This is a genomic window from Levilactobacillus suantsaii, from assembly GCF_004115745.1.
Taxonomy (GTDB): Bacteria; Bacillota; Bacilli; order Lactobacillales; family Lactobacillaceae; genus Levilactobacillus; species Levilactobacillus suantsaii.
In genome coordinates this window covers 1-56625 of record NZ_QXIL01000006.1, presented here as the reverse complement: position 1 = coordinate 56625, position 56625 = coordinate 1, and the positions used below count along the sequence as shown (strand labels likewise).

Sequence of the window (56625 nt, the reverse complement as noted above, 5' to 3'; positions counted from 1 at the left end):
CAAATCGGCGTTGACTGGGTCTAAGCCGCTAAACGGCTCGTCTAAAATTAGCAGGTCCGGGCGGTGAATCAGGGTGCAGATCAGTTGGACCTTCTGCTGATTACCCTTGGACAAGTCGCTGATTTTACTTTTGCGGGTGCCCTTGACCGCGAATTTTGCCAACCAGTCATCGATTTGTGGTCGAATGTCCTTAGCATGTTGCCCTTTGAGCCGGGCGAGATATATGATTTGTTGTTCGATAGTCAGTTTGGCCATTAGGCTCCGCTCTTCTGGCAGATAGCCAATGTGGTCGAAGTCCTTGGTGGACAAGGGATGCCCTTGCCAGGTGATGTGGCCCCCATAGGTGATAAAGTTGAGGATACTATGAAAAGTGGTGGATTTACCAGCCCCGTTTTGGCCGATCAGCCCCACGATTTGACCATTGGCAACGTCAAAACTAACGTCGCTTAAGGCCTGCACGTCCCCGAACTGTTTTTCGATGTGCTGAATGCTTAACATGTTGGCGCTCCCCTCTGAAGTAGTAAGTTCCATTATACGTGAGTTGGGGGCGTAAAAAAAGCCGTTAGCCCGGGTTGGCGCTAACGACTTGAAGTGATTATTTGTCTTGAGGAGCTTGGGCGTCACTGTTGACTTGCGCCTGTGCCGGTTGCGTGACCCGGTGGGGCCGCATGTTGAAGATGACGTTTAAGATGACCGCGGAGAAACTCCCGATGACCACACCATTGTTCATGATGATTTGGACGGTTTGGGGCAGGTCTTGGAAGATTTGTGGGTAGACGGTCACGCCGAGACCCAGACCAATGGAGATGGCGGAGACCAGCAGGTTGTTGTTGTCCTTAAAGTCGACTTGTTGGAGCATCCGGATCCCTTGGACCCCGACCATCCCGAACATGACGATCATGGCACCACCTAAGACGGGGTCGGGGATGACCGTAGCCAGCGCGCCAATCTTAGGTAAGAGGCCTAAAATCAGCAAGAAGAGGGCGGAAAAGTAAATCGGCTTACGGGTCTTGATACCAGAAAGTTGAACCACGCCGACGTTTTCGGAGAAGGTCGAGTACGGGAAGGTGTTGAAGAGGCCACCTAAGATGACGGCAATCCCTTCGGCGCGGTACCCGCGTTTTAAGTCGTCTTCCTCAATCTTACGGCCGGTGAATTCACCTAAGGCGAAGAAGACCCCGGTCGATTCGACCATGGTGGTCAAGGAGACCAGAATCATGGTGACGATAGACGACCATTCGAACTTGGGCGTTCCAAAGTAGAAGAATTGTGGGAGGTGTAACCAACTGGCTTGACCAACTGAACTTAAGGAGACCATGCCCATCCAACCGGCAATCAGGGTCCCGAGTAAGATTCCGAGTAAGATGGAAAGGGACTTTAGAAAGCCCTTAGCAAAGGCGTTCAGTCCCAAAATGATGGCCATCGTCAGAAAGCCGATCAACAGAAACTTCACATCGCCAAAGTCTTTGGCCGTAGCACTTCCGCCACCAAGGTCTTCGAACCCAACGGGAATCAAGGTGAACCCGATGATGGTAATCAACGACCCCGTGACGACCGGCGGGAAAAGTTTCTTGATTTTCGAGAACCACCCGGCAATCAGAAAGACGAAGATGCCGGCCCCGATGATGGCCCCGTACATGGTACCAACACCGTAATTTTTCCCAATGGCACTCAAGGGAGTGACGGCTTGGACCGCACACCCTAAGACGACGGGCAGCGCAATCCCGGTCAATGGGGTGCGCTTGAGTTGTAGGAGCGTTGCCACCCCACACATGAAGATGTCCGCACTGATCAGATAGGCCATCTGAGCGGCCGTAAAATGTAATGCACCCCCGATTAATAGGGGAACCAGGACGTCACCGGAATACATGGCTAATAAATGCTGAAATCCAAGAATCATGGCTTGCCAAGTCGAGGTTTCCTGACTTGACTTCTTCGGTGTAGATACTGGTGTTGCGGACTTTGTGGACTGCAAAGAAACTTCCTCCTTACGGCAATTGCCTAGCGTGATAAGGGGGAAGTTCATGAAAACAAAAAGACACCCTTTGCAAAAAGAGCGTCTTGAAAGTTCTGCCGACGAACACTTTTCATCGGCAAAAAGAGTTCGGGGCCTCAATTTGCTTATAGTCTAGAATTTACGGTTCTAGGTAGAAACTTGCCACCCTTATCATGGCATTATATAGGCAATTACATGTTTTAATTAGAATAGTGACTACTCTAACACGAAGTTATGAAAAAAACAATACAGTTTCATTTATGAATGCGGTGCCATAAACGACGACAAATACCGCTAAACCATTCCAATAGCGGTCCCCAGTCGGCGATGCCGCCGGAGGAACTGTATTTTTTGGGGTGAACGTCCACCCCCGGGTGATAGTAGCCGTCTGGTTTTTTTGAGTTAGGTGTCATGGTCTTGGCCTCCCTTACTCAAATTTTAACGCATTTGCGGTACAATATGGATACCATTTGATGAGAAGGGAAGCTAACTATGAAGAAAATTTTAGCCATCCATACCGGAGGCACGATTTCGATGTCGCAAAATAGTCGTGGTGAGGTGGTGCCCAACGCCAAGAACCCGATTGCCCAGGAAGCCACTATCCTAGAGGGGCGCGTTCAACTGATTACGGACGAGCTGTTCAACCTGCCATCGCCGCACATGACCCCAACGCAGATGTTGCAGGTCAAGCAGCGCATCGTGAAAGCCGAAGCGGCGGGCATCGACGGGGTGGTCATCACCCACGGGACCGATACTCTGGAAGAAACGGCCTACTTCTTGGACCTGACCTTGCCGAGCAAGATTCCGGTCGTGGTGACCGGCGCTATGCGCTCGTCTAACGAGATTGGCTCCGACGGGGTACATAATTTCCGCTCCGCCATTCAGGTCGCCGCGGCCGACGAGTCGCAGGGCAAGGGGGTGTTGGTCGTGATGAACGATGAGATTCATACGGCTCGTTACATCACCAAAACTCATACCACCAACGTGGCAACGTTTCGGACCCCGACCTTTGGCCCCATCGGGTTGGTGGTCAAGGACCGGCCAACTTACTTTCAACAATTGATTCACCAGGGGGTCTGCGACCTAGATCACGTGGTCGACCACGTTTACTTATTGAAGGCCTTTGCGGGGATGGATGGCACTTTGTTCGACGCGCTGAACAACGACCAAACGGCCGGTTTAGTTGTGGAAGGCTTGGGAGTGGGAAACTTACCCCCACAGACTTTACCGGCAGTTCAACGCCTGTTAGATCGTCATATTCCAATCGTGTTGGTCTCGCGGTGTTACAACGGGGTAGCTGAAGATATTTACGATTACCAGGGCGGTGGCATCGAGTTGCGGAAGATGGGGCTGATGCTCTGCCAGGGTTTGAACGGTCAAAAGGCCCGCATCAAGTTGTTGGTCGGACTTAGTGCCGGATTACCACAGGACGCGTTGCAAGAATTTTTAAAGACAGCCGTATCTTAGTCTCAAAAACGGTCATGACAAGCTATTTTGGACAATATATGGTAGAATTTTCAAAATAGCAGAAATAAAGGGGGCCGTTTAAAATGAATTCGATTGTTAATGATTTAAACCGGGCGCTCGCCCAACGGCTCTTGGTCAATGTTTATCAGACCAATCAGGACGTTGTCTATACCGGCTACGTCACCGTAGTGTCTAAGCAGGGGATTATCCTGGCCACCTATGATGATTATGGGTTGCCGGACGGCGCCGTGTTCTTGGCCTTAGAGGTCATTGACGAGGTCGAGTTTTCCAGTGACGATTTGGACAACATGGCATTTCGAATCAAAACCGCTCGAGACGAGCAGTTCGTACAGTCTGAAGGCCTGACCATGCAGTTCGATAGTCAACGGGATCTTCGGCGGCAAGTGCTGAGCCACGCTTGGGTCGACCGGTTAGTGGTGATGTTGGTGTTGACCAACGATACCCACTTTTATGAGGGCCTGGTGACCGGTGTGACGGCAGACCAGGTGACCGTGCAAATCTTAAATAAATTTGATTATACTGACCGACCGCAACGGAATTTGTCTCCGGACGACATTGAAGTCATCGAATTTCAGGGACAAGAGTTGTCATTGCAGAGTTTAGCCGCGCCACGGTTACAACAGTTGACGCACGTCGCTCCGGTGACGCTCACGGCACCACAGGCGATGCGACAGCAATTGGACCAGTTGGCGGGGAAGAACGCGTTGATTGCCCTCGTGCCCGACCACGACCGGGACTTGTTTTTCGTGGGCCGGGTCAACACGGTCACATCCAACGCGGTCATCTTGAACCTAGTGGACATGACCGGCCAGTTCGGCGGGTATACGGTGATGCGGTTGCGTGAGTTGCACGCAGTGGTCCTCAAATCGGATTACCTGCAAACCATGCGTTTATTTACGTTATTGAACCGGGCGAACCAGCACCGGTTGCAACCCGTATTGAACGATGAGCGGTTGTTTGATGCCACGGTCGACCAGTTCAAGGCCCGCTTGATGCAGGCCGCGACTTTCCATACCGTGACTCGCTTGAAGATGCACGATGGGCAGACCCTTCTAGGCTATCCCAGTCAGGTGGGGGCTCAACGGACCATTTTCCACGAAATCGAAGAAGGTCAGTTGGATCAAGTAGGACAAGTTTACCAAATCAACGCGATTGATGAACTCGCCTTCGGGTACTTGGATGCCTATTTGACTGAGCGGCAGTTGAAGGTTGAAGGCGACCTCTGATGGGAGTAAAGGAGTGAGCATGATGCGGTTTAAAAGTTGGCCACGATGGCTGCGGGATACCTGTAGCGTTGTGGGGGCGATGTCTTTGGTCTTGATTGGATATGACCTGTTCGTGGCGACGCACGTCGTATGGTGGCAAGTGCCATTACAGATCATCGTGGCCTTTATTGCCGTGGGCTTGTGGAGTCGGTATAGTTACCAGCGCCAGGCTGCACAACAAAAGAAGGCCCAACTGGCCCAACAACAGGCCGAACTAGCCGCTCAACAGCGGTTAGCGGGTCAACAACAAGCCCGAGCGACGCGGGAACGCAACCGCCAACGCAATCAGCAGCATCGGCAAGTTCAGGAAAGGACGCAACATGACGACTAAGCTACAATTTTGCCCTCACTGCGGGGCGCCGGTGACGGACTAAGACACGACTTGTCCGCAGTGTCACACGGACTTACAGGCCTTCCGTGCGCCCAGTGCGGCACCAGACGACCAGAAGTTGAACCTCAACGCGTTGTACGCCAACCCTTATAAAGAGGGCATGAAGCGGCTCAAACGGCGAGGAAAGGCTGAAACCGCCCCTAAACGGAGGTGGCATTGGCCCTGGTCAAAGAGGTGAGTAAATTGGCAAAGTTTCAAGTGATTCAAGGCGATATCACGCAAAGTCACGCGGATGCCATCGTCAATGCGGCCAACACCACGTTATTGGGTGGCGGTGGTGTCGACGGGGCGATTCACCGTGCGGCGGGGCCCAAGCTCCTAGCGGCTTGTATTCCGTTGAATGAATGCGCCACGGGTGAAGCCAAGGTGACCCCCGGATTCGACTTAGCGGCCAAGTGGGTCATCCACACGCCGGGACCGGTATGGCACGGCGGCATGAACGGGGAAGCCGACCTGCTGGCAAACTCGTACCGCAATAGTCTCGAGTTGGCGGCCCAAAAGGGGTGTCAGACAATCGACTTTCCGTCGATCAGTACTGGTGTCTACGGCTATCCGTTAACGCAAGCAGCGGCAGTGGCTGTCAAGGTGATTGGCACCTGGTTAGCGGCTCACCCCAAAGCAACGGTGCGGTTGGTGGCCTTCGATGCCACCACGGCAGCGGCCTATTCGGCGGCTTGGACGGCCCAATACCCGGTGCACTAAAGGAAAAGAGACGAAAAACGGCTCTTTGTCAGCCGGTGTTGATGAGGCGTGTTACTGGAATCCAATTCATTTTCGAATTGGGTTCCTTTTCTTTATTCTGATTTTAAATTCGATTTGAATGCGGTAAATAAAATATTACCAATTACGATAACCATATGCCGTTCGTTTAATCTGTTTGATTTTGCGATTAATTCCTTTAATTGGGCCATTTGAAAATGAAGAGTTATGTTGCATTATTTTTGTTTTTGTCAGTTGTTTATGTTTGGCTAAATTGTTGACCGGTGGAGGCGGTTGATGCTGGTTATTCACAAAAGAAAAGAGGGAATTTGCCATTTGCTCCATGTTCCTGTATGGTGTACTAAGTATTTGTTAATCAAATGTATTTACATAGTGGGGAAGTCTTTTGAAAAAATTGTTCTTTTTAGTTCTATACTCGGGGTAGGATTATTTTTGGTAGTGCAGGAGTCGTTAATGTTTCAGCAAATTCTACAACGAGTCAAATATCTGATAATGTAAACACATCAGTGGGATCAAATTCGGATACGGATGTTGATGGATCAGAGACCAATAATGATTCGTCAGTTCAATACAACGTGGGCACTGTTGAAGATGCTATTGAAGAGGCACAAAATTCCAATGAGAGTGTATATTCTGATCCTTCGGGTATTATGCTGTTTTCTTCTGCTCATTTGAACAGCCTTGCAGCTTACAAAAAAGCGGGTTATAAGCATATCACATACAGTAAATGGACGGGTACTCACAATTTTGCAAGTACCAGGGCTAGCCGAATGGCAACATGGGCAATTGAACAGTTGGCAGGTTTTATTCCAGGTTGGCAAGCGAAGACGGTACTAGGTATATATGATGCTGTGCAAGCCTTTGGGTCACAGAAAGCTGAGGTCTGGCCAACTTATAATTTGCGCTTAATTTCGGCAACTGCACCGCGTGGAAATCGCGCTATTATTGGGCAAGCATCTGTAGTGAAATATTATTCAAATAGTAAGCGTACGCATTTAAAGAAAACTATTCATAGAACTAACTGGGTAGGGTAAAGGAGTAATATGAGAACTGATACTATTTTCTCGATAATCTACTTTGCATTATTTACTGTTTTTTACTTTATTGGGATATCAAAATTTTTTGTAATTGTCTATTTGATTTTTGGAATTGTGGGTTTCATATACTTTGATAACTATGAAAAAAAGAAACGAAGAAAATAGAGGTATGGGGGATATACTCCTCTTTGGGTAGACAAGCAAATAATCAAAGCTTGCCTACCTAAAGAGGAGTTTTTCTATGGGTAAAAAAGGTTCCCGCTATACAATTGAAAAGAAGTTATTTTACATTGGTCTAGTTGTTCAAGGAATGGCTCCTTATGCCATTCAAAGGCAATATGGAATTGCACATAGTCAAGTAAGCCAATGGGTAAAAAATTATAAACTACGAGGAATCAACGGCCTACGGCCTCGATCCATGAGAAAGTATCCAAGCAATTTAAAATAGTTCTAGAGTACCTAGAAGGACACACTTCTTATCCTCGATTGTGCACCAAATATAATATTCCTAACGTTAGCACTATCTATCAATGGGTTCATCAGTATACTAGTGGTAAGCAACTCACTACTAAGAGCGTGAAACCAGTGAAAAATGGTCGAAAAACAACACAGCTGGAACGTGTAGAAATTGTTCAATGGATTATAGCAAACGAGATGGATTACTCGCGGGCTATGAGCAAGTACGATGTATCTATGGTCAAGTTTACTCGTGGACTCGTAAGTTTAAGCAAGGTGGACCTGAGGCTCTTGCCGATCGTCGTGGTAAAAGAAAGACTATACATGACCAGCTTACAGATGACGAGAAGCGTGACCTGGAGGTCAAGCTTCTAAAGGCTCGAATTGAACATTTATCGACAGAGAATGCAATACTAAAAAAGCTCCAAGAATTGAAAAGGTTGGATGCCACTCACAACAAATCTACAAAACAATCCAAACGTTAGCGACTACGATTAATCCTGATACGAATCGAGTTTACGGAATTAGTTTTATGTGTCGTTTTATGAAAGTCTCACGCGCTGCGTACTATAGATACATCGAACCCCGAGTAAACGTGCTTTGGAAAATAAAGAAATATTGAAGTATGTTAAAGCTATCGAAGAGAAAAACAAGTACACCCTTGGTGTAAAAAGATTAATGATGAACCTTCATTACGATACAGCATATCGAACTAGTGCTGGAAAAATGCGACGAATCATGCATGACAATGGCATCGTAGCTTCAATTCGTGTAGCAAAATGTGATCGAAAAGCCCAGCATAAAGAGCACATCAGCAATAACCTACTCCTTACAGACAAAGGACATAATTTTAAACCAGACGAGCCGAACCAAGTCTGGGTAACTGATTGTACAGAGTTACATTTTGGTTGGAAATTCGGTGAACATCTGAGACTTAGTGCGATTAAAGGCCTAAACGACCATAGTATCATTGCTTGGGACATTGAAGAGACTGAGACAGCCGAGTTAGTGACTCGAACGTTTGATAAGGCATTAGCAATAAGCAATGGTGTAAAACCAACGGTTTTACACTCAGATCAAGGATCAAGCTATACATCTGGGGTATTTAACGACCATCTAGCTAGCAATGGGGTTAAGCACAGTATGTCACGTCCAGGAACTCCGGGGGATAACAGTCCTATGGAAAGCTTCTGGAGTCATATGAAAACAGAGTTTTTCAATTTTCACCATGCATTAAATCGAGAAGAAATGGTTCAACTTATCGAAAAATGTATCAATTGGTATAACTACAAACGCCGTCAAGAAACACTAAATGGCATGACCCCGAAAGAATTTCGGAATCATGCCATTCTAAAAACTGCATAGCTATTTTAATTATTTGAACTGTCTACTTGACTCGGAGCAGTCCCTTTTGTCCATCAACACCAAATATCATAGAGCCGTAATTATTTACCAAAGAAATGTATTTTGATAAAAATACCGACTGATATAGCAAGAACCAATAATAATGTTGCCTTGAAATCTGTCATAAATCTAAATATTAAAAACAAAAGCAGCCCAACTACCAAAATTAAATATAAAAACTCAATAATTTTTTCCATGTATCCCATTTTACACTAAGACCAACGGCTGTGGCAATAATTGTTGCTGCTGTGTTAGCAATCCCCTTAGGAACACCACATGCTTTTAATCCTTTGGCAATTGCACTCTCCAAAGCTGCTCCAGTTGCCACACCGATAGTATTATTCCAGATATGCAAAAACTTAGCTTGGCTAACTTTTTTACCGATTAATTTTGCGACTTTCTTGTACACAATCTTAGGTAATGTCTTAGAAACATACACTTTTCCATATTTAGCAGCTAACCGTGCCATTAATCCTAATGCTGCTTTAGACTGAAAGCGAGGTGTTGTTATAGTTGCAGGTGCACTTTGCGATACCTCAGCTTTTAATTCGTCCCGAGGTTTAGCCGAATAGATACTAACTACATTTTCTTGATTTGTCGTTAAATTATCCATGTCATATGTATCAATAAGATTACCTAATTGATCTGAGTTCATACTTTGATAATCAATCTTTGTAACAGATGAAATTCCTTCTGCATCTGCAAAAGCAGATATAGAGGGAACAGCAACACCGCCTAAAGTCATAACTGTTAATGTCAATGGATTTTGGCCATCAACACCAAATATCATGGCGCCCGAAAAAACGAGTCTGAGGAATTTTCCTCAGACTCGTTTGGTTTCTGAACGTTCTAATCGAGATCACTTTAACTGGGACGCTTAGCGATGAAGTTTTGCAAAGCATTCTGTTCATCATGGTTAGGTTGCAGTTCACCGGTCTTGATGGCGTGAAACTTCTCGACCGTCAGGCGGGAACCATAGGCCATCTCGCCGTCGGTCTTATCGTATTTCTTTTGGTAGGCGATGATAGCTTCAGCCAGACTACTTAATTCTTGACTCATTCATAATCCCTCCAAATGATAATCCACTTACTGCACACCTTCATTATACTAAAATTTTGTGAAAGCGGCTTAATAAGTCTCTTAAGTCCGAAAAGTTTTATCAAAGACTTGCTGAATCCTGAAAAATTGCGTAAACTAAGACTCAATATGACAAAACTTGTTACGCTTAAGTTTTAAATTGTTAACGGCTTTTCGTTTGGTTGTCATCGTTTTGTGACATTAACGCGCTATGGTAAAGGGGAATGTTAATGAACCCGCTATGGGGCCAAATGGGGGACCACAATGAACTTAAAACGAGTTATTACCGGGTTGGGGGTGGCCATTGTGATGCTAGCAATCGTCAGTGGCCTGTCCTGGTTCTTGACCGGAAGAGGGTCGTTACAGGCCCACTCTCAACCCATGGATCACCCGCCAATGGCGCGGGAAGTCCCGCAACAACGCGCGGACTAATGGGAACCGGAGGATTTTTCCGGTAAGGTCTTCACTAATTCACGGTAATCGTGATGATTACAATGACTACAAGTAACTTGTAGTCTATCAAGCAGGGAAGCAGGCCAACTTCGGTTGGCCTGCTTCTTTTTTCGTCAAAAAAAGTCTAGGAGTGAATTCCCAGACTTAAGGGTTGGTTTAAAAATGGGGCCACTCACTGTGGTTGCGCCGTACATCGGTACTCAACCCAAAGAAGAAGACCAAAAAGGCCAATACTGCTAGCGCGACCACCGTCGTCCAGGTCCAGGTCCGTGTGTAGGCATAAGCAAAGACGCCGAACCCCAGGGTGCTCAGTCCAATGATAATCAACCGTAGGAGTAATGAGCGGTCGTGAAGAAAGGCCACGGCTAATGCTAAGACTACGGCACCACCGAACATATTATCGGCACCCACTAGAGACCCGGGTTGGCTGATCAGTGCGTAACCTTCGATGATGAGTCCTAAAATCAGGGCCAAATAACCGAAGAACTCCAGAAATGACAACTGTCGAATGCTTTTCATTCTCCTCACCACTTTCTTCACTCTGTAGGTCCATTATAAGGCAACGGCGGGGTTGTGAAAAATTCGCTGCTTAAAACGTTAGCTTGACCAAGGTTGGTGGTCTAACGTCATTTGCAAAATTAGAGATTGTCCCAACTGCTCTTTTTGAAGGTGGTTAAAAGCTGAGAGGGGTTGCCTGGCGTCGTGACCCGCCCAATCTCAGAATGCCCTTCGTTTAGGGTAAGCCGATAAAGAGACCAATCTGAACTAAAAGCAGACTAGCGCCGAAGATGACCCAGTCCCGGGTTCGTAACGGGACGTTGATGGCGTAGGTCCGTGGGGCCCACTCGACGAATCCATGGGACATCATGGCACTGGCTAGTTGGTCCGACCAGTTCATGGCGGTCAAGATGACTTTGAAGTATAACTGTGGTGACCAGAAGTGCAGGACTTGGCCGCGCATCATGGCGGCCGCGTGCACCGTAGCGACTTCGGCTTTGATTTTAGGGAATAGGTTGAACGCTGCAAGGAACCCGTAGGCAAATTTAGCGGGCAACTTGGCGTTTTGTTCCAGCGATCGGGTCAGTTCGAGGGGCACCGTGGTCTGGGTAAAGGTGGCGCCTAGGTAGACGTATACGAACATCCGGGTGAACAGTACGATTAAGAAGTGTGGGGTGGCGTTTCCCCGTAACATCAGTGACCAAATCAATGCGCTGGCGAAGAAGAGCGGGACCACGGTCAGCCATACCAGGGTCCGGATGTGGATGCGGTTCAGTCCTAAAATCACTAGGCTGATCACGATGAGGGCGACGTTGACGGTCCAGACCTGCGTGAATGAGATCTCCAATGCAATCAGTACCACTAAGGCCAATTTTAAACTGGGATTCATGCCGTCACCCCCTGATAGGTCAATTGTTGATGGGCCAGGTCTAAGTGGTAATCAACGTACGGACTAAGACCGCCCAATTGATGACTGATGATGATTAGTGTGAGGTCGAGGTCCCGTTGCGTTGTGGTCAATAACGTTAGAGCTGCCTGAATCGAGTTGAGATCGAGGCCCTTGAAGGGTTCGTCCAGTAAGAGGACCTCGGGGGCCATCATCAGCATGCACAGGAGCTGCAACTTTTTTTGCTGGCCGCTACTCAACGAATAAATGATTTGCTCATCGCGCCCACTCAAGTCGAGTTGGGCGAGGGCGGCTTGAATCCGGTCCGGCGTGAAGTAGGTCGCGTTACCGTAACGTTGCGATAAGGCCAGTTCTTCGGCGACCGTGACGTTTAAAAACTGGGCCGTCGCAGATTGGAACATCAGACTGACGTGCCGGGCGTAGGTCCGCCGTCGAATTCGCTGTATATCGCGCCCCTGGTAGGTGATGGTGCCTTGATAGCGGCCCAAACGAACCAGCGAGCGGAAAAACGTCGACTTGCCACTGCCGTTAGGCCCGGTGATCAGTGTGGTCTTGTGAGTCAATAATGGTAAGTCCTCCGGTAAAATCAACGTGCGGTCGTTTTGGCTGAGACCAAACCCTTTGGCTTCAAAACAACTCTTATCTTGGGCCGTGGGCAATTGGACGTGCGTGAGTTGTAATCTTTCTGGTGTGAAGGCGGCTAAGCGCGCCTGGGTAGCCGCGACTGACAAGGTGGTGACTTGACCGGCGTGTAACACAGTCAGGTGGTCGATCCACTGGGCGTAGCCACTCAAATCATGATCGGCCAAAATAATGGTCTTGCCCTGGTCGCGACATAACTTGACCAGCCGGTCCAATAACGTTTGGCGGGTCGCTGGGTCAATACTAGCGAAGGGCTCGTCGAGTAAGATGACGTCGCTGTCCATCGCGACGATGATGGCTAAGGCGACCTTTTGCTGTTCCCCACCGGAGAGTTGCATCAAATTCCGGTCACGCAAGTCGGTGATGCCCACGAAAGCCAGGGCTGCATCGATTTTACCTGGCATAGCGGCCGGGGAGACTTGCTGGTTTTCTAAGGCAAAGCGTAACTCGTTTGTAACGGTGTCCATGGTGAACTGCGTGCTGGGCTCTTGAAAGAGCAACGCCACGGTCTGCGAGCGCTGCTGCGGTGATTGCGCCGCGAGCGGTTGGCCGTTGAAAGTCAACGTGGCGCCCGTGGGTAGCGGCGTCAAGCCCGCGATGAGTCGCAGTAAGGTCGTCTTGCCGCTACCCGAAGGCCCGGTCAAAAGGGAAAAACGGCCGCCTAAAAAGGTGGCCGTTAAGTCCTTCAACACGGGATCTTGGTGGTCGGGTGCGTAAGTGAGATGTTCAATGTTAACGGTAGCCAAACAAAATCCCTCCAGTGTTTAAGCGCGAATGCGTGGAGATAAAACGTGGGCGCGACCTAAGAGGTTGGTGATCAACTTCGTTAAGACGCCGCCAAAGATGAAGACGGACACGAACCGGGTCAGCAACAAGAGCATCATGAAGCCGAATTGATACTTGTTGTATCCACTCCGGAAGAAGTCCCAGCCGAAGGTCACTAACGTGGTGGTCAACGCGCTGAGAACCAGGGTCATCCAGTTATAGCGTTTGTAACCGGTGAACGCAAACCCTAATTCGGCACCGACCCCTTGGACGATACCGGAGATCAAGGTACTGGCACCCCACATACCGCCAAGAAACATTTCAACGATGGACCCCAGTAATTCACCTAACGTGGCGGCACCGGCAATGCGGATGATGAAGCCTGCCAGGGGACCAGCCATGCACCACAGCCCCAAAAGCATATCGTTAGCCATGGGCTGCAGACCGAAGGGGGTTAAAGCGGCGGCTAGAACCGTGTAGACAGGACCGGTGACCCAGAAAATGACCCCCATAAAGATAGCGAGAATGGTGACAAGAATGATATCGCGAACGTGCCATTGTTTCATGTAAAACTCCTCCTCATTTTACCCTTAGGGTCCCCAAAAAATGGGAAGAGCCCCCACTAAATTGATAGTGGGGGCCAAGTTTGCTTGAGTCATTCACCGTCCCTTCGCTGGAATTGTCCAGAGCAGGTTCAATGGGTTTGTTCTCAGCCGAATATGGGCACCCCGCGGATTCAAATTACTATCTAGCGTAACGAGTTTTGAAGAAAAATGCAACCGCTAACGAAAACAATCGTACCTAAGGTTTGACCTATTCAGACGTGCAACCGTGTGGCTGAAAAACAGTGAGGCCCCACAAATGGTCTAGAACAAGTATGGCCTAGACCAGTTTGACGTTAAGGTACTGAATTAGCTTGGGGTTAGATGATTATGGATAGCACCAATTGAAAACAAGCGACTACTGGCTGGGAATGCTGGTCTCTCGCACTTAGTCATTTGGTCAATTCTAGGATTTATAACCGTAAAGGAGGAGATTGCAACCAAGTTACGGGGCCAACAAGTAGGTTACAGTTTTATCAGCGACAGATTATGACGTGATAAACGTGTTAACTTTGAGTTGGAGTTTGACAGAATTTGGGAAGGAATTCAGCACATGACAATTAGTAAACTAAAATTAAGTACGCTGGCCATTATGGCGACTGTGAGTCTGGGGCTTGGGGTAACGACGACCCAGCCCGCCCACGCGGCGACGTATCGGACGGTCTCGTCGAAATCGCTGACCAAGACGGCTTATCACAAAAAGAGTACCAAGGGGGCCATTTATAATTATGGCCATTCCAAGAAAGTTGCGAACTTGAAGACCTATCCGAATACGACTTGGTACGCAACCAAGCAAGAAACTTGGAAACATAGTAATTCTAAGGGAATCTACTTAAAGGTCAGCAATAAATCCGGTTCCGTTAAGGGCTGGATTTGGCATGGCTATCTAAAGAAGGGGAAAGCACCGTTTGGCTTGAAGTACGCCAAGGGCGCCGTGGCCATGGATACCAGCACCGGGAAGGTCGTTTGGTCCAAGGCTGCCAACACGGCCCGGCCGATTGCCTCCGTCTCCAAGTTAATGACCTTGTATCTGACCCTTAAGAAAGTCCACACTAAGTCGGCGAAGTGGACCGACGTGGTCAAGACCAACAGTAAAGGTCTGATTGCGATGGGCAACGATGCGGCGTGTGGCGGCTTCCGGTTCAAGTCTGGGCACAAGTACACGGTCAAGGAACTCTATTACGCCGCCTACCTGGATTCATCGAACAACGCGGCCATCGCTTTAGGGAAGTGGGTCTCCGGAAGTAACGGCAAGTTCATCAAGAAGATGAACGCTCAGGCCAAGTCCTGGAACTTGAAACACGCGAGCTTCGTCTCCGCGTCTGGCTTGGAAAATAGTGACTTGAAAGTCTTTGGCTATAACTATGGGTCGGCCAACGCCAACAAGGTTTCCCCCAAGGATGTCGCGTTGATTGCGCGGCACCTGATCAAGGATTACCCGCGGGTCGTCAAGGACGGTAAAATCGGCTCGAAGAAGGTCGACGGTCAGTCGTTGTATAACTACAACAACCTCTTGCCCGGCCGGACTTACTACCAGAAGTCGTTGAACGTCGACGGTTTGAAGACTGGGTACACGCCGCTGGCTGGTTACTGCTTCGTTGGTACTGGTCAGAAGAAAGGCAAGCACCGGGTCATCACCGTGGTCCTGCACGACATCAACGAATTTACCGAGACTCGCTCGTTGATGAACCACGCCAACAAGGCTAGCAGCATGAGTGACTAATTCGTTTTTACTTTGTAAAGCTTAACCCTTAACCTAAAAGTGTTCGGTGACCGGAATCCGTTGGGGTTCCCGTTATCCGGACACTTTTTTGCTTGTTAGGTCGCCGTTTGCCCGAGACTTGGTCGTTGCGCGAACAGGCGGAAGTCGGTATGCTAAACCTACTTTGATTAGCGGATAGGGGTTGGCAAAAAGACATGTTACCACGACTTATTGCAACGGATTTAGACGGGACCTTCTTGGACCCCCAAGGGCATTACGACCACCAACAGTTTGCCCATATTTTGGCTCAGTTACACCAGCGCGGTAGCCGGTTCGTGATTGCGACGGGGGACCCGCTAGACCACGCTCAGGCGTTGTTTCGGGACCTACCGGAAGCGGCGTCGTTGACCTACGTAGTCGAAGACGGCGCTTTAATCGTTACAGGAACCGGCGCAATCGTCCAGAAACGCGCGTTGCCCTCCGACTTGGTCGTATCGGCCGTGACGTGGTTGGAAACGGCCCCCGTCATGGCGGATAATTTTTTGATCAGTTGTGGGCAGACGCGTGCGTACACTCGTTTACCGGCCGACAGTGCGCGGTTTCACGCGTCACAAGCGTTTTACCCCCAACTGACTTCGGTTCCTGATTTGACTAAAGTAAACGATGCCATTTTAAAATTAGACGTGACCTGGTTACACGCGGACGTCGCGCCCCAAGTGGCGGCTTTCAACCAGCGATTTTCCGGTCAACTCGTCGCCACGAGTAGCGGTCTCGGTGGGTTGAACGTATCGTTACCGGGAGTCAGTAAGGGGCAAGCCATCCAAACTTTGGCCCAGCGTTGGGGGATACGTGCAGCGGAAGTGGCGGCTTTTGGAGACTCCGGCAACGATTTAGCGATGTTGCAATGGGCCGGGCAGGGCATTGCGGTAGCTAACGCCGCACCAGACATTTTAGCTGCTATCCCGGACCATACCGCTGATCCCAATACCCAACCGGTCGTGTTAGACCAGCTTGAAGCTTGGTTAGCATCGGCTGGTGACTTGAGTTAGCGACTGGTCAAACTCAGCGCTGAATGGGGCCTGGCCATCAAAAAGGCGGTACGATCAACGTCTGATAGGGGGGATGGCGGATGCACAAAACGATGTGGCGTTGTGGCCATTGGGTCATGGCACGTGATTATCAATGGCGCCGATTGAACCAGGTCATGGCGCTTAACCAGGCGTTACGGGTAGTCTTCCCGTTGATTTTACTGGGCAGTTTGGCCGATTTAGTCATCCGGGGGTGGCTGACCCCCACGGGATACTACTACCAGACTTTGCATGTGGAGAATTGGTGCCCCCAACGGGCTCGCTTAGAGCAGGGTCTGTTACTGCTTCAAAATGGTGCGGTTGGCCTGGCTAGTTTGGGCTTAGCCATCGTCGTGAGTTTTTATTTAGTGCGACAAGTCACCCGCAGCACCGATGACCAACTGACCGCGGGACTCTTAGCTGGCCTGACATTACAGTTGGTCAACGTGAACCCGGTGTCGTTACAGCCCCACCACGCCCCGGCTTGGCTAGCCATGAATTTGGGCTGGCACGGCATCTTGGCGGGCCTCGTGGTCGGTCTGTTGGTGGGGAACCTCTATCGCATTGGCGTTAGGATTTGGTCGTCACCGCTAGACGCCACGCTGCGGCCCATCACGCTGGGGAGTTTAGGTGGCCTGGGGGTAGCAACGGTGAGCGGCGGTTGGTTATTGGCGGCCCCGTTTACGGTTCGCGCGGCCTTTAACGCCTGGTTGCGTCTGCCGTTGAGTTTCCCTACTGGCTGGGGACAACTGGCTAGTTTTAGTTTACTTAACGGCGCCATGACTTGGTGCGGTACTTTAGGGGCGTTACCCACGACCAGCGGGCAGACCGTGGCGGCTACACAAAATTTGGCGGCGGTTCTAGGGAGTGCCCACTGGCAGGTGCCCCACGTCTTGACGGTGCAGACCGTGATCCAGACTTACGCTAGCATGGGCGGTCCGGGGATGGCCTTGGCGCTATTATTGGCCATTTTCTTGGTACGGCAAAATGCCGCTCAACGCCGGATTGGCTGGCTGAGTTTAGTCCCCGTATTGGGCAACTTCAACGCGCCGTTATTGGTAGGGTTACCCGTGATATGGCGGCCACTGTTGGGAATCCCTTTGTTATTGGCGCCGCTGGCATGCGTTTCAATTAGTAGTCTCGCGTTAGCTTTTCACTGGGTCCCCGCTACGGCCTACCCCTTAGCGGTGAGCACGCCGGGCCCGTTTTTGAGCTTTCTGGGGAGTGGGGGCAGTCTACGGGCGTTACTGTTAGCCATCGTAAATTTGGCCCTAGCCACGGCGATTTATTACCCATTTGTGAAGGGGGACGCCGCGGTTGACCGGCGGCTGGCGGAGGAGGCGAAACGCGATGCGACATCTGACGAGTTGGCGTAGTTTTGGGCTGATTATTGGGCTCGTTGTCTTACTGGGGGTACCCGGCTTACTGTGGCGTTCCCATCAAGTGGCAGTGGTGCGGGCAACCTACAAGAGTCCTGTGGCGCCGGTGATCTTAGTACCAGGGTCTAGTGCCACGCAGAATCGATTTAATGCGCTGGTTAAGGAACTCAACGGCCAAACTAAAACGCAGCATAGCCTCCTGCGTGTGGAAGTCAAAACCAACGGCCATTTGGTTTACAACGGGGCTATCCGGCACGGTGACAAGCGGCCCTTTATCGTGATTGGCTTTCAAAACCATCACGATGGCGCAGTCAATATTCGGAAGCAGGCACGCTGGTTTGCTATCGCCTTTCGTGCGCTCCAACGGACCTACCACTTCAACCATTTTTCGGCCATGGGACACTCGAACGGGGGGCTGGTGTTGACGTTATTCTTGGAGAATGACTTGGCGGCGACCGGGGCTACGGCCGACCGGTTGATGACCATTGCCGCGCCCTTTAATTTGGAACAGGCCAGTGCGACTGTGGAGACGCCCCTCTTCAAACAGTTGGTCGCAGGCCGCGACCGTCTGGCAACGAGTTTGATCGTTTATTCAATCGCCGGGAGCAAGTCCTATACCGGAGACGGTATTGTTCCGTTTGCCAGTGTGAACCGGGGCAAGTACATCTTTCAAAAACGAGTCCGTAGCTTCACCCAGATTATCGTCAGTGGGGCCAATGCCAACCACGCCCATTTACCAGAGAACCGCCAGATCGTGCGGTTGATTCGTCAGGACTTGTTGGTCTGATAGTTTAATTTTGACCCATGAACGGGTAAACTGGACCTAACTGGAGGTTACGACAAACTATGATAAAAATGATTGCACTGGATTTGGACGAAACGTTACTGAACACCGATAAAACTATTAGTGAGGAGAACGCTGCGGCCTTACGAAAGCTACACCAAGCCGGCATCAAGGTCGTCCTCTGCACGGGTCGGCCCATCAACGCCATCTGGGGTTACCTCGAACAATTGGGACTGACCACTTCTGAAGATTACACCATCACCTTTAACGGGGCGCTGGTGGTCAATAACGCGACCAAGGAGACCTTGGCGCAGAGCGGCATGAAACGGCAAGACTTAGAACTCTTGCACGCTTTTGCGGCGAAGAACGGTTACCCGTTGGACGTGCTCGACTTCGACCAGGTCTATCCGATTGCCGATTTGACACCCTCCGTTTACCAGCAGATGCTAAAGGCACCGATGACTTTTACCAAGACGGCCTTTGCCGAGTTGCCGGATCACTTGTACAGTAAAGCAGTCATGGCCACCGATGCGTTGATTTTAGACCAGGTCGTCGATCACTTGACCCCCGTCATGAAACAACATTATCACGTGGTACGCTCCCAACCTAAGATCTTGGAATTTTTGGCTGCTGGCATGGATAAAGCCGTCGGGTTAGGGCAGTTATTGACCCACTTTGGTTGGACTTTTAACGAACTGATGGCCTTCGGGGATGCTGAAAATGATCTTGGGATGATCAAAGCCGCTGGGGACGGCGTAGCCATGTTAAACGGGCAATCTGGCGTGAAGGCGGTAGCCAATCACCAGACCCCCTGGGACAATAATCATGCTGGAATTGCGGCGTACTTACGGCAAGTTTTCCCGACTAATCTCAAGTGATGAAGCGTCTTAACTGACAGTAGGGCCAACTTATGGCACACTAGAGGCGTAAACTGAGAATTCTAAGGAGGAAATCGGGATGCGTTTATGGGCGAAACTAGGAATGACGGTTTTGGCATTGGGGACCGTGAGTGGGGTACTTACACCGAGTGTGGCTAGTGCCAAGACTAAAGTCACTGGTACCTTTGCCAACCGGGACCTGCAAAGCTACTACAAGAGTGCTAAGGCCAAGAGTGCCTTTCATTTTGAGACGCTAAAGGCTGGTAAGAACAGTAAAAAGACAGCGACCGTGGTCGTCATGGGTGATTTTGGAAGCGTACCCAACGTGAAGTACGGGGCGTTGACGTCTGCTAAATACAGCAAGAACAAGAAGGTTTTGACCATGAAGTACAAGCTGGTCAACTTCAAGACTAAGAATGGGAAGACCACGACGTCACTTGCCAAGAAAGCGTACACGTTCAAGCTGACTAAGAAGTCGACTAATAAGTTCACTGCTAAGTTGACGGGGAAGAAGGCCAACCGGCGTCTTGCCAACAGTGGGACGACTTACAAGTACACCCGGACGAAGACCAACCCTGCTAAGGCTTATGCGAAGAAGTATGTCAAGCCAACCATGTACAAGCAATACTTAAAGGCCTTCAATTCGATCAATGCAACCCAGGCCCAAAAGAAGAAGCTGGCTACACAATACGCGACGCAAGCAACTAACACGATGGTGAAGAACTTTGATTTGAAGAACTAACAAACTGAAAAATTAAATTCGGCTACAATAAAACGGGCTTCCCAAGCATTTGAAATCTTGGGAAGCCCGTTTTTTAATGGTTAGAAGTTAGTTTTGCTTGAATAGCGCGGTTAAATATTCCATGAAAGTCTTCAGGTAACGCGCCGTGTCGACTTGAACGGCGACTTTGACGTTAGTCGGTTCGTTCAAGCGGTTTTCATCACCGATGGTCCGGCCGTAGTCTTCCTTGCCGTACTTGACCAGCATGTTGAGGTCGAGCGTTTGCACGAAGGATGGGTCAAGCGATACCCCAACGGCTAATGGATCATGGAGGGCACAGCCACCTAAGTTATTGTTGAACTGGCGGTAAGCGTCGATGTAGTAGTCCACGATGTCAGCGAACTTTTCACCGGCCGTGGTGCCTAAATCGCGCCATTGTTGAGTTTCCTTGCGGGTCAACAGTGTCCGCAAAGTGACATCTAAGCCCACCATGGTCGAGTGTAATGGGCTGGTCAAGACGGCGTTCGCGGCTTCGGCATCCTGGTTGATGTTCGCTTCGGCGACGAAGGTCACGTTACCGGGGACGGTCAGTGCCCCACCCATGAAAGTGACGTTACCGATTTCCGTGGCGATTTCTGGGGCTTTTTTCAAGGCAGCCGCCAGGTTAGTCATCGGGCCGGTCGGGACTAAGGTCAAGTCCTTACCATATTGGTGAACGGCGTCGATCAAGAAGTCGACGGCCGATTCTTTTTCGATGGCCCGCTTAGGTTCAGGGAGGTCGACTTGACCAATCCCATTTTCGCCGTGGATGTTGGCGCTGACCTGCATCCGGTCGAAGTGGTCACTAGTTGAGGAATGACTTTCGCCAACGTAGACTGGAATATCAGTGTGACCTAAAAGTTCCAGAATTTTCAGGGAGTTTTTCGCCCCGTCTTCCACGTAGACGTTACCGTAGGAACCCATAATCCCGATTAAATCAACATCGGGTGCCCCTAGCGCATAAGCGATGGCCAGGGAGTCATCGATCCCCGTGTCCAAGTCCAAAATCATTTTCCGTTGTGCCATAATAATTTATCCCCCTCTTGAAATCTATGGTGAGCTATAAGTACTAGTTTAACTATAATGTAATGGGTTACATTGCGCAACCCTTCACGGCGGGAGTTGAAGCTCACTGTACTTCACGGTAAGATAAGAACCGTGATCACCCGTCAGTTGGATAGCGGGGGAGAAGCCGGAGAGGAGGGCCAATCATGGCCAATAAAGAAGAAACGGTGAAGCCTTTGAAGCAACATTTTCATTATGGGCATCATCTGCTCGACGATGCGACTAAGGAGATCAACGAGTGGACCGGCGAAAACAAGGTGGTTGAAATTCACCTATTTTCGATGTTTTCAGAGGTTTTTAAGGCGCACAACCATGATGATGCCGAGGCCCTCTTTATTGTGGGGACCCGCCATACCACGCCGTCGCTCGAAGCGGTCTCCGTGGCCCCGGTCAAGCCCTGGCTCTTCTCGCGGATCTTTGCGTTACTGGCCGGAAGTTTTGTGTTGTTAGCGCTATTGTTTCTGGGCTTTCGGAGTAACAACGCGGTACCCGGCATGATTTTTATCGGCTCGTTGACCGTCCCGTTTTCGCTCCTGATTTTATTTTTTGAGATCAACGTCTTTCGTAACCTTTCCGTCTACCAGCTTCTGACGGTCTTTTTAGTCGGGGGCATTCTCTCGTTGATTGCGACCATGATTCTGTATTCGCTGATTCCGTCGGGCAACGGGACCTCGTTAGGCTCGGCGGTGATTGTGGGGTTTATCGAAGAGACCGCTAAGATGCTGGTGATGACCTACTTTATCAACCAGTTCCATTTAAATTACATCTTTAATGGGTTATTAGTGGGCGCGGCTATTGGGGCGGGGTTCGCAGTGTTCGAGACCGCGGGCTACACGGGCCAATACGGGCTGGTCACGTTACTGATGCGTAGCTGGCAAGCCATCGGGACCCATACCATCTGGTCCGCCATCATGGGGGCGGCCATCATCCTGGCCAAGGACCGCCACCAACCCGTCACCGGGAGCAACATGGTGGCCCCTAAATTTTTACGCTTCTACTTACTTGCGATTGGGTTACACGCCGCCTGGGATTGGAACGCGCCGTTTGCCTTTCTAGACATCCTGTATCTCCAACAGTGGGTCTTGATTGCGCTGGGGTGGCTGGCCATCTTCGTGTTAATCAACGCCGGATTACGCGAGGCGCGCACCTTACAGGGGCAACGGATCCTTAGGACCACTCAACTCGGCGGGTAAAGAAAGGTGGCGATGGCCTGGTCGACGGCGCCGCTTTCGTGTAAAAGCGAGTGCTCACTTTGCCAGATGGCCCCATGGATTTGGGTGAACCGGTAACTGTGGACCCGACCACGGACCAGGCTTGCCAATTGCTGGGCGTCCTTTAATGGGACCTCACCGTCGTTTGTGACCGCACCAATCTGTCCAGCAATATTTAGAACCCGCAGGTGGGGGTACCGATGAGTCAGTGGGGACATGTGCGGAAAATCGGCACCGATGCAAACCAAGTGACGTACCTGGATCGCATTTGTCGGGGTATCATGCAAGTAATCTAATGCGATGGTCCCCCCGGACGAGTGGCCGACCAGGTTGACCCGCGTGATATGGTAGCGCTGTCGTAACTGGGTCAAAACGGTTCCTAACTGTTTAGATTCCCGTTGGGGATGAGTGTTATCCGCAAATAACACGGGAATCACCGGGTTGTTTGCTTTAACGGGGTGCAATTGAGTCCAGTGGACTTGGCCAGCGGTGGTGACGTGGGCGGTCAGACTGTGAGTGGCGACGTGGGGCTGGTCGAACGTTAAGGTCATACTGCGAAGCGACAACCAATTACCACCGTCACCCGGCAACAATAATGTCGCCGTGCGGGTCTGGGGCAGATGCAAGTTCCGTAACGCCTGATGGTGATGGGCCCACGCCCCAGTGATACCAGCGATGAGCAGTAAACTAACGGTTAGACTGAGCCAAAGACGTGCGTGACGCATATGCTCGGACTTCCTTTCAAACAAAAAACAATGGAGTGATGAAGATGACAGAAACTTACGATATCACCATTATCGGTGGGGGTCCCGCGGGGATGTTCGCCGCCTTCTACGCGGGGATGCGTAACGCTAAGACCCAGTTACTGGAGAGCTTAGCCGACCTGGGAGGCCAGGTCAACGCGTTGTACCCGGAGAAGACGATTTTAGACGTCGCGGGTTTCCCGGGCGTAAAGGGTCGGGACTTGATTACCGCCCAACGCCAGCAACTGGCGCAATTTCCGTTGACCATCAAACCTGGCCAGCCGGTGACCAACTTACAAGCAGCCGCCGATGGGGACGGCTTTGACGTGACCACGGCACAGGGCGTGACGCACAGCAAGACGGTGATTGTCGCGGTGGGCAACGGGGCGTTTACTCCGCGGCCGCTAACCGTGGCTAACGCCGATCAGTTTACGGATAAGGGCCAGTTGGTCTACAGTGTGCCCGACTTAGCCGCGTTCAAGGATCAACGGGTGCTGGTCGCCGGGGGTGGTGATTCAGCTATCGACCAAGCCCTGATGTTAGAACCCGTGGCCCAATCAGTGACGCTGTTGCACCGCCGCAACCAGTTCCGGGGACTAGAGAACATGGTCGACCGGCTCCGCCAGTCAACGGTGACGGTTAAAACGCCGTATCTGATTCGCCAGCTTGCTTCGACGCCTAGTGGGGCTATCGACGTGACCTTAAAGACCGTCGGGGCCCCCACCGAAGAGCACTTGGTAGTCGACAAGCTTTTGGTCAGTTACGGCTTTACGTCGGACTACCACGTTATCGAGGGTTGGGATGTGACCTTTGAGCGTAGTCAACGGTTGATTGCCGTCGATTCGACCATGGCCACCAGTGTGCCAGGTATCTATGCGATTGGCGATGGGGTGACCTATGCCGGCAAGCAACCCCTGATTGCCACCGCTTACGGTGAGGCCCCCACGGCCGTGCACCAATTGATGGCCACTTACTTCCCAGATAAACGGGGACCAGTCCACAGTACCTCGCTAGCTCATTAAATCGATTATAGACCGAAAAAACCCAGCCGCAATCCGAAAAGCTCGTTCGGATTGCGGCTGGGTTTTTATAACTTACTTGCCACTGGTATCGTCTTGGTTGGTAATCTTGATGCGGTTAGAATTTGTTTCCTTGTGGTTCAACTCTGGCGCATCGGTGTGGTACCACTTCTGGGTAGACTTATCATCGTTGCGGGAGAAGATGCTGGTAGACTTCAGTCCCAGCTTCTTTTCTAGCTTTTTCTCTTTTTGGAGACCATCAGAATAGTTGTAGTCGTTTGGATCAACGGCCTTGAAGCCCTTCGGATGGTAGAAGCGTAAGAGGTTCTTTTGGTTCAAAGAATCTGAGTAGTGCAAGGCTTCATTGACGTGCTTTTGCATCTTATCGATGGCCTTTTGTTGCTTGGCATTCGGGTGTAGTTCTTGGCCGGTCCGGTTACTGTAGATGGTTCCGTCTACAGACGTGTATTCAGGGTTCTCCCAATCATGGTTCCGGAAGGCGACGACCTGGTTATGTTCCTTGGAGAACAAATCGGTCCCGAACTGCAGGTACTTCTTCGAACTAATGCCCATCAAGTGGAGCAGGGTCGGTAAGACGTCAATTTCACCACCGTATTGATGTTCGACTTTCCCGTGCTTGTAGCCGGGCATGTTGAACATCAACGGGACCCGTTGAAGCTGGGCGTTGTCGTAATCGTTCCAGTCGTCAGGGTTGACGCCTAAGACCTTAGCGAGGGCCTTGTTCGAGGAATTAGAGATTCCATAGTGGTCGCCATAGATCATGATGATCGAGTTCTTAGCCAGCCCGGACTTCTTCAAGTAGTGGTAGAACTCCTTGACGGACTGGTCGAGGTAGTGGGCAGTCTTGAAGTAGTTGTCGACCGTTTTGTCCCCAGTGTTGGGTGTCTTGAAGTTGGAATCTTCACTGTCTAGTGAGAACGGGAAGTGGTTCGAGACAGTCAGATACTTGACGTAGAACGGTTGTTGCAGATGTTGTAAGTATTTGATGGAATCGTTGAAGAGCAACTTATCCTTTAAGCCATAGCCCAATGACTTATCCCCCGACGTGTCGTAGTAGCTGGCATCGAAGAAGTATTGGTAGCCTAGGTTCTTATACGTGTTGTTCCGGTTCCAGAAGCTGGCCACGTTCCCGTGGAAGACAGCCGTGGAGTAACCTTCCTGATCGAAGATGGCGGGTGCTGCCTGGAAGGTGTTGTCGTTTCCTAATTGGGTAAATAACGAGCCTTGAGATAAGCCGAAGGTCCCGGTTTCCAACATCGTTTCGGCGTCAGAAGTTTTCCCTTGACCAACTTCGTGGAAGAAGTTGTCGAAGCTGTAGGTCGACTTACTCTTGTAGAGCTTGTTGAGGAACGGCGTGACTTCTTGACCGTTGACTTTACGATTCAAGAGGAACTGTTGGAAACTCTCCAGGTGCAAGACGATGACGTTTTTCCCCTTGGCGACCCCGTAGAGCTTCTTGTTCGGCTTAGCGTAGTTTTTATGAACGAACTTGAGGATTCCTTTGAGTTCGGACTTCTTGGCGTGGGACCGCACTTCACTGGTGTGGGTGGTCTTGATGCCGTCGTAAACGGTGAAGGCATCGAGACCTAAGTATTTGACCACGTAGGTCCGGTCGAAGGTCCGGGTCAACAGTTGGGGCCGGTCCATTTCCCCTAAGGTTAAGTTACCGGCGAAGAGCAGACAAGACAGCGACGTAATGGCCAGAGCCACGCGCTTGTTGACCGGTCGCGGATCGATGTAGATGCGCCGGGTCGCTAGCAGCCCAAGGACTAGAATTAAATCCAGCCAGTAGAGCACATCGTGGGGTGAGGTCAATGCAAGCGAACTACCAGAGAGGCCTTGGTCGACCTTGGAATACCCCAACATGGTGTTGACCGTCATAAAGTCGGTAAACTCCCGGAAATAAATCACGTTGATGTAGAGGAGTAACGAATTTAAGATGTCGATTAAAAATATGAACGGGTAAAAAAAGCGTGCGCGTTTGAAGTACAGCGCGAGCCCGAAGAGTAGGAGCGTCGTCGCCAACGGGTTGAGTAAGAGGATGATAAACTGAAAGGGATCGCTGAGGTTCAGGTTAAAATCCACAAAGTAGGCGATGAGGGTCTTTAGCCAAAACAGGATGACCAGAAGGGCGACGAAGCCCATGCGGGTCCCGGTTCGGGCCCAAATCTTTTTGAAACGTTCCACGATAATTGCTCCTTCGTATCAGGATAATGGTCCAGCGAAAGTCAACTCACGAAAAAAGTTCCCAGCCCGTCGAGCGGGTCGCTAAGGGGAACCAGTGTGGGGTGTTTGACCCCGACGATGATAATGTCGGGGCTGACTGACTGAATCTAAAGTAGCCTCATTTTACCATAATTTACCCTGCAAACTAGTAAATTACGGAAGACATTTCTCTTATCCTAGCAGAGCTACCCAAGAGTGGCAGGTTTTCCGGGCAAGTTTAAGAAAACTTTAAGCCAGTGGCGCCAAAATGTAATCGTTTTGCCGGTGGAATTTGGTACACTAGAGATAGTTTAGACGAAAGGTGTGAAGACGTTATGGATCAAGGAATCACGCTGTACGTGGTGCGCCACGGTCAGACTTACTTCAATATTTATAATAAACTGCAGGGATGGAGCAATTCACCATTGACTGAAGCCGGCATTGCGGATGCTAAGCAAGCGGGGCAAACACTTCGAGATGTTCCGTTTGCGGCAGCTTACTGTAGTGACACGACTCGGGCGGAACAGACTGCTCAGACCATCATTGCGGCCAATCAATCGACGCCCAAATTAACCACGACGCCGTTCTTTCGAGAAGAATTCTACGGGTATTATGAAGGTAATGATATGGCACAAGCCTGGTACGTGGCCGGGGCTCCCCATGGGGTACCGACGTTTAAGGCGATTGAGGCGAAGTATTCCATTGGGAAGGCCAAGGACTTCCTAAAAGCAGCCGATCCCTTCCACCAAGCCGAAAATAACGACGAGTATTGGCAACGGGTCGATCAGGGCTTTGACTTGATTCGTCAGAACCCGGACCTGCACGCTGGCGATAACGTTTTATTGATTAGTCACGGGAATACATTATTAAGCCTGATGGAACGTTATGGTCAAGGTAAGTATGATTTGAGCGTTCGGCCGGCTAACGGGAGCTTGACGAAGTTGCGGTTGACGGCAGATGACATCACAGTATTAAGTTATAATCAAAAAGATGAAAAGTGAGGCTGACAGGATGGAATGTCGGATGGCGTGGGGGAAGCAGAATCCCTGTTACCAAGATGCAATTGCAATTCGGCGCGCGGTCTTTATCGATGAGCAGGGAATTGCCCCCGAAGAGGAACTTGATGGGACCGATGAAGACAAAATGCACTACGTGGGCTACGTCGATGACCAACCGGTGACGACCGCCCGCATTGATATGCTGGCTGGCAACCGGGTCAAGATTCAGCGGGTCGCCACGGTGGCGACGGCCCGGCACCAGGGCTACGCTGGCGAGTTGATCAAGCAGATTATCGCTGACGCCCAAAAATCAGATATTGCGCGGATCTCACTGGATGCACAGGTGACTGCGATGGCTTTCTATCGGGAATTGGGCTTCACGCCCGTGGGGGAGACCTTTAAAGAAGCGGGCATCGACCACCGGACCATGCAGTACCGAGCAAAAGAAAACTAAACGCAAAGTACCGGTCAATCCAAGAAGTTGGCCGGTACTTTTTGACTCAAAAAGACGTCACCCAGACAATAGCCGGTGTGACGTCTAAGTTTTAATATCAATGGTGGTGTAAAATTAATCGAGAGTCGTCGTGACCCGGGCATACCCAACCGCATGCTACCAAGGGGCGTGAACGGCTTCCTTGACCACCCCACGGTTCTGGGCATCAATCATCTGGCCCTTGCCGACGTATAATCCCACGTGGGAGATGGCCCATTTGCTGGTCCCAAAGAAGACCAAATCACCCTTCTTGATGTGTGCATATGTAACGTGCTTGTTGGCGTTGTACTGGGCCTGAGCGGTCCGGGGTAGCGTGAAATCAGCGCCATGATTATAAACGTAACTGGTAAACCCGGAGCAATCAAAAGCGGATGGCCCGGTGGCCCCGTAGACGTAACGAGCGCCTAAGTGAGCCTTAGCAATCTTGTAAACGGCTTTATAGGTCGTTTTGTTAATCACTGCAGTGGCCTTAGCCGTTGATTTAGTTGAAGTGGTACTCTTAGCGGAAGCAGTGGTCGTGGCGAAAGTCACAAGTCCCAGTAAAGCAACCGTTGTCGTGATGAGACGTTTAACAAATTTATTCATCCTACGCCCAACTCCTCATTGTGATTATGCTTTCAAGATTAGCAGTGTAATATGACAATAATGTAACAAAAAAGTTTCAAGGGGGTTAAATATTTCGAACAAATCGTAACTTGCGGATTTTCCTTGCCAGTCAGGCGGTAAACTTGCTAAACTATTAAAGTGTTTAGCAGAGGGAGGGACTCGTGTGGCACAGTTTTCAGATGAAATGCGGCATGTCTTTGATGTGCACCGGCTGGTATTTCGCATTGGTGAGTTGGCCAGTATGACCCAAGTCTCAGCGCGACAGTTGCGGTACTGGGAAAAAAAGCAACTGATCAAGTCGCGAGAACGGGAGGGTGAACAGGCCCGCGTGTACACGTTTGGGACTTTTGTTCAGGTATCCATGATCAAATATTACCTGGATAATGGGTATACATTGACCGCCGCCGCGGCTAAGGCGCAAGAACGTGATTCGCGCGCTAAGTTACTCCGCCGGTTCATCTTTAAAGGCTTACGGGGGTTCGCCGAGATGGACGGCCAGGTCGCCATTAACATGGGGGCGTTTGACGACCAACAGACCCTAATGGCATTAGTGCCAGAAGAGGGCACCGTCACCTACCGGCTGGTTCCGAACGCCGAAGCTCGGCGTTTGACGCAAGACCTGCCTGACTAGGTATCGATTGAAACGGTTTGGCACACCTAAAAGGGGACCTGAGAATTTTTCTCAGGTCCCCTTTTAAATGCAATTTTTGATTAGACTTGTGAGTCGTCCTGCTTATTATCATCGGTGGTATCCGTAGCTGCCGTATCCGTCTGGGACCGCCGAGAACGCCGGTTAGATGGCCAGTGGAAATGGTACGGCTTCTGGGCCGGAATGATGACCGATAGTTTCCCGAACGAGGAAGCCATCAGTGGCAACATGATGTTGAAGATGATGGCCGTCAAGATGGTGATCAATGCGACCGCCGTTAAGACTTGTGATTCAGCGGCTAAGAGCCCCAATATCCCGGCAATGACGATGAACAGGGAGTGACGCATCGTCTGACCAACAGCGTGTAAGCCCGGTAAGAGCCACTCGGTGAGTGCTGCGTCGGTTGAGCGGTAGCTTAAGGCTAACTGAGTCAGTTCGACAACGGCCAGGACCGTCAACGGCACGATGGCCAATAGTGGAACCTGCCAGTTGAACTGGGTGTTACCGGTCAACCACTGCATGAGGACACGGGTCAGTTGGTAACTGGCCCCCGCGGAAGCCAGGAAGGTTAAGAACCAGTAGCTGGTCTGGAGCAGGGAACGACTGAATAAGACGAGTAACAATAAGACGATGCCAAAGACCGTGGCAATGACCCGCGGTAAGTCTTGTTGCAATTGCGTTTGCAAGGTCGACGTGACTACGGGTTGGCCGGAGAAGGTCAAGGTGGCGTGCTTTAGAATCGTTCCCCGAAGCTGACTATCGGCCACCTGTTGCAGGTTGGCTAAAGTCTTGGTCGTGGACTGTGCGTTCGGCGCCTGTTTCAAAGTAATCGTCAGTGCGGTCGTCTTGACCTTAGCGTCGGTGAAGTTGACCAGGGATTGTTGGAACTCACCGCTGGCAATTTGGTTCGGCGTCAGGTACAAGTTTTTCGCTGCTTCGGAAGTTTGTAAACCATTCAGGTAAGTGTAGATCTGGTTGAGGGACTTGTTTAGCTTCTTGACCTGCTTACGCGTTTGTTTCAAGTTGGCGTTAACGGACTTGATGGCATCGGCGTAGGTGCTCAACCCAGAATGAGCGGTCGTGACGGTCGTGTCGGCCGTGGAAGCCGCGTCGCTCAGGTTCGTGAGCGTGGAAGCCGCGTCAGTCAATTCTTGGTCGACTTGGTTCAACTGCCGCACGTAACGGCGAGCGGCTTTGGAAGAGCTACCGTTGCTAGTGGTTGCATTACTACGAGCCGAAGAGATGGCGGATTCGAGGTCACCACTTTGGCTGACCAGTTTGCTGGTCTGGTTAGATAACTTGTTCAGGCGTTTGACTTCGGCCTTCAAAGTCTTTTGTTTCAGACCATTTTGGTCGCCCTTGATGGCGTTTTGCACGGATTGTAATTGGCCCATGGCCCCCGACAAACTGGTGGTGATGCCGGCTAACTGGGTCGTGGCGTAGTATTGCGTCACGGGTTGGCCACCGGGTTGGGTGACAGAGGTCACGGACGCGACTCCCGGTTGGGCCTGCAGCTTACGGGTCAGGTTATCTAACTGGTAAAGCTGGTTTTGGTTGTCTAACCGTTTGGATGTTTGCAGGTACAGGGTGACCGGCGTGGCCTTACCCTGGCCAAAGTGGGCACTGAGGACCCGGGCGCCCTGTACGGCCTGGTTATTCGGGATATCTTGAGCGTTGGTGTAACTCAAATGGGCGTTGTTGCCGCCAAAGAAGCCGACCCCTGCAAAGTAGAGCAACACGATAACGGCAATCCAAGGTTGCCATAACCCGAAGCGAGCCAATTGGTGCCAAACTTTGTGGTCTGCCAATTGGGGCCGGGTCTTCTTCGGCCAGAAGAGACTGTTACCCAGTAGGCCGGCGAAGACGGGAATCAAGGTGACACTGGCAATCCCAGTAATGGCAAAGCCGATGCCCAGGACGCCCAGCGCTCTGATACTCGAGAAGTCGAACAGCGTCAGACTGCAGAAGGCTAGCGTCAAGGCTAAAGTGCTGGTTAAGATCCGGTACCCTAGGTCATGAATAACTTGGGTCGTGGCTGCTTGACTATCGGTGCCCTCGTCAACCAAGTCACGTAAGCGCCGGAAGAACCAGAAGCTGGTCAGTAACGTAAACAGACTGATACCCAGTAGCAGGAAGATTGGCGTGTATTCCGAATACGCGAAGTTCCAGTGATAGGCTAAGTTAGTCGCGAGACTTAACGTGGAGATGTAACTAATCAGAATCGCCAAGAAGGTAATGATCGGGGCGATAATGGAAGCAAACAAAATCCCCATGGCGACCAACGCGACCAATAACGTCATTAAAATCACGATTAAAGTGAATGACGAAATATGGGCGTTAGCCGCATCGCTCACGATTTCGGGACTGGTGACGTAGGTCTCCAACCCGACCGTGGCGATTTGGTTCTTCAACTGATTGGCCACGTCGCGAACCGGTCCTTGATTATGACTAATCGATAATTGCACAATTTCCGTGGACTGGTCCTTGGACAAGAGTTGCGGTCGACTCGTCGGGGTATTGGTCATGGTCGTGATCTTTTGAATCCCGTAGTTGCTGGCCTTCTTCTGCAACGTCGCCGTGGTCTTATTGATCGCGAGGAGTTGCTTGTTGGTTAACTTTCCCGCGGGGTTGTTAAACACCGCGTTGACCGTGTAGGTCCCGTCAAGGTTACGGCCCCAATGGTTCCGTACCTGGGAGGCCTTCACGGGTTGACTCGTATTTGCCAATTGTGGTTGACCATCATATTGAATGATCGTGTTAACATTTGGCAGGGTTACGATGGCCGCAAAGACCACCACTAACCAGAATACGAGTGCAAAAATTCGGTTGTGGTGAAGTTTTCTGATCCGTTCTTGCATATGTAATCTGAGTCCTCTCTAACCTAAGTTATTAATTGCACCGTGCGAGCAGGGTATAATTAATGCTTAATTTTACCATATTAAGCACTTCACGGAAGAGGTTAAGGTGGATTTAAGGAAAGTTAAGGAAGTCTTTTGGTTGACTTCGCGCTAAAAGTCGGTAAGGTAAGGGTACTTACGTACTAAAAGGAAGTGACTAACCGATGACCAAACGCCACCGGACTTATGAAAGTCCCTTTGCTCCTATGATGGGACCGGACCGGTTTCAGTATGCCAGTCAATTAGCGACTAAGGTGGGCTTAGATCCTAGCCAGATTTTATTTGCCTACCTGCAGATTACGGCGAGTGTGGCCGCACTGGAGCTTTCGGGCGAGACTGCCCGGCAACGCAAAATTGACCAGCAATTTCAGCAGTTTCTGATTGACGCGCAAGCTGCGGACTAACCGTGAAGGGGGACTTTAAGGATGTGTACCAGTATTTTACAAATCGCTAAGGATGGCAGTCACATCCTGGCTCGGACCATGGATTGGCACGTGATGAAGAGCATGCCCCTCTTCGTGCCGCGGGGGTACCGTTGGTTAAGTCTATTTGATAACCAACCCCATGTGGGCCGCTACGCGTTAATCGGTGGTGGTGGACCACACGACCACGAAATCGATGTGTCTGACGGGGTCAACGAAAAGGGGCTTAGTGTTCAGAAGCTGACCTTCGCCAATGGCTCGCAACTGGTGGATACGCCCACAGCGGGACACGTCCATTTGGCACCGTTCGAATTTTCTTTCTACTTGTTAAGCAACTTCGCATCGGTCGCCGAGATTGAAGCGCATCTGGAGGAAATCCAACTGATGAGTGGGCGACTCGCGGCCAACCCTATCGGGGACAGCGAGTTACACTTTGCCGTGGTCGACCGAACTGGTCGCACGGTCGTCATCGAACCGACCCACTTTCCCATGCGGGTTCGTGAAAATCCGTTAGGTGTGGTCACCAACAGCAAGGATTTTACGCAACAGTTACAGCGGTTGGGGCAGTACGTGACGTATACCGATGATTTCGTGGCGGGGACCGTGCCGTTGAACACGCCGCTAGTCACGACCGGACGTTTTTCGGGGAAACCCGTTCCTAGCGGGTCGTTCACACCGGGCGGCCGGTTCGTGCGGGCCGCGTATTATAAAGAACGCGCCGATTTGCCGGCCAACGAAAACGAGGGCATCATCAGTGCCTGGCACCTCTTGAACAGTGTGACGGTTCCCAAGAGTCACCACTACCGCCCCACCTATTCGGTTTACCGGGCGGCGACTTGTAGCGAATCGTTGACCTACTACTTCCAGCCGTACAACCGGTTGGATCTGGTTCGATTACACTTAACGTCGGAGATGCTAACGTGGTCGCAACCGAAATTTTACCCGATTAGAAATGCGTTGCACGTGACGGCGTTGAATTAAAAACTAACTTTTGGCGCACGCTTCGGCACCACTATGGGCACTGAGTAACTTAAAGGGCACCGCTTTTAAATGAAAATTCATTTAAAAGCGGTGCCCTTTAATGTTTTGTCCTAGATACTTTTGTTCGGGTCAAAAGATAAGGACACCGAGGATGTTTAATCCCAATAACGCTAGCAGAACGCTGCGGTGCAAACGTGGATGTAAGATAACGATGGCTAAAAATTCGCGCGCCCAGGCGAGGGGCAAGGTACCCCAACGAGTTGGGGCTGCGGCACCACCCAAATGTAAGCCCAATTGGTGGGCCAAAATTTGGGTGCGAAAGAGGTGGTAGTTACTGGTGACTACCACGACGCGACCGCCCTGCTGGGGCAGTTGGGCCCAGAGAGGTTGACTGTTCAGTAAGTTACTGAACGTATTGGTTGCGACGGGTTCCTCGATGAGGTTAGCGGCGGGGAAGTGATGCTGCTTAAGGTAGGCCGCCATAGCGCTAGCTTCAGGGAGGTCTTCGTCTGCTCCCTGGCCCCCGGTCACGATGATGGTCACCGGGTGATCCTGTTGGGTCGCTAAGGCCAAGGCGGTGTCCAGCCGGGACTGTAAGGTTCGGCCGATAATGTGGCCGCGGTGCAGTCCAGCCCCTAAAACGACTAAGGTATCGGCGTGGTGGGCACTGACGAGACTGACCCGCCAAAAGCCTATCAAACTGGCCGCATACAGTAAGCCTAAATATAAGCTGTAAACAGGGATGAAGGTGAGCCAGGGCCACAGAGTGTCGGTAAAGTGACCGGAGAGTGCGGCCCACGACCAGCCGGCACTCAGTAAGAGCCACCCGGCAATTGCCAATCGGAGCCACCCGGTTAATCGTTCGCGTTTTTTGAGGACGGCGTGGGGCCACCCCATGATGAGAATCAGGGTCACCAGTCCGCTGAAAGCGATGAGGGCAACCACTAGCCAGCCAATCACGGCGAGACCATGGGCCCACTGGTGGGGCGAAAAGCTAGTGATTAAGATAATTAAGCCGCCGCAAAAACTGGTCGTGACGGCGCTGAATAAACCGTGGGGTTCCCAGAACGTGATCAGTGCGGTTAAACAGAGTAAAAAGACGATTGCGCTGAGAAGCACGAGAAACACCTCCCTTCGAGAAAAGATTAAGTTTTATTGTGACTACGTGGCGTAAACGTGACTTTTACGAGGCAACTATGGTTATAATAGACCTAATTATAACCGAAATTGGGGGGACACGGGTGCCAAAACGACGTCGAAAAAATCGCCAACGGAATAGTCATCCGGCCTTTGCGACCTGGCTCTTTGTGCTAGTTCTGATTGTCGTGGGGGGCGGAATGCTGGTTCGGGGTCACATAAAAACTGAGATTCAAAACGGGGTGGTCACCGCCACTAGCACGAGTTCTTCGTCCGGGGAAACGGCTGCGCAGAAAAAGTTTATCAAAAAAATGGCGGCACCCGCGGTTCGAGTGTACCATCAAAACGGCCAAGTCTTGCCTAGTATCGTGATTGCTCAAGCCATTTTGGAATCGAGTTGGGGCACATCGCAACTTTTCTTGCAGGCGAATAATCCGTTTGGGGTGAAGGGGAGTTACCAAGGTAGCAGTAAAAGCTTCATGACCACGGAGTACGTCAATAACAAGACGGTCAAGGTCCGGGCAAATTTCCGGAATTATCCGAATCTAACGGATGCTATTTTGGATCACGATGCGTTGCTTAAACAGAACTATTTTAAAGGAACCGTGACGGATTATCAGACGGCGGCCAAGTTGTTACAGACCAACGGCTATGCCACGGATCCGCACTATGCGCGCAAATTAACCAACGTGATTGCCACGTATAATCTTAACCAGTATGACACGTAATCATGAAAAGACAACCAGGGGGTTCGGACCAGCGTCCGAACCCCCTTTAATTGTTGCTGTTTAATTTTCGTTGTAGTAGTAAGCTAAATCGTACAAGGTCCTGGCTAGTGTGTTGATGGAATGCTGCGGCGACTGGTTGGCAAAGAGGATTGCACCGTATTTGTTGCCTTCCGTACCGTAATACACGGTATCGTATCCCGAGGTTCCCAACGTCCCGTGGACCCGTTTGATGCCGTTGCTGTAGTGATATAAACCACCATCATAATCATGCTGGTAGTGGTTAGCGAGGTCGAGGTATTGGTCACGGGTCAGAATCTTGCCATTCCGGAGCCCCTTTTGGATGGCGTAGTAGTCTTCAGGGGTCGAGTAATAGTTACCAGCTCCCAGTAACGAGGACACTAACTCACGAGAAACGCCGTTGGATCGGTAATCTTGACCGTTAGCGTAGCTGTAGCCACTGGCCGTCAACTGTGATGTCGGCAACTGGTCCCACGCGTGGGTATCGGTCAGGTTTAGCGGACGAATGATTCGTTTTTGGATTAACGTGTTGTAGGATTCGCCGGTGACCTTGCTGGCGATAGCGGCGAGCAGGGTGTAGTTGGCGTTGGTGTAGTTGTAGCGGCCCGCTCCGGTCGAAGTTAATTGTGTGAGGGTGTAGTTCAACTGAGCGTCCTGAGTGGTCAAGACCGTGTTAGGCGTGGTCTCATCCATTTTGATGCCGGAGCGTTGGTCGAGTAGTTGACGAATCGTGATATTTTCACTGTCTTTGATAGTCGGGAAGAAGCGGCTGAGTTTTTCCGTCATGGCTAACCGGTGCTCACTGGTCAGCTGTTCGATGATGGCGCCAGTAATCACCTTTTGCAGGGAAGCCAACGGGTAGAGCGTGGCTGCCGAATTGGCCGACTTGCTGGGTTGATCCGCGTACCCTACGCTGATTAGGCTGGCCCCAGTCGCATAGTGGTTGAAAATCATGGCCCGGCCTTCGAAATGGGCGTTTTCTAAGAGCACCCGGGCATTATCAGTCCGGCTGAACTTCTGCAGGGCGGCTTGATCCACCCAGCCGATGGTCTAGCCGTACCAGGAAAATTTCACGAACTTGACCCCGTTAGATAACGTGGCGATTTGACTGACGCGCACAAAACGATGTTGCCAGTTCTTACCACTGGCATCGCGGGTCGTGGCCGAGCGCCGGGTATTGTACGGCCCATAATAGTAAATACCGTCGTTGCGGCGTGGCTGACTGACGAAGCGAGCGTTATAATCCGTTTTTTCAGTCCGGACGATTCTAAAATAACTGCTGGCGTGACTTTCCCCGATTGGTAATAGGCCCCAGGTCACTAACGCGGCTGCGGCGATTAACATAACTTTTTTCACAATAACCATCCATTCCCCTTGATTGGTAATCTACACCAATGGTACCGCCATCAAGTTGCGAATGAATAACAACTTGATGGCGCTTTGGTAACAATTTAAACAGTTTACAATTTGAATTAACAAATAAAATTATCAAACGGGGCCGAAAAATTGACGGTCCGCGGTCGCAACTGCGAAACGCGTATGGTAAAATAAGCCTAAACAAAAAGGGAGCTGAGACATGCGGTGCTACACTTTCTAGGTCAGTTATACGGGCCGTTCTTCGATCCGCACAACTGGGAAACTGTGATCACAACGGGTGACGATTGGCTGATTATCTTTTCGTTGGTCTTAATCGAGTGTCTGTTGTCCGTGGATAATGCGGTGGTCTTAGCGGCGCAAACGCAGTCGCTACCCACCCAAGAGTTACGTGAAAAGTCGTTGTTTTACGGGATTTGGGGAGCCTATATTTTTCGGTTCATCATCATTGGGTTAGGGACCTATTTGATTAATTTTTGGGAGATTAAGGTCTTGGGGTCGCTGTATCTGGCCTACCTGGTCTTTCAGTTCTTTACCCGAACCCGTGTGAAGCACACGCGGAAGTTGGTTGCAGATAAAAAGAAGCGCCGGGGAATTTCGCTCTTTTGGTCGGTAGTCATTCAGATTGAAATGATGGATATCGTGTTCTCCATCGATTCGGTTTTGGCATCGTTAGCCATTTCAAACAACCCTGTCATCGTCCTCATTGGGGGGATGATTGGGATTCTGGCCATGCGGGGCGTGGCCGAAGTCATCATGAAACTGATGCGACGGATTCCCGAATTGGAACCCATGGCTTACATCCTGATTGGGATTATTGCCGTGAAGTTGTTCCTATCGATTCCCGCCATTGATATTGAAATTCCAGCTGCTTTATTTGGTCTGGTAGTCGTGGGGGCAATCGTTATCACGCTGATCATTCACGCCGTGCGCCAGAAGAAGGCCCCGGCGAAGAAAAACGATTAAAGCTAATAATTAACATCGATTAACATAAAACAGGCTTTCCAAGCATCAAAATACTTGAAAAGCCTGTTTTAGGTTCTTTAGTAAAGTAATCGCTTTCAAAAAATACCGAAATTTAAAGTAGTAGAAGTCTATGGTGCTGAATAGTGGTAAAGACCCAATAAGATAAAAGTAATCTTCGAGTAGTTCTAATGTAAAATTGGATTTTTCAAGTTTGAGAATTATTTAAAACTGGTGTTGATTTAGTGTGTTTCCCGTGTGTATGGGGATAAGTCTAGACCTCATCTTATTTCTGCCATTACTTTTTTTCAGTTGGTGTATCATCTTTATCAAGATCGTAACGTTTAGCAGTGAGGGCTGTTCCCCGGAAGCCCTGATTATAGCGATTCCAAACAGTTTGGTAAGTGACTTCGGCGTCCTTCGCAATTTCATATAAAGTCATCTGCTTACCCTTATAATCAATCAAGTGTAGATTACGGGCGGCGCTTCGAGATTGGTCACGACCTAAATCATCACCACGGTACCCGTGATTATAACGATGTAAGATTACAGGATAACTGGTACCGGTCATCTTAGCAATCCGGTATAGTGTTCGCTTTTCACCCTTGTATTCGGTCAGAATTTTCTTGGGGGCTTTTTGTAACTTAGCACCTAACTCATCACCACGTACACCCCGGTGCCATCGATTATATAATAGTCGATGGTCTAATCCCGTCATTTTAGAAATTTCTGAAAGAGTCCGCTTCTTACCCTTATAATCAATCAGGAGTAGATTATGTGTGGCGTTTTGAGATTGGTCACGACCCAACTCATCACCACGGTATCCTTGATTATAGCGATGTAAGATTACAGGATAACTGGTATCGGTCATCTTAGCAATCCCATATAGCGTTCGCTTTTCACCTTTGTATTCGGTCAGAATCTTCTTGGGGGCTTTAGCGCCTAACTCATCGCCACGTACACCCCGGTGCCATCGATTATATAATAATCGATGATCTAATCCCGTCATTTTAGAAATTTCTGAAAGAGTTCGCTGCTTACCTTTGTATTCTGTTTCGATTACATTAGCCATGATTTGTCATCCTTTTTATATGCCATCGATAAGGTTACAATCCATCAATTATAACCTTATAATAGTTATATATTGAGAAATGTAAAGCTTCTTTATCTGATTCTTTGATTTCTTGCCAAAATTTAGACGTAAGAGAAGAGGAGTGACTAAGTCCTTTTCTTTTATTGTTATTTTTAATTCTTCCTGGCTCATTTTAGAATACAGTGAGGACTTTCAAGTTAGTATCCTTCCACGTGTGTGGGGGATAAGGACCCACAATGGGTGTGTAGATGAAGTCACCAAAGTGAGTGGTATGATAACCCTATAGTGAAATTATGGGAGGTTATCAAAATGAAAATTGGTTTTATCGGGACTGGCGTCATGGGTACCGGCATCATCAAAAACTTATTGGGTGCCGGACATCAGGTGACGGTCTATAATCGGACAAAGACCCATGCTAAAGCGGTTCTAACTGCGGGTGCTCAGTGGGTGGACTCCCCCCAGCTAGCGGCGACCGGAGCTGACGTGACGATTACCATGGTTGGCTATCCCCAAGATGTGCGCGATGTTTACTTGCGCGAAGACGGCATTTTTGCTGGGGCTCAAGCGGGAAGTATCGTGGTGGATATGACCACCAGTACCCCGGCGTTGGCGGCAGAATTAGCAGAGAAAGCCCACGCGCACCAGTTACAAGCTCTAGACGCGCCTGTTTCCGGTGGTGACATTGGGGCGCAACAAGCGACCTTAACCGTCATGGTCGGCGGTGACCAGGAAGCCTATGATCGCCTAACGCCACTTTTTCAACAGCTTGGGCAACGGGTCAACTACTTCGGTCCCGCGGGCAACGGCCAACACACTAAAATGGCCAATCAAATCATGATTGCTGGGACCATGACGGGGTTGACCGAAATGTTAGTTTACGCCAAGGCAGCCGATTTGGACCTCCCCCAAGTCCTAGCAACGCTAAGTAGTGGGGGCGCCGATAACTGGAGTATGGACACCTACGTTCCTCGTATCTTAAAGGACGATTATACGCCCGGCTTCTTTGCCAAGCATTTCTTAAAAGATTTACGGATTGCCTTGCAAGAGGCCGACCGGATGCACCTTGATTTACCAGCGACCCGCCAAGCTAAGCAGTTATATGAAACCATGGTCGATGACCGTGGTCTAGGTAACGACGGGACACAGGGCCTGATCAAAATCTATTAAATTAAATGTGCCAGCACACAAAAACACCCTCGCCATTACTTAATTGACGAGGGTGTTTTAATTATTCGATTTCCGCGAAGAAGCTATAGAGCTTTTCGGTGGTCAACGCGGCTTTTTCGGGTCCGGCCACGTCGAAGGTGATTTGCCCATGATGCAGGACAATCAACCGGTTGCCGTAGGTCAGGGCATCTTCGAGGTGGTGCGTGATCATTAAACAGGTCAGTTGTTGATCTTGGACCCGTTGGTTGGTCAAATGCATCAAGTCCTGGCTGGTCTGCGGGTCTAACGCGGCGGTGTGTTCGTCGAGCAAGAGCAGTTCCGGTCGTTTCAAAGTGGCCATTAAGAAACTCAGGGCTTGGCGTTGGCCCCCGGAGAGGTTGCCAGTCGCCGTCGTTAAGCGCTCATCCAAACCGTTATGCATGGTGGTCGTGATTTCTTTGAAGTAATCCATTTGCCGGTTCAATCGCCGTGGCCGTAAGCCGCGCCGTTGTCCCCGCCGTTGGGCTAGCAAGAGGTTTTCGGCGACGGTCATCCGGGGGGCGGTTCCCAGTTTGGGATCCTGGAAGACCCGGCTCAAGAAGCGGGTCCGCTTTTCCACGGAGTCGTGGGCGATGTCGCGACCGTTCAAGAGAATTTGACCACTGTCGATACTCAAGTCGCCGCCGATAGCGTTGAAGAGGGTCGATTTTCCGGCTCCGTTAGAGCCTAAGACCGTGATGAAATCACCGGCGTTGATGGTCAGATTCAGGTGGTCGAGAATCTTGATTTCTTCGGGAGTGTTGCGGTTGACCTTCAACACCACGTTTTTCAATTCGAGTAATGGTTTAGTCATTGGTATCTAACCCCCGTTTCAAAATGTGCTTGAAGTTGAACGCCTGTTTGAAGACCGGTAGCATCATGCATAGGGCTAGGACGATAGCGGACAGCAAGTTCAAGTCGTTGGCGTTGAAGCCGAGGCTCAGGACGATTAGCAACACGAAACGGTAGAGGATACTCCCCAAAGTTACAGCAACTAACCGTTGGTTCAAGGTTAGATCCCCGAAGGCGACTTCGCCGATGATGATGGAGGCCAATGCAATGACGATGATGCCGATTCCCATGTTGACGTCGGCGTAGCCGTTGTTTTGCGCGACTAACGCACCACCAAAGGCAATCAAGCCGTTGGAGACCATCAGGCCCATGATTTTCATGTTGTCGGTGTTGATTCCGAGCGACCGGGCCATGGTCTGGTTATCCCCGGTGGCGATGAAGCCCTGGCCCAGTTGGGTCTGCAGGAAGTAGATGACGATGCCCGTGACCACGACCATCACGATGGTTCCCAGTACAACGCTATCGAAGTACTGCGGTAAACTTTCCAAAAATTTGTTTTTAAACAAGGTCGATTTGCCGAGTAACGACACGTTGGCCCGGCCCATGATCCGTAAGTTGACCGAATAGCAGGCCGTCATGACTAAAATCCCGGCTAACAGGATGGGAATGTGCCCCTTGGTGTAGAGCAGGCCGGTAATTAGCCCAGCTAGGCTACCGACGACAAAAGCGAGTAAGGTGGCGGCGATGGGGGAAAACCCGTTACTGATGGCGACGACACAGGTGGCAGCCCCTAATGGGAACGTCCCTTCGACCGTCATATCCGCAAAATCTAAAATTCTAAAGGTCAGGAATAACCCAACCCCTAAGACGGCCCAGAGTAGGCCCTGACCGATTGTTGAGACCATAACACTCATTTGAAGACCTCCCCGTGTTGTTTAGCTTCTTTAACGACAGATTTCGGTAACGTGATGCCTAATTTTTTTGCAGTTTTTAGATTAACGGTCATTTCCCCGTGACTTTCGAACTTGATGGGGGTGGTGGCCGGGTCCTTACCCTTTAAGATGGCAGCGGTCATCTTGCCGGTTTGAACGCCTAGCTTGTACTGGTCGATACTCAAGGTGGCCAGTCCCCCGGCCTTGACCATGGTGTCCACAGCTGGGAAGACGGGGACCTTTTTGGTGTTGGCGGTCGCAACTAGCGTTTGCATGGCACTGGCCACCGTATTGTCGGTCGGCACGTAGACCGCGTCGACTTGAGAGACCATTCGCTGGGCGACCTGGTTCAAGTCGTTGGTGTTGGCGATGGAGTAAGCCTTAAGGTCAACATGTTCTTTTTTGCAAAGGGACGCAAATTTGTGGTATTGCGCGGTCGCCGAGTCGTCCGACGAGGTGTAGATGATGCCGAGATGCTTCATCTTGGGCATGATTTTTTGAATCAATTTAAGCTGGGCCTTGAGTGGTGCTTGGTCAGAGACCCCGGTAACGTTGGTCCCCGGACGGGTGTTACTCTTGACCAAATCGGCGCCCTTGGGATCAGTGATGGCCCCGAGCACGACCGGAGTGGTACTGGAAGCGTTGGCCAACGCCTGAGCAGCTGGGGTGGCGATACCGATCATGGCATCGGCATTTTCGTTGACGAAGCGCGCACTCATGGTCTTCAAGTTACTCTGGTCGTTTTGGGCGTTTTGAAAGTCAATCTTGATGTTCTTATTGACGTGGTAACCTTCCGTTGCCAACCCGTGAATGATTCCCTTATGAATCGAATCGAGGGCGGGGTGGGACAGGAGTTGTAAGATGCCGACCGTCGGCATGCTTGATTTTTTCGTTTTTTGTTGGTGGGTCTCCTGGACATAAGCGACCCCCAGGAAAATTAGTAAAATCGCAATTAACCCGTATAATCGTTTCATGATTGCTACTAACCTCACTTTATAAATTTGGCACTGATAAAAAGGGGTACCCAGCCACAGCGGGTACCCCAAAATAAAAGGTCCGCTGGCGGATAAAACATCCGTGCGGACCGCTTTCCATCAGAAAGTTAAGCCGGCGCAGATGCGAAGAGCACTCTGTGAGCTCAAGTCGCATCTACCCGATGACGACTTGTTTACCGGCTTTGCCAACGTCCATTTAAGTTCATCGTAGACAGTTGCATCTAACTTTCCTTCTTTCCGTGAATTGAATAAAACTAGTGTACGGCATTGCGGTAAAGACGTCAACCAAATTTTCTCGTTTCTAACGCCAACGCAATTGCTATTCGTATCAAAATACCTCGTTGAGCCGGCTAGTGGCGCGGCCGGTAGACGTGTTATACTAATTGCAACGTTCCATTTAGAACCGGGAGATTAAACCCGATTGCGTTGAAATTTTGTAAGGAGATGACGGCGTGAAAATTGCCATAGTTACGGATACGTCGGCGGGAATCACACCGCAGGAAGCCGTTGCCCGGCAGATAACGTTGTTGGCGGCGCCCATCATGTTTGGTAACCGACAGTATCACGAATACCAAGATCTCAGCTCGGCGGAGTATTACCGCAATGTCCGCTTGAGTAAATCGAAGAAACTGGTTCCGACGGCTCCGCAGATTTCGATGGCCACTATCCACCAAGTCTGTGACCGCTTGGCCAAGCAGGGCGTGACCGACGTGGTAGTGATTGGGCCGACCAGTGGAATTTCAGGTTTCATGAACACTTTGAACTCCTATGTCGAAGCAATTACTAGCGTTAAGGTCTGGCCCTGGGATTCCCGGGGGATCCTGACGGTGATGGGTGACCAGGTACGGTTAGCGGCAGCCTTGGTTGAACGGGGGGCGGACGTGCCGACGATTTTGCAGGCCCTCGAACAATTACGGCGAACGGCGCAGACGGCTTTTGTGGTCGACTCTATTAAGCCCCTGTTACATACTGGAGAAATCAATTTGGGCCACGGCCCCAGCAACGTTCCGGTAGGTAAACCGCTCCTGGTCTTTGAGAATTCTGGTAAGATTCGCTTTGCCGGGACGGCCTTACGATTGAAAAGTGCGCTGGACGACTTGTTGGCCCAAATGGTGCCGGATCTCCAGGCGGCGACCCCATTAAAGGCCACCATTTTAAATGCCGATCAACCCGAGACCACCGAACAGTGGTTGATGGCCGCTCATGATCACTTTCCGCAGGTGCAATTCGATCGTGCCTTGATTGGCCCCAGCTTGGGCGTCCACGTCGGTGATGGTGCCATGGGCTTGGCTTGGTCACTGGATTACCAGCACCTCTTGACGGCCGAAAATGAGAATACCATTAAAAAATAAGGGTTGACAACCCCATTTTTTAATGGTTTACTGAGACTTGTAAATTGAAAAATGAAAGGAAGATGCGTCATGTTAAGCACGCCCCTCACTCATTTGAATAACCAATTTGCCTTTAGCTTCTTCTTTAGGTAGCGTTTGTACCCACTCTCGTTGGATACAAGCGCAAGCAAACCACGCGTTTGTATCTATCGAAGAGCTAAAGTTAGTTCAGTTTGACTTAAGCGCCAGATAGATACGGGTAGACTCTATCTGGAAGTGATATCGGGCCCGATGAACACCAGGTAGATTCTACACAGAATCTATTTGGTGTTTTTTTGTTCATCGCGATTAGTCAAGACGTTGATTGACCGGTGAAAGTACCCAATTCACTGAGGAGAGATCATGATGAAAAAAACGATTTTAGGCAGTTTAGTTATCGGCTTAGGCTTAATTTTAGCGGGATGTGCGACCCAAAAGGCAACCGGCAATGACCAGATATCGATTGGTGTTTTACAGGTCGTCCAACACGGTTCGCTCGACCAAGCCAGAAAGGGATTCAAGGCCGGTTTAGCGGCTGCCTTGAAGGCCCATCACAAGTCAGTAAAGGTCACCTACCACTACCTCAACGCCCAAGGCGACCAGAGTAACCTGAACACCATGAGTCAACAATTGACTCAACAGAAAAACGATTTATTGTTAGGCATTGCCACGCCGGCCGCTCAGGCGTTGGCCAAGAAAGATCACACCACGCCGACACTGGTCACGGCGGTAACTGATTTGCAAGCGGCAGGGCTAGTCAAGACCGCCAAACGTCCGCAGACCAATGTAAGTGGGACCAGTGACCTGACACCGGTGGGCAAGCAATTGAAGCTGCTCGCTAGTTTGACCACTGGCAAGAAACCCCTGGGTGTAATGTACAACTCGTCGGAGGAAAATTCCGTGTTGCAGGTCAAACTCGCTAAACGTTATGCCGCCAAACACCACTTGAATTTAAAGGTCGTCAGTGCCACCAGCACCAACGATATTGCCAGCGTTTTGGCCGGCTTGCAAGGTAAGGTGTCCGGCCTGTATTTGCCGACGGACAACCTGATGGCGAGTGCCATGAAGACCATCGGCCAAAAGGCCAAGGCGGCGAAACTCCCCGTGGTCACGGGATCCATCGAGATGGCCGAAGATGGCGGGACGGCCACTTACGGTCTGAACTACTATGATTTGGGCAAGCAGACCGGGAAAATGGCCTACCAGGTCCTGATCAATAAACGCAAGCCACAGACGTTACCGGTGGAAAATGCGGCGAAACTGCATTTATATGTGAACCGGGCCAACGCTAAGGCCTTGGGACTAGCCACCAGCGATATTCACCAGCCGTAGGAAGGAGGAACAACGAATGTTAATGACAAGTTTAGGCCAGGGCCTGCTGTGGGCGCCCTTGGTCATTGGGGTCTTCCTCACGTTTCGTATCTTAGACATTCCGGATCTGACCACCGAGGGGAGTTTTCCCCTGGGGGCGGCCGTGACCATCAGTGCTATGCTTGCCGGGGCCTCCGCAATCACGGCTAGCCTCTTAGGCTTTCTGACCGGGTGTGTGGCCGGTTGGGTGACGGGGGTACTGGATACTAAGCTCCACATGCCGTCGTTACTAGCCGGCATCTTGACCATGACGGGGCTGTATTCCGTTAACCTGCACATCATGGGCAAGGCCAATATCCCCCTGTTAAATCAAAAAGTGTTAACGGCCTTTCTGCCGGCGACCTGGTCCGTGACTTGGCAGACCATCGTGGTTGGCGGCCTGGTGACCGGCGTCGTCGTCATTCTGTTGATTTTGTTGTTTCAAACGCGCCTGGGACTGTCCTTGATGGCGACTGGAAACAATCCACAAATGAGCGCAGCCAACGGAATCGCCACCGACCGGATGGTCATCATTGGCTACATGGTGTCTAACGGTTGTATTGCCTTATCCGGGGCGTTGATTGCGCAAAGCAATGGTTATGCCGACATCGGCATGGGCATCGGGACCATCGTGATTGGTCTGGCCTCCGTATTGGTCGGGGAGATTTTTCTCCGTGGTCAGCGCATGGGGGTCCGGTTATTGGGGATGGTCTTGGGGGCCATCATTTACCGCTACTTATTGACGCTTGCCATGGGCCTGGGCTTTCCGGTCAACGACCTTAAGCTCCTGTCCGCCGTGATTTTAGTCATCGTGATTTGTTTACCGTTACTACAGACCAAGTACCGGACGCACCAGCAGGTGACCCGGTACTTGAACCAGATTGGAGTCGATCAAAATGCCACAACCAGCCGTGTTACAAGTCAGTCATCTGCAAAAGGTCTTCTTTCCGGGAACTCTCAACGAACGTCACGTGTTAAAGGACGTGAATTTGACGATTGACCCCGGGGATTTCATTGCTGTCATTGGCAATAACGGGGCCGGCAAATCAACGTTGCTCAATACGATTGCGGGCACCTTACCCGCCGATGCTGGACACCTGACCCTAGCTGGTCATCCGGTGACCAAGCGTTCGGTGGCGTACCGGTCACACTGGCTCTCCCGGGTTTTTCAAGACCCCAAATTGGGCACGGCCGGGGAATTGAGCGTGGCCCAGAACTTAACCTTAGCTGCTAGCCATACGGGGAGCTTGAGTTTGCGCCGGTATCGGCGCCGCGGGCAAACCGAACGGTATCGAAAGCTACTCGCCACCTTAGAAATGGGATTAGAAGACCGACTAAACGTGCAGGTCAAGTACTTTTCTGGTGGTCAGCGTCAGGCACTGTCTTTGTTGATGGCGACTTTGAGTCAACCGGACTTACTCTTGCTCGATGAGCACACGGCAGCGCTAGACCCCAAGACCAGTCGTGAAGTCATGGACTTGACGCAACGCATCGTAACGACCCACCGCCTGACCACCTTGATGATCACGCATAAATTAAGTGATGCGCTACGTTACGGGAATCGTTTGCTGATGGTCCAGGACGGTCAAATCAAGCTCGATGTTCGCGGGGCAGCCAAAGCGGCCCTGCGTCAGGACCAGATCTTGCAACTGTTTGCCGAGTAAAAAATGCCACGTGAAGCGGTCGCCGGTAAGGGCGCCCATCACGTGGCATTTGTAGCTTATAAAAGTGATAATGCGTTGTTCATGAAGTGCAACGCGATGCTGTAGCGGATATCCTTAAAGTACAGGTAGGTGAACCCTAGGACCCAACCCAATGCGGAATACATCAGTAGCGTCCAGGAAAAACCGCCGACGTGCATATAGCCAAAGATTAGACCGGAGACCAGCACGCCCAATAAGTTCATCCAGCGATTGTTGCGTCGGAAGAAGTAGTTCAAAAAGATGCCGCGAAAAATCAGCTCTTCAATGACGGGCGCCAAGCAGACCGAATAGGCTAGATTCCAGAAGGGGAGTTGTACGACTTGCTGGTTAATGGCGGTCTGGTTGGCCGGACTACTCAACACGTGATTGGCGATGAGCAGACTCCAGATTATCTGGACGCCGTACATCAGGCAAAATAGCGCGATGAGTTGGCCGACCCGGCGGACCGTGAATGGCGTTTGGCCGATTCGGCGGGGGTTGTCGTAATTGAGTTGCTTGTGGTATCGCCAACTAATAAAGGCTAGCAGAAACGCTGAATAAATCAGCATGATCCCAATAGTCCGGTTGGCAAGTGCGGGGTGACTGCTGGCTTGGCTAGTGGCTAACGTCAGTAGGACAGAATCGAACATGTAAATGAAGATAAATCCCACCCAAAAGCCACACCGACCGAGCCAATCAAATAGGGCCATTAAGCCCTGGTGTGCCTTGTGCATATTCTTTTTCTCCCTCTTATGTTTTAGTTATCGTATTTGCCGATTTCAATCAGATTCTCGTCCGGGTCGCGGACGTAGATCGAGGTCATGGGACCTAACGCCCCGCTCTTTGGTAGGGGACCGTCGACGATTTCCACCGCGTAGTTGGTCAAATGTGATAGAATGTTGGCCAGAGAATCGGTGGCGATGATGGCGAAATCCGCCGCGCCCACCGTGGGGTGTTTGGCCACGGGAAGTTTGGGGTGGTCGGTGACTTGAAAGTTGATCTTTTGCTTGCCGACCTTAACACCGCGCCGGCCGTCATCGAATTCAATGACGGGTAAATCTAATACTTCGTGATACCACCGGATTGACCGTTCCAGGTCGCTAACGGTCAGGGTGATGTGGTCAATGTCTCGAATGTTCATGAAAAGTTTCAGTCCTTAGTGAAGTAAATTTTACCCATTATAGCATAGTTGGCGCATGACCCCCTAAGGAGCCGTTGTTGACGTTGGGTGAGGTTTCGTGTTAAGTTATGCTTTATGAGTAAAGAAAACAGCCTTGACCATGTCGGGGCTTTTTTGTGCGAATTGCATGAGAGTAGAAGGGAAGGGTTTCAACGTGCCATTATTAACGGTTGACGACTTAAGCATGAGTTTCGCGGACAAGCAACTGTACGCCGATGCCAGTTTTCAACTGAACAAGGGTGAACACATGGGCGTCGTGGGTCAAAACGGCGTCGGTAAGTCCACTCTAATCAAAATCATTACGGGGCAAGAACTGCCCGTCACGGGTCAAATAAAGTGGCAAAATAAGGCGCGCATCGGGTACTTGGACCAGTACGCGGACATTCCGGATGGAATGACGTTGATTGACTTTCTCCATACCGCCTACGCCGATTTGTACGCGATGAACGACCGGATGACCGCGCTATACACGGAATACGCCGAAAATATGGATGATAAGCTACTAGAACGGGCCGGGCGGATCCAAGAAGAACTCGACGCGCGGGACTTTTATAATGTAGAAACCGAAATCGAACGGGTCATTTCGGGTCTGGGACTGGACGATATCGGTCGGGACCATGAAGTGGCCAAGATGTCCGGTGGTCAGCGGTCCAAGATTATTTTGGCTAAACTGTTACTGGAAAACAACGACGTCATCTTACTGGATGAACCGACCAACTACCTGGACGTGGGCCACATTGCGTGGTTGGAAGATTATTTAAACAATTTTGACGGGGCTGCCTTGATTGTGTCCCATGATTACGACTTCTTGCAAAACGTGACGAATTGTATCATCAACGTGGCCTTTGGGCGCATCACCAAGTACCGGGGCAGTTTCAAGCAAGCCATGCGGCAACGGGCTGAGCGTGAAAAGGCTCAACAACGGGAGTTTGATAAGCAACAGGTCGTGATTGAAAAGGCCGAGCGCTTTATCCGCAAGAACAAGGCGGGGTCGAAGTCGACCATGGCTAAGTCACGGGAAAAGATGCTTAACCGCATGGACCGGGTCGATCCGCCTTCGACCAACGTCCAGGCGCACTTCGACTTCCCGTACCAGAATACGGGGTCGCAAAATGCGCTGGTGGTCGACCAACTCTCCGTGGGTTACGACCGACCGCTCTTAAAACCGGTCACGTTCTCGGTCACGACCGACCAAAAAGTGGGCTTGACCGGGTTCAACGGGGTCGGGAAATCGACGTTGATCAAGTCCATCTTGGGCCTGATCCAGGCCAAGGGCGGCGAGGCCACTTTCTCGCCATCGGCTAAAGTTAGCTACTTCAGTCAGGACTTAGTCTGGGATAATGACCAACAGACACCACTTCAACTGATTCAGGCCAAGTACGAGAAGCTACCGCAAAAGGCCATCCGGACCAAGCTGTCGAAGTGTGGGTTGGATTCGGCCAACGCGATGAAGCCCATCGGAGAACTCTCCGGGGGCGAACAGACCAAGGTTAAGTTGGCCTTGATGGAGTTTGAACCCGCGAACTTCCTAATCATGGACGAACCGACCAACCACTTGGACGATGAAACCAAGCAGGCCTTGAAGACCGCTATCGCAAACTTCCCCGGCAACGCCATCATCGTTAGCCATGAGGAAAGTTTCTACACCGGCTTAGTCGATAAGATTTTAAACGTCGAAAAGCTGAGTTTGAAGAACGCTACCAATTAATTAGTTGTAAACGGCTGAAGAAAGACTAGAACAATAAAGTGCACCACCTTTAAATGAATCATTCATTTAAAGGTGGTGCACTTTTTAAGTTGTTCAGTGTCCATAACGGGCCGAAATGTACGCCAAAGCCCATTTTTGTAATAGGATAAGTGGTCCGGTTGGTGAATTATTTAGATGTGAGGGGCTGCTGAGAATCTAAATAATGGCGAAATCAGTGAATTTGTAATGGAAGCCTTTTATTTCATCTATAAAACGGTTAAGATGACTTATAAAGTATAAATTAAACAAAGGGTGGAAAACGATGAAATACTTTAAACGCGGCATCATGGGAATACTAGCTGTTTTGGTCGTTACTTTGGGGTTCAGCTATCTGTGGCAGCAGCTAACGACGACATCACGGACCAATCAAACTGCGCAACGAGTAGCCAGGCATGAGATGGTTAAAGCCCAGGCGAAAGCGAAAACCAAGCAGACGAAGGCTAAGGCGATTAACTGGCGTAAGCCATCGGAGAAAAAGCCGTATCCCAACTTAAAGAAGTATCCACACGCGCACTTATTGGTGAAGACCTCACGCCAACGGGTGTACGTGATGGCGGGCAAGAAGGTCCTTTACACCATGTATTGTTCGACTGGGAAGGGGCGGTATAAGACGCCAACGGGTACTTTCCACATCCAAGCTGAACGGGGAAAGTCCTTCTTCAACTGGAATTCTGGTGAAGGTGGGCGCTACTGGGTCTCTTGGAAGGGCCACGGCATCTACCTCTTCCATACGGTTCCCATCAACAGTAAGGGCCACTATATCAAGAAGGAAGCAAAACATCTCGGCAAATCAGCCGCTTCCCATGGCTGTGTCCGGCTTTCTGTTTCCGATGCCAAGTGGGTCTACAATCACGTGCCCTACGGTATGAAGGTCATCATTCATAAATAGGTAATTAGGGCTTGACGAGATGTAGTCAAGCCCTTTATTTTAGGCTTGAGGTGACTCGCGAGATTAGCAATGGCCAGAGTGGTCATGATGACCAACCATTTGGGGGATTAATGACCGCCTATGGTATCGCTTTCAATGACGGAAAGATTACGTTTTGGTCAAGATGCTTCCTTTTTGTGGGGAAAACGGTTATAGTAGGTTACATAGTGGAAAATCAACAAAGGGTGGAATCCAATGAAGCACTTGAGAAAATTGCTTTTACTGGTTCTGGTCGTCTTGGTCGCTGGCTGGGGGTTGAATCATCTCTTTCAGCACTTGTCGGCGTCAGCACCACGAACCAGCCAAACGACGAAGAAGTCAACTAAGAGTGATCCGACCGAGGCCAAGGCGGAAACGATTAACTGGCGGAAACCGTCAGAAGATAAAGCTTATCCGAACTTAAAGGCACACCCCAACGCGTGGTTGGACGTGAATACGTCGCGCCAACGGGTGTACGTCAAGGATGGCAATAAGGTGCTCTATACCATGTATTGTTCGACCGGAACGGGTAAGAAGAACGGCACGCCGAAAGGAACTTACCATATCCAAGCTGAACGCGGTAAATTCTTCTATAATCAAAATTCTGGTGAAGGGGCTCGTTACTGGGTTTCCTGGAAGGATCACGGGATTTACCTGTTTCATAGTGTGCCAACCGATAAGAATGGGCACTACATCAAGAAGGAAGCTGAACAACTTGGTAAATCAGCCGCTTCGCACGGCTGTGTCCGGCTTTCCGTTTCTGATGCCAAATGGGTTTACGAGAAGATTCCGTACGGGACGAAAGTTGTGATTCATTAATTTAGCCGATGTCCTTGCGGGGCACAATCATTAATACCTAACATCATAAGTTGGACCAGGTCCGGAAGTGAGCTTCCGGGCCTTTTTGGTTACGGCTAATCATCAGCACCTTAGTTTTTTAAAGCAACCAACTCCAATTTGCGGTAAACTAATTGGTAAGTAACCGATTTCAAATTGAAGGAAGTTTTGACGATGGTGAAAAAAATTAGCGCGGCTCAGGTCCAGAAGCTAGCTCAAGAAGATATCATGACCCGTGTTGCTCGCGGCGACTGGTACCAGTACGTTCACGAACCTAAACTGCAAGCAATCGTGCAGCAAAGCGCCCAAACAATCGCGCATATCAATGACGTGGCAAAGACAGATATTACCGCAGCTAACCAATTACTTCAGGAATTTTTACCGCATCTGGGAGCTGGCGTGACAATCAGTTGTCCGGTGGTTAGTATCGAACACCCCAACCGCTTACGTATTGGGGCGGGGAGCTTCATTAATGCACGGCTCCAGGTTATTAGTGGGGGTCAGGTGACCATTGGCAAGCGGTGTTTTATCGGGCCAAACTGTCAGTTATATACCCCGAATCATCCCACGGACGATTGGCAATTGCGCGCGCAAGGTTGGGAATACGACTCACCGATTACGATTGGTGATGACTGCTGGTTCGGTGGCTCGGTCATCGTGTTGCCTGGGGTAACGATTGGCCGGCACGTGGTCGTTGGTGCGGGAGCCGTCGTGACGCATGACCTGCCGGACAACGTGATTGCGGCGGGGAACCCAGCGCGGGTGATTCGCGCCGTGCGGCCGGCGGAACAACCCACACCGGAGGGGTAAAATTATAAATTGAAATTAAGAAACCGAAACGTGGCTAGAATTGGAGTGTGAAAAAATGGCGAAAACGTATGACGTTGTAATTGTTGGCGCGGGGTTGTCAGGATTTGCGGCCGCCGCTCGAGCGGCAGATAAGAACTTAACGACCCTTTTACTTGAAAAAAGTGCCCATACAGGGGGTTCCGGTAACTATGTCGAAGGGGTCTTCGCGGCTGGGTCCACAATTCAAAAGGCGGCGGGGGTCCACGTTGACCAACAAGCCGTATTACAGACAGAATTAGATTATTCGCATTATGAAGCCAATCACGATATGTGGCGGAAGTATATTGCGCAGTCGGGTCAAAATATCGATTGGTTGCAAGCTCACGGGGTCCAGTTTACCGGTGTTGCCACCTTGGGCAAGGGCAGCCAGACGTGGCATTTATTTGCAGGCCACGGGGCACAAGCCATTCATCAGGGCTTAAAGCCGTTTGTGCAACGGGCCGGTGTCACCATCACAACTGCGGTGGATATAACCAGCATCACGAAAGATGATGACCAATTTACAATCGCGTTCACGCATCAACAACAAATTATCACGGTCACGGCTAAGAACGTGATCCTGGCGACTGGGGGCTATTTGAACAATCCGGCCATGATGGACCATACCGCACCGACGGGCAAAAATACGATTCTTCCGATGAATGCGGGTAAAAGTCATGGCGACGGCCTTAAATTTGCGTGGAAATTAGGGGCGCAACCCTTCTTTACGGGGATGAAAATGCGGTTTGGCGCCCAATTGGCGGACCCCAATGTGCCACCCTACAAGCTATGGGGGGCGACGCTGGCCAAGTTAGTGGTCCGTGCCCAGCCGTTATTATGGGTCAACGAGAGTGGGGACCGCTTTGTGAATGAAGACCACGTCATCGATAATTGGTCCAGTCAGGGGAACGTTATCAACCGACAAGAGCGGGTCTTCGTCATCCTGGACCAAGCCATGATCGACTAAGTACGACGAAGCTCATTAAAAAAATGCACTTCGATTACTCGCACCAGACGATTCCAGAACTCAAAGAAACCGTGGCCACGGCGATTGCTAAGCACCGGGCGTACCTTACGGTGGCGGATTCGATGGCCGCGCTCCAACAAAAAATCAGTGCGCCGGCGTTAACCGCCACCATTGCACGCTACAATCAGTTGGCGACCCAACACCAAGACGTTGATTTTGGCAAGCCGGCCCAGTACCTATTTCCAATTGAACAGGGGCCCTTCTACGCCATCGAAGTTGGTTGTGGCGCATACACCACGGGTGATGGGCTCAAGGTCAATGGTGATCATGAAGTCCTGGCCGCTAACGGGCAAGCCATTTCGGGCTTATACGCCATTGGCAGTGATGGTTCGGCCATTATGTATGGCGATACGTACGGGGTCGAAATTCCGGGGAGCCACGCGGGTTTTTGCGTCTTTTCGGGTATCCATGCGGTCGACCATTTGGCAACCACGATTAAGTGAGGATAGGGGCGCGCATGATAAACTTAAAAATCGGACCACTCGAGGAATCAACTCGAGTGGTCCGATTTTGTTAGTAGCATGAGTAACAGTTCAACGCGGTGTTAGTCGTTGAAGGTGTTATTTTCGACATCACGCATGAACGTGGCCAAGTGGTCATAATAGACCGGTGCGTTATCGATCATGTGGTGATGACCACCGTCTGGCGTAGTGGCCCACCGCGCGTGTGGAATCGTTTCGGCCATCCGCTTACCAGTGGCCAGTGGCATGGTTTCGTGTTCCCCAAAGGTGACCAGCGTTGGTACTTGGATATTCTTGAGTTGGTCACGCACGTCCCATTCTTTGAGCTTCCCGGTGATGACGAATTCGTTATCTCCTTGGAAGGCGCCGTAAACGTCGGTCGCAGTGGTGTCGATTAGGTGAGAGATCGCGGCCGGTTGCTTACGGTCAACGTAACCCTTGTTCAAGATGTCAACGAGACTTTGGTACTTGGGGTCGTCGTAGTTGCCGTTAGCTTCGACCTGCTTCATGTAGGCCAATTGGTCGGCCGTCATGATCTTTTCACGAATCTGGTTGATGTGGGTCACGTATTCGTCGATGTTATCGACCATGGACGAAATGATGGCGCCCTTTAAGTGTTGACCATACTTTAAAGCGTACATCTGAACCAGCGCACCGCCCCAGGATTGGCCAATCAGGTAGAACTTGTCGAGGCCTAATTTTTGCCGGACTTCTTCGACTTCATCCAAGAAGTAGTCGTAAGTCAGGTACTTTTTATTTTCGGGGAGGCTGTAGTCGGGTTGGTCGGAGTACCATGAGCCAAGTTGGTCGTACATGTGGACCTGAACGTTCAGCCCTTGCTTGGCCAGTTGTTGGGCCGTATTTTCCCAGTATTCGTGGTTGCCACCAGGGCCACCATGGAGGGCCAGCAAGTGAATGTCGCCGGTCCCTTGGGTGTTGGTCCAGAGGTGATAACCGTTGTCGAGTGTGATGATAGTCGTGCCTTGTTTCATAATCAAATTCCCCCGATTCTTAAGATAGTTTCTAGTTTAGCATGATTTTGGTTTAAGACCCAACTAACTAGTCCGTTAGGATGGGCACGGTCAAAGTCGACCCGTCCAGTTGCACGGAGTATTGCAGGTCTTGGTTGCCCCGGACCGTCATGCCGAAGTCCGTGGCGTAGATGACCAGGCCCAGTTGGTGGCCGGCGAGTAACCGGTAGTGGGTCGGTTGAAGGGTGACGCTTAAATCGTAGAACACGTTAGGCTTGAGTTCGTCGACCTTGTAGACGTTAGTCCGGTTCTGCAGGTTGCGGTGGCCCTTAGTGATCAAGTGCCAAGGGGTCACGGCGCCCAACTGAAATTCGCGGAGGTCGTCTTCGCGCCACTGGAAGCCTTCGTCGAGCGATTTACGGGCGAGGACGGTCGGGCTGACCTTTAAGCGTTTAGCCTCGCCGTAGTCCACGACTTGAAAGCTCAGCATGCCGACCGGTTGGTTGACCGCCACTCGTAGGTGGACCGTGGGCTTGCCATCTAAGACCAAGTCGTGGGTCAAGCCGGCTGATTTGAACAACAAGCGGTGGTGGGCCATGGCGTCGTGTTTGTCCCCTAACAGCTCCCGTTGCCAGCGGACGATGTCGTGGGTGTAGGTGTTGAACTGCTCGTGTGGAAGTTGGTCACTGAAGCTGATGGCGCCAGTAGCGGGCGTTGCGGTGGCCGCATCGCGGAGCTCATCTTCGCGCAAGGCAAACTCACGTGATGGGTTGTTCGGGGCATCCCAATCAGGATAGGCTTGCCAGTGCTCCGGTTGGGTGTTGTCTTGAATAATGACGTTAGGCAACAGAGATTCCGCCTGGTTGTCAACGCCCAAGAGTTCGTGGGTCAGCCAGAGGTTGACGATGTCGGTGTAGTCGATGGAACGAAAGGCATTGATGTAGATATGTTGACCCTGGTGCAAAATCAACTTCTTGGTCACGGGCAAATCGCGGACCGCGTTCCAAAGGTTATTGACGTTACGGGGTTTCACGTTCCAGTCGTTTAAGCCGTGGACTAACAAGAGGTCCGCGGTGATGTTTGCGGCGTCTTTTAAATAGTTCCGGGCGTCCCAGAACTGGTTATAGTTGCCGCTTTGCCGATCCTGGTCGTGGGTGATCTGAGCCAACGCGCGTTGCCACTTGTCGCGTAAGGGCAGGTAGGCCCCGGCTTGTTGTTCACGGCTGAAGACCTCTTCGGCCAAAACGTCGGCGTCTTCGCCCGGGAAACCGCCGGGAGCGATGACCAGCCCACCGTCACGGTAGTAGTCGTACCAACTGGAAATGGCGGCTTCACTGATGATCGTTTTGAGACCAGCCACCCCGGTCGTTGCGGCTGCCGTGGCCAGCGTTCCCAAATAGGAGCGACCGGTCATGGCAACGGCGTGCGTCGACCACCAGGCGGGAATCGCCGTGGTAGCGTCGCGAG

General features: G+C 50.7%; 57 protein-coding genes, 3 pseudogenes and 2 riboswitches (1 of these 62 only partly in view). Of the genes and pseudogenes, 34 read left to right on the top strand and 26 right to left on the bottom strand.

The features are described from left to right. From DXH47_RS04645 to DXH47_RS11625, 3 genes are all read right to left on the bottom strand, one after another. Positions 1-498: the 5' portion of an ABC transporter ATP-binding protein gene (locus DXH47_RS04645; protein ID WP_129032023.1), read on the bottom strand. The gene continues 399 nt to the left of window position 1, outside the view; the window shows 498 of its 897 coding nt (coding positions 1-498); it begins with the start codon at positions 496-498; the stop codon falls past the left edge of the window. A 97-nt stretch (positions 499-595) separates the two neighbouring features. After that, the gene (locus DXH47_RS04640; protein WP_225423502.1) at positions 596-1900 is read right to left on the bottom strand and encodes a nucleobase:cation symporter-2 family protein; all 1305 of its coding nucleotides are present in this window, start codon (positions 1898-1900) and stop codon (positions 596-598) included. 204 nt (positions 1901-2104) lie between these two features. After that, a riboswitch (purine riboswitch) is annotated at positions 2105-2203 on the bottom strand. Positions 2204-2250: 47 nt separating this feature from the next. Continuing rightward, positions 2251-2409, bottom strand: coding sequence for a hypothetical protein (locus DXH47_RS11625; RefSeq protein WP_170954948.1), 159 nt, complete (start codon positions 2407-2409; stop codon positions 2251-2253). Between the two features lie 79 nt (positions 2410-2488). Here DXH47_RS11625 and DXH47_RS04635 point away from each other — a divergent pair, with 79 nt between their 5' ends. From DXH47_RS04635 to DXH47_RS04620, 4 genes are all read left to right on the top strand, one after another. Next, positions 2489-3463: an asparaginase gene (locus tag DXH47_RS04635; RefSeq protein ID WP_129032020.1), complete on the top strand. Its 975-nt coding sequence runs from the start codon at positions 2489-2491 to the stop codon at positions 3461-3463. Between the two features lie 83 nt (positions 3464-3546). After that, entirely contained in the window at positions 3547-4710 is a 1164-nt protein-coding gene (locus DXH47_RS04630; RefSeq protein WP_129032018.1) for a hypothetical protein, read from the top strand. Between the two features lie 22 nt (positions 4711-4732). After that, positions 4733-5080 carry a hypothetical protein gene (locus DXH47_RS04625; protein WP_129032016.1) on the top strand — a complete coding sequence of 116 codons (348 nt, stop codon included), beginning with the start codon at positions 4733-4735 and terminating at the stop codon, positions 5078-5080. Between the two features lie 243 nt (positions 5081-5323). After that, positions 5324-5842 (top strand): O-acetyl-ADP-ribose deacetylase, encoded by a 519-nt coding sequence (locus DXH47_RS04620; RefSeq protein WP_129032014.1) that lies wholly within the window; start codon positions 5324-5326, stop codon positions 5840-5842. A gap of 66 nt (positions 5843-5908) precedes the next feature. Here DXH47_RS04620 and DXH47_RS04615 read toward each other — a convergent pair. After that, positions 5909-6175: pseudogene (locus DXH47_RS04615) on the bottom strand (transposase). Between the two features lie 260 nt (positions 6176-6435). Between DXH47_RS04615 and DXH47_RS04610 the strand changes: the two are divergent. From DXH47_RS04610 to DXH47_RS04600, 3 genes and pseudogenes are all read left to right on the top strand, one after another. Next, complete coding sequence (locus tag DXH47_RS04610; protein WP_129032010.1) at positions 6436-6894, top strand: hypothetical protein; 459 nt, start codon at positions 6436-6438, stop codon at positions 6892-6894. Positions 6895-7138: 244 nt separating this feature from the next. Beyond that, a pseudogene (locus tag DXH47_RS12070) lies at positions 7139-7838 on the top strand (helix-turn-helix domain-containing protein). Positions 7839-7953: 115 nt separating this feature from the next. Then, the gene (locus tag DXH47_RS04600) at positions 7954-8718 is read left to right on the top strand and encodes an IS3 family transposase (protein ID WP_233449190.1); all 765 of its coding nucleotides are present in this window, start codon (positions 7954-7956) and stop codon (positions 8716-8718) included. Positions 8719-8923: 205 nt separating this feature from the next. Here the strand turns inward: DXH47_RS04600 and DXH47_RS04595 are convergent, their stop codons facing one another. Further along, entirely contained in the window at positions 8924-9517 is a 594-nt protein-coding gene (locus tag DXH47_RS04595) for a hypothetical protein (protein WP_129032008.1), read from the bottom strand. A 104-nt stretch (positions 9518-9621) separates the two neighbouring features. Continuing rightward, entirely contained in the window at positions 9622-9816 is a 195-nt protein-coding gene (locus DXH47_RS04590) for an LBP_cg2779 family protein (protein ID WP_129032006.1), read from the bottom strand. A gap of 282 nt (positions 9817-10098) precedes the next feature. Here DXH47_RS04590 and DXH47_RS11620 point away from each other — a divergent pair, with 282 nt between their 5' ends. Further along, on the top strand, positions 10099-10266 hold the full coding sequence (locus DXH47_RS11620; protein WP_170954947.1) for a hypothetical protein: 168 nt from the start codon (positions 10099-10101) through the stop codon (positions 10264-10266). A 177-nt stretch (positions 10267-10443) separates the two neighbouring features. Here DXH47_RS11620 and DXH47_RS04585 read toward each other — a convergent pair whose 3' ends face one another. The 4 genes from DXH47_RS04585 to DXH47_RS04570 all read right to left on the bottom strand — a co-directional run bounded on the left by DXH47_RS04585 (position 10444) and on the right by DXH47_RS04570 (position 13665). After that, positions 10444-10806 carry a hypothetical protein gene (locus tag DXH47_RS04585; protein WP_129032004.1) on the bottom strand — a complete coding sequence of 121 codons (363 nt, stop codon included), beginning with the start codon at positions 10804-10806 and terminating at the stop codon, positions 10444-10446. A 214-nt stretch (positions 10807-11020) separates the two neighbouring features. Further along, positions 11021-11674 (bottom strand): energy-coupling factor transporter transmembrane component T family protein, encoded by a 654-nt coding sequence (locus DXH47_RS04580; protein WP_129032002.1) that lies wholly within the window; start codon positions 11672-11674, stop codon positions 11021-11023. Next, on the bottom strand, positions 11671-13080 hold the full coding sequence (locus DXH47_RS04575; RefSeq protein WP_129032000.1) for an ABC transporter ATP-binding protein: 1410 nt from the start codon (positions 13078-13080) through the stop codon (positions 11671-11673). The genes DXH47_RS04580 and DXH47_RS04575 overlap by 4 nt, the downstream gene beginning before the upstream one ends. 18 nt (positions 13081-13098) lie before the next feature. Beyond that, the gene (locus DXH47_RS04570) at positions 13099-13665 is read right to left on the bottom strand and encodes an ECF transporter S component (protein ID WP_129031998.1); all 567 of its coding nucleotides are present in this window, start codon (positions 13663-13665) and stop codon (positions 13099-13101) included. Positions 13666-13747: 82 nt separating this feature from the next. Further along, positions 13748-13840: riboswitch (TPP riboswitch) on the bottom strand. Positions 13841-14254: 414 nt separating this feature from the next. On the opposite strand from DXH47_RS04570, the gene DXH47_RS04565 reads away from it, so the two are divergent. The 6 genes from DXH47_RS04565 (at position 14255) to DXH47_RS04540 (ending at position 20253) form a co-directional block, all read left to right on the top strand. Continuing rightward, positions 14255-15424, top strand: coding sequence for a D-alanyl-D-alanine carboxypeptidase family protein (locus DXH47_RS04565; RefSeq protein ID WP_129031996.1), 1170 nt, complete (start codon positions 14255-14257; stop codon positions 15422-15424). A 194-nt stretch (positions 15425-15618) separates the two neighbouring features. Then, positions 15619-16452 (top strand): HAD-IIB family hydrolase, encoded by an 834-nt coding sequence (locus DXH47_RS04560; RefSeq protein WP_129031994.1) that lies wholly within the window; start codon positions 15619-15621, stop codon positions 16450-16452. An 80-nt stretch (positions 16453-16532) separates the two neighbouring features. Beyond that, positions 16533-17846, top strand: coding sequence for a PTS transporter subunit EIIC (locus DXH47_RS04555; RefSeq protein WP_129031992.1), 1314 nt, complete (start codon positions 16533-16535; stop codon positions 17844-17846). Beyond that, positions 17821-18636: an alpha/beta hydrolase gene (locus tag DXH47_RS04550; RefSeq protein WP_129031990.1), complete on the top strand. Its 816-nt coding sequence runs from the start codon at positions 17821-17823 to the stop codon at positions 18634-18636. Before DXH47_RS04555 ends, DXH47_RS04550 begins: the two co-directional genes overlap by 26 nt. A gap of 59 nt (positions 18637-18695) precedes the next feature. Further along, a complete protein-coding gene (locus DXH47_RS04545) occupies positions 18696-19511 on the top strand; it encodes a Cof-type HAD-IIB family hydrolase (protein ID WP_129031988.1) in 816 nt (271 codons plus the stop codon). Positions 19512-19590: 79 nt separating this feature from the next. Further along, the gene (locus DXH47_RS04540; RefSeq protein WP_129031986.1) at positions 19591-20253 is read left to right on the top strand and encodes a hypothetical protein; all 663 of its coding nucleotides are present in this window, start codon (positions 19591-19593) and stop codon (positions 20251-20253) included. Between the two features lie 87 nt (positions 20254-20340). Here the strand turns inward: DXH47_RS04540 and DXH47_RS04535 are convergent, their stop codons facing one another. Further along, on the bottom strand, positions 20341-21297 hold the full coding sequence (locus tag DXH47_RS04535) for a nucleoside hydrolase (protein WP_129031984.1): 957 nt from the start codon (positions 21295-21297) through the stop codon (positions 20341-20343). Between the two features lie 185 nt (positions 21298-21482). Here DXH47_RS04535 and DXH47_RS04530 point away from each other — a divergent pair, with 185 nt between their 5' ends. Next, entirely contained in the window at positions 21483-22529 is a 1047-nt protein-coding gene (locus DXH47_RS04530; RefSeq protein ID WP_129031983.1) for a PrsW family intramembrane metalloprotease, read from the top strand. Here the strand turns inward: DXH47_RS04530 and DXH47_RS04525 are convergent. Then, the gene (locus DXH47_RS04525) at positions 22514-23272 is read right to left on the bottom strand and encodes an alpha/beta fold hydrolase (protein WP_129031981.1); all 759 of its coding nucleotides are present in this window, start codon (positions 23270-23272) and stop codon (positions 22514-22516) included. The two genes, DXH47_RS04530 and DXH47_RS04525, sit on opposite strands and share 16 nt — an antisense overlap. Positions 23273-23316: 44 nt before the next feature. Here DXH47_RS04525 and DXH47_RS04520 point away from each other — a divergent pair, with 44 nt between their 5' ends. Continuing rightward, entirely contained in the window at positions 23317-24312 is a 996-nt protein-coding gene (locus DXH47_RS04520) for an NAD(P)/FAD-dependent oxidoreductase (protein WP_129031979.1), read from the top strand. Between the two features lie 72 nt (positions 24313-24384). Here the strand turns inward: DXH47_RS04520 and DXH47_RS04515 are convergent, their stop codons facing one another. Continuing rightward, positions 24385-26475, bottom strand: a complete 2091-nt coding sequence (locus tag DXH47_RS04515) for an LTA synthase family protein (RefSeq protein ID WP_129032168.1) — start codon at positions 26473-26475, stop codon at positions 24385-24387. A gap of 395 nt (positions 26476-26870) precedes the next feature. Between DXH47_RS04515 and DXH47_RS04510 the strand changes: the two genes are divergently transcribed. Continuing rightward, the gene (locus tag DXH47_RS04510; protein ID WP_129031977.1) at positions 26871-27536 is read left to right on the top strand and encodes a histidine phosphatase family protein; all 666 of its coding nucleotides are present in this window, start codon (positions 26871-26873) and stop codon (positions 27534-27536) included. A 22-nt stretch (positions 27537-27558) separates the two neighbouring features. Continuing rightward, the gene (locus DXH47_RS04505; protein ID WP_225423495.1) at positions 27559-27987 is read left to right on the top strand and encodes a GNAT family N-acetyltransferase; all 429 of its coding nucleotides are present in this window, start codon (positions 27559-27561) and stop codon (positions 27985-27987) included. Between the two features lie 156 nt (positions 27988-28143). On the opposite strand, the gene DXH47_RS04500 is transcribed toward DXH47_RS04505, so the two are convergent. Further along, positions 28144-28611: a C40 family peptidase gene (locus DXH47_RS04500; RefSeq protein ID WP_129031973.1), complete on the bottom strand. Its 468-nt coding sequence runs from the start codon at positions 28609-28611 to the stop codon at positions 28144-28146. A gap of 184 nt (positions 28612-28795) precedes the next feature. Here DXH47_RS04500 and DXH47_RS04495 point away from each other — a divergent pair, with 184 nt between their 5' ends. Next, positions 28796-29263: a MerR family transcriptional regulator gene (locus tag DXH47_RS04495; RefSeq protein WP_225423494.1), complete on the top strand. Its 468-nt coding sequence runs from the start codon at positions 28796-28798 to the stop codon at positions 29261-29263. An 80-nt stretch (positions 29264-29343) separates the two neighbouring features. Here DXH47_RS04495 and DXH47_RS04490 read toward each other — a convergent pair whose 3' ends face one another. Continuing rightward, entirely contained in the window at positions 29344-32139 is a 2796-nt protein-coding gene (locus tag DXH47_RS04490; RefSeq protein ID WP_129031971.1) for an MMPL family transporter, read from the bottom strand. Between the two features lie 203 nt (positions 32140-32342). On the opposite strand from DXH47_RS04490, the gene DXH47_RS04485 reads away from it, so the two are divergent. Both DXH47_RS04485 and DXH47_RS04480 read left to right on the top strand, forming a co-directional pair. Then, complete coding sequence (locus DXH47_RS04485) at positions 32343-32582, top strand: hypothetical protein (RefSeq protein WP_129031969.1); 240 nt, start codon at positions 32343-32345, stop codon at positions 32580-32582. 21 nt (positions 32583-32603) lie between these two features. Beyond that, complete coding sequence (locus tag DXH47_RS04480; protein WP_129031968.1) at positions 32604-33581, top strand: linear amide C-N hydrolase; 978 nt, start codon at positions 32604-32606, stop codon at positions 33579-33581. A 129-nt stretch (positions 33582-33710) separates the two neighbouring features. Here DXH47_RS04480 and DXH47_RS04475 read toward each other — a convergent pair whose 3' ends face one another. Then, complete coding sequence (locus DXH47_RS04475; protein ID WP_129031966.1) at positions 33711-34700, bottom strand: YdcF family protein; 990 nt, start codon at positions 34698-34700, stop codon at positions 33711-33713. Positions 34701-34822: 122 nt separating this feature from the next. Here DXH47_RS04475 and DXH47_RS04470 point away from each other — a divergent pair, with 122 nt between their 5' ends. Next, positions 34823-35446 carry a glycoside hydrolase family 73 protein gene (locus DXH47_RS04470; protein WP_129031964.1) on the top strand — a complete coding sequence of 208 codons (624 nt, stop codon included), beginning with the start codon at positions 34823-34825 and terminating at the stop codon, positions 35444-35446. Positions 35447-35506: 60 nt separating this feature from the next. Here DXH47_RS04470 and DXH47_RS04465 read toward each other — a convergent pair whose 3' ends face one another. Both DXH47_RS04465 and DXH47_RS11810 read right to left on the bottom strand, forming a co-directional pair. Next, on the bottom strand, positions 35507-36502 hold the full coding sequence (locus tag DXH47_RS04465) for a serine hydrolase domain-containing protein (RefSeq protein ID WP_225423493.1): 996 nt from the start codon (positions 36500-36502) through the stop codon (positions 35507-35509). A gap of 12 nt (positions 36503-36514) precedes the next feature. Then, entirely contained in the window at positions 36515-36820 is a 306-nt protein-coding gene (locus DXH47_RS11810) for an SH3-like domain-containing protein (RefSeq protein ID WP_225423492.1), read from the bottom strand. Between the two features lie 225 nt (positions 36821-37045). Here DXH47_RS11810 and DXH47_RS04460 point away from each other — a divergent pair, with 225 nt between their 5' ends. Then, positions 37046-37804, top strand: a complete 759-nt coding sequence (locus DXH47_RS04460; protein WP_129031962.1) for a TerC family protein — start codon at positions 37046-37048, stop codon at positions 37802-37804. Between the two features lie 295 nt (positions 37805-38099). Here the strand turns inward: DXH47_RS04460 and DXH47_RS04455 are convergent, their stop codons facing one another. After that, positions 38100-38873, bottom strand: coding sequence for a hypothetical protein (locus tag DXH47_RS04455; RefSeq protein WP_129031961.1), 774 nt, complete (start codon positions 38871-38873; stop codon positions 38100-38102). 276 nt (positions 38874-39149) lie between these two features. On the opposite strand from DXH47_RS04455, the pseudogene DXH47_RS04450 reads away from it, so the two are divergent. Continuing rightward, positions 39150-40061 (top strand): annotated as a pseudogene (locus tag DXH47_RS04450) (NAD(P)-dependent oxidoreductase); the annotation flags it as partial. 61 nt (positions 40062-40122) lie between these two features. Here the strand turns inward: DXH47_RS04450 and DXH47_RS04445 are convergent. The 3 genes from DXH47_RS04445 to trpX are packed head-to-tail and all read right to left on the bottom strand — an operon-like array spanning position 40123 to position 42777. Beyond that, positions 40123-40893 carry an ABC transporter ATP-binding protein gene (locus DXH47_RS04445; RefSeq protein ID WP_129031957.1) on the bottom strand — a complete coding sequence of 257 codons (771 nt, stop codon included), beginning with the start codon at positions 40891-40893 and terminating at the stop codon, positions 40123-40125. Then, a complete protein-coding gene (locus tag DXH47_RS04440; protein WP_129031956.1) occupies positions 40886-41785 on the bottom strand; it encodes an ABC transporter permease in 900 nt (299 codons plus the stop codon). The genes DXH47_RS04445 and DXH47_RS04440 overlap by 8 nt, the downstream gene beginning before the upstream one ends. After that, positions 41782-42777 (bottom strand): tryptophan ABC transporter substrate-binding protein, encoded by a 996-nt coding sequence (trpX, locus tag DXH47_RS04435; RefSeq protein ID WP_129031954.1) that lies wholly within the window; start codon positions 42775-42777, stop codon positions 41782-41784. Before trpX ends, DXH47_RS04440 begins: the two co-directional genes overlap by 4 nt. 473 nt (positions 42778-43250) lie before the next feature. On the opposite strand from trpX, the gene DXH47_RS04430 reads away from it, so the two are divergent. The 4 genes from DXH47_RS04430 (at position 43251) to DXH47_RS04415 (ending at position 47182) form a co-directional block, all read left to right on the top strand. Further along, positions 43251-44150, top strand: coding sequence for a DegV family protein (locus DXH47_RS04430; RefSeq protein WP_129031952.1), 900 nt, complete (start codon positions 43251-43253; stop codon positions 44148-44150). 384 nt (positions 44151-44534) lie between these two features. After that, positions 44535-45500, top strand: a complete 966-nt coding sequence (locus DXH47_RS04425; protein WP_129031950.1) for an ABC transporter substrate-binding protein — start codon at positions 44535-44537, stop codon at positions 45498-45500. A gap of 16 nt (positions 45501-45516) precedes the next feature. Continuing rightward, positions 45517-46518 carry an ABC transporter permease gene (locus DXH47_RS04420; protein WP_129031948.1) on the top strand — a complete coding sequence of 334 codons (1002 nt, stop codon included), beginning with the start codon at positions 45517-45519 and terminating at the stop codon, positions 46516-46518. Then, positions 46415-47182: an ABC transporter ATP-binding protein gene (locus DXH47_RS04415; RefSeq protein ID WP_129031946.1), complete on the top strand. Its 768-nt coding sequence runs from the start codon at positions 46415-46417 to the stop codon at positions 47180-47182. Before DXH47_RS04420 ends, DXH47_RS04415 begins: the two co-directional genes overlap by 104 nt. A gap of 56 nt (positions 47183-47238) precedes the next feature. Here DXH47_RS04415 and DXH47_RS04410 read toward each other — a convergent pair whose 3' ends face one another. Both DXH47_RS04410 and DXH47_RS04405 read right to left on the bottom strand, forming a co-directional pair. Then, a complete protein-coding gene (locus DXH47_RS04410; protein ID WP_129031944.1) occupies positions 47239-47934 on the bottom strand; it encodes a CPBP family intramembrane glutamic endopeptidase in 696 nt (231 codons plus the stop codon). Positions 47935-47957: 23 nt separating this feature from the next. Continuing rightward, the gene (locus DXH47_RS04405) at positions 47958-48341 is read right to left on the bottom strand and encodes a VOC family protein (protein WP_129031943.1); all 384 of its coding nucleotides are present in this window, start codon (positions 48339-48341) and stop codon (positions 47958-47960) included. Positions 48342-48534: 193 nt separating this feature from the next. Here DXH47_RS04405 and DXH47_RS04400 point away from each other — a divergent pair, with 193 nt between their 5' ends. The 6 genes from DXH47_RS04400 (at position 48535) to DXH47_RS04375 (ending at position 54169) form a co-directional block, all read left to right on the top strand. Then, positions 48535-50088, top strand: coding sequence for an ABC-F family ATP-binding cassette domain-containing protein (locus DXH47_RS04400; protein ID WP_129031941.1), 1554 nt, complete (start codon positions 48535-48537; stop codon positions 50086-50088). Positions 50089-50389: 301 nt separating this feature from the next. Next, positions 50390-51016 carry a L,D-transpeptidase gene (locus DXH47_RS04395; RefSeq protein ID WP_129031939.1) on the top strand — a complete coding sequence of 209 codons (627 nt, stop codon included), beginning with the start codon at positions 50390-50392 and terminating at the stop codon, positions 51014-51016. A 234-nt stretch (positions 51017-51250) separates the two neighbouring features. Next, positions 51251-51853, top strand: coding sequence for a L,D-transpeptidase (locus DXH47_RS04390; protein WP_129031937.1), 603 nt, complete (start codon positions 51251-51253; stop codon positions 51851-51853). A gap of 192 nt (positions 51854-52045) precedes the next feature. Further along, complete coding sequence (locus DXH47_RS04385; RefSeq protein ID WP_129031935.1) at positions 52046-52681, top strand: DapH/DapD/GlmU-related protein; 636 nt, start codon at positions 52046-52048, stop codon at positions 52679-52681. Positions 52682-52736: 55 nt separating this feature from the next. After that, positions 52737-53666 carry an FAD-dependent oxidoreductase gene (locus DXH47_RS04380; protein WP_129031933.1) on the top strand — a complete coding sequence of 310 codons (930 nt, stop codon included), beginning with the start codon at positions 52737-52739 and terminating at the stop codon, positions 53664-53666. A 23-nt stretch (positions 53667-53689) separates the two neighbouring features. After that, positions 53690-54169 carry an FAD-binding protein gene (locus tag DXH47_RS04375; RefSeq protein WP_129031931.1) on the top strand — a complete coding sequence of 160 codons (480 nt, stop codon included), beginning with the start codon at positions 53690-53692 and terminating at the stop codon, positions 54167-54169. A gap of 101 nt (positions 54170-54270) precedes the next feature. Here DXH47_RS04375 and DXH47_RS04370 read toward each other — a convergent pair whose 3' ends face one another. Next, positions 54271-55179: a proline-specific peptidase family protein gene (locus tag DXH47_RS04370; RefSeq protein ID WP_129031929.1), complete on the bottom strand. Its 909-nt coding sequence runs from the start codon at positions 55177-55179 to the stop codon at positions 54271-54273. 67 nt (positions 55180-55246) lie between these two features. Next, on the bottom strand, positions 55247-56625 hold a 1379-nt coding region (locus tag DXH47_RS04365), incomplete at its 5' end, for a Xaa-Pro dipeptidyl-peptidase (protein WP_137975624.1).

What these genes read in the sequence shown, in the direction of transcription:
- DXH47_RS04640 (WP_225423502.1), bottom strand. Translation starts at nt 1,900, where the DNA reads ATGATTCTTGGATTTCAGCATTTATTAGCCATGTATTCCGGTGACGTC.
- DXH47_RS11625 (WP_170954948.1), bottom strand. Translation starts at nt 2,409, where the DNA reads ATGACACCTAACTCAAAAAAACCAGACGGCTACTATCACCCGGGGGTG.
- DXH47_RS04635 (WP_129032020.1), top strand. Translation starts at nt 2,489, where the DNA reads ATGAAGAAAATTTTAGCCATCCATACCGGAGGCACGATTTCGATGTCG.
- DXH47_RS04630 (WP_129032018.1), top strand. Translation starts at nt 3,547, where the DNA reads ATGAATTCGATTGTTAATGATTTAAACCGGGCGCTCGCCCAACGGCTC.
- DXH47_RS04625 (WP_129032016.1), top strand. Translation starts at nt 4,733, where the DNA reads ATGCGGTTTAAAAGTTGGCCACGATGGCTGCGGGATACCTGTAGCGTT.
- DXH47_RS04590 (WP_129032006.1), bottom strand. Translation starts at nt 9,816, where the DNA reads ATGAGTCAAGAATTAAGTAGTCTGGCTGAAGCTATCATCGCCTACCAA.
- DXH47_RS11620 (WP_170954947.1), top strand. Translation starts at nt 10,099, where the DNA reads ATGAACTTAAAACGAGTTATTACCGGGTTGGGGGTGGCCATTGTGATG.
- DXH47_RS04585 (WP_129032004.1), bottom strand. Translation starts at nt 10,806, where the DNA reads ATGAAAAGCATTCGACAGTTGTCATTTCTGGAGTTCTTCGGTTATTTG.
- DXH47_RS04580 (WP_129032002.1), bottom strand. Translation starts at nt 11,674, where the DNA reads ATGAATCCCAGTTTAAAATTGGCCTTAGTGGTACTGATTGCATTGGAG.
- DXH47_RS04570 (WP_129031998.1), bottom strand. Translation starts at nt 13,665, where the DNA reads ATGAAACAATGGCACGTTCGCGATATCATTCTTGTCACCATTCTCGCT.
- DXH47_RS04565 (WP_129031996.1), top strand. Translation starts at nt 14,255, where the DNA reads ATGACAATTAGTAAACTAAAATTAAGTACGCTGGCCATTATGGCGACT.
- DXH47_RS04560 (WP_129031994.1), top strand. Translation starts at nt 15,619, where the DNA reads ATGTTACCACGACTTATTGCAACGGATTTAGACGGGACCTTCTTGGAC.
- DXH47_RS04555 (WP_129031992.1), top strand. Translation starts at nt 16,533, where the DNA reads ATGCACAAAACGATGTGGCGTTGTGGCCATTGGGTCATGGCACGTGAT.
- DXH47_RS04550 (WP_129031990.1), top strand. Translation starts at nt 17,821, where the DNA reads ATGCGACATCTGACGAGTTGGCGTAGTTTTGGGCTGATTATTGGGCTC.
- DXH47_RS04545 (WP_129031988.1), top strand. Translation starts at nt 18,696, where the DNA reads ATGATAAAAATGATTGCACTGGATTTGGACGAAACGTTACTGAACACC.
- DXH47_RS04540 (WP_129031986.1), top strand. Translation starts at nt 19,591, where the DNA reads ATGCGTTTATGGGCGAAACTAGGAATGACGGTTTTGGCATTGGGGACC.
- DXH47_RS04535 (WP_129031984.1), bottom strand. Translation starts at nt 21,297, where the DNA reads ATGGCACAACGGAAAATGATTTTGGACTTGGACACGGGGATCGATGAC.
- DXH47_RS04530 (WP_129031983.1), top strand. Translation starts at nt 21,483, where the DNA reads ATGGCCAATAAAGAAGAAACGGTGAAGCCTTTGAAGCAACATTTTCAT.
- DXH47_RS04525 (WP_129031981.1), bottom strand. Translation starts at nt 23,272, where the DNA reads ATGCGTCACGCACGTCTTTGGCTCAGTCTAACCGTTAGTTTACTGCTC.
- DXH47_RS04520 (WP_129031979.1), top strand. Translation starts at nt 23,317, where the DNA reads ATGACAGAAACTTACGATATCACCATTATCGGTGGGGGTCCCGCGGGG.
- DXH47_RS04515 (WP_129032168.1), bottom strand. Translation starts at nt 26,475, where the DNA reads ATGGGCTTCGTCGCCCTTCTGGTCATCCTGTTTTGGCTAAAGACCCTC.
- DXH47_RS04510 (WP_129031977.1), top strand. Translation starts at nt 26,871, where the DNA reads ATGGATCAAGGAATCACGCTGTACGTGGTGCGCCACGGTCAGACTTAC.
- DXH47_RS04505 (WP_225423495.1), top strand. Translation starts at nt 27,559, where the DNA reads ATGGCGTGGGGGAAGCAGAATCCCTGTTACCAAGATGCAATTGCAATT.
- DXH47_RS04500 (WP_129031973.1), bottom strand. Translation starts at nt 28,611, where the DNA reads ATGAATAAATTTGTTAAACGTCTCATCACGACAACGGTTGCTTTACTG.
- DXH47_RS04490 (WP_129031971.1), bottom strand. Translation starts at nt 32,139, where the DNA reads ATGCAAGAACGGATCAGAAAACTTCACCACAACCGAATTTTTGCACTC.
- DXH47_RS04485 (WP_129031969.1), top strand. Translation starts at nt 32,343, where the DNA reads ATGACCAAACGCCACCGGACTTATGAAAGTCCCTTTGCTCCTATGATG.
- DXH47_RS04480 (WP_129031968.1), top strand. Translation starts at nt 32,604, where the DNA reads ATGTGTACCAGTATTTTACAAATCGCTAAGGATGGCAGTCACATCCTG.
- DXH47_RS04455 (WP_129031961.1), bottom strand. Translation starts at nt 38,873, where the DNA reads ATGGCTAATGTAATCGAAACAGAATACAAAGGTAAGCAGCGAACTCTT.
- DXH47_RS04445 (WP_129031957.1), bottom strand. Translation starts at nt 40,893, where the DNA reads ATGACTAAACCATTACTCGAATTGAAAAACGTGGTGTTGAAGGTCAAC.
- DXH47_RS04440 (WP_129031956.1), bottom strand. Translation starts at nt 41,785, where the DNA reads ATGAGTGTTATGGTCTCAACAATCGGTCAGGGCCTACTCTGGGCCGTC.
- trpX (WP_129031954.1), bottom strand. Translation starts at nt 42,777, where the DNA reads ATGAAACGATTATACGGGTTAATTGCGATTTTACTAATTTTCCTGGGG.
- DXH47_RS04425 (WP_129031950.1), top strand. Translation starts at nt 44,535, where the DNA reads ATGAAAAAAACGATTTTAGGCAGTTTAGTTATCGGCTTAGGCTTAATT.
- DXH47_RS04420 (WP_129031948.1), top strand. Translation starts at nt 45,517, where the DNA reads ATGTTAATGACAAGTTTAGGCCAGGGCCTGCTGTGGGCGCCCTTGGTC.
- DXH47_RS04415 (WP_129031946.1), top strand. Translation starts at nt 46,415, where the DNA reads ATGCCACAACCAGCCGTGTTACAAGTCAGTCATCTGCAAAAGGTCTTC.
- DXH47_RS04410 (WP_129031944.1), bottom strand. Translation starts at nt 47,934, where the DNA reads ATGCACAAGGCACACCAGGGCTTAATGGCCCTATTTGATTGGCTCGGT.
- DXH47_RS04405 (WP_129031943.1), bottom strand. Translation starts at nt 48,341, where the DNA reads ATGAACATTCGAGACATTGACCACATCACCCTGACCGTTAGCGACCTG.
- DXH47_RS04395 (WP_129031939.1), top strand. Translation starts at nt 50,390, where the DNA reads ATGAAATACTTTAAACGCGGCATCATGGGAATACTAGCTGTTTTGGTC.
- DXH47_RS04390 (WP_129031937.1), top strand. Translation starts at nt 51,251, where the DNA reads ATGAAGCACTTGAGAAAATTGCTTTTACTGGTTCTGGTCGTCTTGGTC.
- DXH47_RS04385 (WP_129031935.1), top strand. Translation starts at nt 52,046, where the DNA reads ATGGTGAAAAAAATTAGCGCGGCTCAGGTCCAGAAGCTAGCTCAAGAA.
- DXH47_RS04380 (WP_129031933.1), top strand. Translation starts at nt 52,737, where the DNA reads ATGGCGAAAACGTATGACGTTGTAATTGTTGGCGCGGGGTTGTCAGGA.
- DXH47_RS04375 (WP_129031931.1), top strand. Translation starts at nt 53,690, where the DNA reads ATGCACTTCGATTACTCGCACCAGACGATTCCAGAACTCAAAGAAACC.
- DXH47_RS04370 (WP_129031929.1), bottom strand. Translation starts at nt 55,179, where the DNA reads ATGAAACAAGGCACGACTATCATCACACTCGACAACGGTTATCACCTC.